Genomic DNA, 56,670 nt, shown 5'->3' on the forward strand with positions numbered 1-56,670 from the left:
GGAAGGCCCAGCCGGCGGTGGCAGTGAGCCGCTCGGGCGGCCGCGGCCGGTGCACGAGGGCCAGCACGGTGAGCCGGACCGCGGTCGCCGTGACGGCCACCCCGGCCAGGTACAGCAGCCCCGCCCGGTCGTGCCGCCAGATCGTGAACACGACCGCGACCAGCATGGCGCACAGCAGCACGACGGTGTCGGCCGTGTGCGTGATCGCCGACATCACCGTGCGCCAGCCGTCGTGGGCCGTGGCGAACCGCAGCGCCGCACCGCTCACGGTGGCGTCCCAGCGCACCAGCGGGCCGAACCGGGCGGCGACGAGCCCGGTCAGGGCGGCGAAGCCCAGGGGGAGGGCCACGGCGAGCGCCCGCCGGTCAGCCACCGTGCGGGTCCAGGCGGTAGCCGACGCCGCGGATGGTCTGGATGGCGGTCCGGCCGTAGGGGTGGTCGACCTTCTTGCGCAGGTAGCCGATGTAGACCTCGACGATGTTCACGTCCCCCTCGAACCCGGCGTCCCACACGTTCTCCAGGATGGCGGTCTTGGTGACCACGTCACCGGCGCGGCGCAGCAGAAACTCCAGCAGCGCGAACTCGCGCGGGGTGACCGCGATGGGGTCCTCGCCCCGGGCGACCTGCCGGCGGGTCGGGTCCAGGCGCAGGTCGCCGGCGGTCAGGACGACCGGCCGCTGCGGGGCGCCCCGGCGGATCAGGGCCCGCAGCCGGGCGACGAGCACCACGAACGGGAACGGCTTGGTGAGGTAGTCGTCGGCGCCGAGGTCGAGGGCGTCGGCCTGGTCGTACTCGCCGTCCTTCGCGGTCAGCATGAGGATCGGCGTCCACACCTCCCGCCGGCGCAGCTCCCGGCACACCTCGTAGCCGTTGAGGCCGGGCAGCATGATGTCCAGGACGATCGCATCGTAGGCCCCGTCCGGCTCCTCGGTGCCCGCCCACAGCCCGTCGACGCCGTTGAACATCAGGTCCGTGGTGAATCCCTCCCGGCCCAGCCCGTCACGAATCGTCTCGGCCAGTTCGACCTCGTCATCGATCAGCAGCAGACGCATGGATTCACCCTCATACCCGAACTGTCACACGCCGAACCTGAATACCCGCTGAATTCCTACCTACATGCTGTAGGTGGTGCGGATGTGAAGAATCGTCTAAGGTCACCCTGACCTAAGTGAGGCCCGCTGACCTGGAGCACGGCATGACCGCCATCTACCTGATCGGCCTGCGCGAGGGCCTCGAGATCACCCTGGTGGTCTCGATCCTCGTCGCGTTCCTGGTGAAGAGCGGCCGCCGCGCGCTGCTGCGCTGGGCGTGGGCCGGCGTGTCCGCCGCCGCGCTGCTGTCGATCCTGGTGGCGGCGCTGCTGCAGGCCGGGACCACCTACCTGTCCGGTCCGAACCGCGAACTCGTCGACGGGATCGCCTCGCTGATCGCGGTCGTCTTCGTGACCTTCATGATCTTCTGGATGCGCCGGATGGCCCGGCAGCTGGCCAAGGAGCTGCGCGGCAAGCTCGAGGACGCGATCGAGGTCGGCCCGTTCGCGGTCGCCGCGATGGCCTTCCTGGCCGTGGCCCGCGAGGGCCTGGAGACGTCGATCCTGTTCTTCGCCGCGGCTCAGGGCGCCGACACCTGGCAGCCGATCGTTGGCATCTCCCTCGGCGTGGCCACCTCGATCGCTCTGGGCTGGCTGCTCTACGTCAGCGCGATCCGGATCAACCTGACGAAGTTCTTCACCTGGACCGGCGCCCTCCTCGTCCTCGTGGCCGCCGGGATCTTTAAGTACGGGGTTCACGACCTGCAGGAGGCCGACGTCCTGCCCGGCCGGACCGACTACGCCTTCGACCTCACCGGCCCCCTGCCGCCGACCACGTGGTATGCGGAGCTGCTCCGCGGCCTGTTCAACTTCACACCCCAGCCGTCGGTGCTGGAGACCGTCGTCTGGATCGCCTATGGCGTGCCGGTCCTGGTCCTCTTCCTACTTCCGCTGGTGCGCAAGCCGGCGCCGGTGAACGCCTAGCCGGCGCGCCGGGCCACGTAGACGACGTTCACGGCCCACGCCGCGCTGCCCGGCAGCCGGCAGGCCAGGCCGTCGGCGGCGCGGGCGGGCCGGCGCAGCAGCGGCCGCTCATACCAGCCGGGCGTCAGCATCGAGAACGCGCGCCGGGCCAGCACCTCGAACCCGTGCCGGCGCAGCAGGCCCGTGACCTGGGCGTGGGACAGCTCCGCGAACCAGCGCCGGCCGGCGTGCCGGCCCGAGCGCAGGTGCCGCAACGACCGGCGGTGGCCGTGGTTCTCGACGACCAGCAGGCCCGTCTCGGCGCTCGGCAGCGCCTTCGCCGCGAACGCCAGGGCCCGCTCGCGCACGTCGTCGTCGACGTTGAGCAGCAGCCGGAACATCGTCACCAGCGCCGGGCCGGCGGTCGCGGCCGGCTCCGGGACCGGTCCGCCGGTCGCGACGGTGTGCAGCCGTGCCGCCGTGCCCAGCTCGGCCGCCTTGGCCAGCATCTCCGGCGACGTGTCATAGCCGTGCGCGGCCCAGACCAGGCCGTCGACGTTGCGGATGGCCCGGCCGGTGCCGCACGCGAAGTCGTGCAGCGTCGGGCGCACGTCCGGGAACGATCGCCGGATCAGGCCGCGCAGGTAGGCCCGCTGACGCCGGTTGATGTGCCAGGCGTAGCTGCCCGGTGCGTATGTGACGTGGGCATACTTGTCGGCCGCACCGGCATTCTGGAACGCATTCGCGTAGTTCTCGTCCACCGTTTCGCTCAACGGCTGGACCGGTATTGCGGTGCGGTCGTTCACGCGATTGACACAATTCTTATATTTGCGAGCGGGCTCAGCGTGGGCTCAGTTTCGCCGACCTACCGTGCGCCCATGCTGGATCGGCTGATGGACGCCCGACGGCTGCTGACGCCCCGGACGGTCGCGTATCTGGTCCTCGGCTGGGCGGCCGCCTGGTTCGGGGTCATGGCCGTCGGCGGCGGCTCGTCATGGCACTTCTTCCTGCAGGGTGCGACCGCGCTCGCCGACGCCGACGACCCGGTCAACGGCGGGCTGCACCTGTATGCGGCCGCGCCCGTGTTGCAGATCGGGCCGCTGACGTTCCTGGCCGTGCTGCTCCTGCTTCCGGCCGGTGGGGTGCTCGCGCTGCTCGGCTGGCAGATCCTCGGCGCGGCCGCCGGACTCCTGCTGCTGTGGATGGTGCGCGGGCTGGTGCCGCGGTGGCAGCGCGACGACGCGTGGCTGGCCCTGGCCGCCGGATACTTCCTGCCCGTGTGGATGTTCCTCGCCGTCGGCGTCGCCCACCTCGACGACGTGCTGGCGCTGCTGCTGTCCGTCGGCGCGCTGCGGGCCGCCCGGACCGGCCACGGGTGGCTGACCGGGCTGCTGCTCGGCCTGGCGACGGACGCCAAGCCGTGGGCGATCGGGTTCGCCGCCATCCTGCTGCTGGTGCCGGGTTGGCGTCGCCGACTGGCCGCCGGGGGCGTCCTGCTGGCCGCGGTCGGCGCGGCGTGGCTGCCGTTCTTCGTCGGCGACCGGGGGACGAGCAACGCATTGCGGTACACCATCCAAAATGCTCCTGTCTCGGCTCTGCACGCGCTCGGCATCGACGATCCGCGGACCCCGGCCTGGGATCGCCCGGCGCAGCTCGCGCTCGCGCTGACGCTGGGCGCGCTCGCCGTGTGGCGCGGGCAGTGGGCCGCGATCCCGCTGCTGGCGGTCGCGTCGCGGCTGGTGCTGGAGCCCGGCGGCAACAAGTACTACATCGCCGGCGTCGTCGTCGCCACCGTCATCTGGGACTACGCCGGCGCCCGGCCCTTCCTGCCGTGGTGGACGATGTCGGCCTGCCTGGGCCTGTTCGTGGCCCGGTGGATGCCCATGCCGGCGGTGCTGCACGGCTGGGCCCTCATCGCGTTGTTCGTTTCCGCATGTGTACTGCTCTCAAGCCGGCGACCATTCGAGTCCACAACGGATGAGTCGCGGCCGCCGGGCGCCGTCATCGGGGCGCCCGCGCTTCCGCCGCGCCGCTGACCCGTCCGTCGCGCACGACGACGCACCGGTCGGCGACCCGGGCCACCCGGCGGTCCCTGGTCGCCAGCACCACGGTGACGCCGTCCGCGCGCGCCAGCCCGACCAGCAACCGCAGCGACCCGGCCGGCTCGTCGGCGAACAGCACTTTCGGGTGTACCGCCAGCGCCCGGGCGATCGCCACCCGCCGCACCTGGCCCCCGGACAGCTCACCGATCCGCCGCCCGCCGAGCCCGCGCAGTCCGAGCCGGTCCAGCCAGTTCGCCGCCCGCGCGTAGGCCGTGCCGCGACGGACCCGGTTCACCAGCATCGGCAGGGCGATGGTGTCGGCGGCGGTCAGCTCCGGCACCAGCTGCCCGGACCGGAACACGAACCCGAACGCGGTCCGCCGCAGCTGCGTCCGGGCCGGCTCGGGCATGGTGTCGACCCGCCGCCCGTCGTAGTGGACCTCGCCGCCGTCGGGGGTGAAGATGCCCGCGAGGCAGTACAGCAGCGTCGACTTGCCCGAGCCGCGCGGACCCGTCACGGCCAGGATCTCGCCCGGTGCCGCGGCGACGGTCGCGCCGCGCAGCGCCGGGGCCGAGCCGAAGGACCAGGCCACCTCGCGGGCCTCGATGATGCTCATGCCCGGACGCTATGCTCGGGGCGAGTCGCCGCGCGTCGATCTGTGCTCCGACATCGGGCGGTCCATCGGTATGACGATGCAGCCGGGTCCTACCAGAGATGTACGACCCGAAGCCGGAGGCGGGCCGCCCGGCGGACGATGCGACCGCGCGGGAGGATTTGCCAGACTGGTCCGGTGAGCCTGACGACCATTCGCGAACAGTTTCGCACCGGCCCGGTGACGCCGCCGGCCCGGTCGCGGTGGGCGCTCACCGCGGATGTCGTGCTCGCGGTGGCACTGGCGGCCGGCGCCTACCTCGGCTTCGCCCTGCGCGCCGAAGGCGTCCCCGCGTCCGCGGTCCACGGCCCGCCGGGACCCATCCCGCCCGGCGCGGTCGGGCCGCCCGACGTGGTGGTGCCGTACTTCACGTCCGAGCCCTGGCCGCAGGCGCTGCTGTGGGGCCTGGTCGTCGGCCTGGCCACCCTGCCCCTGGCAGCCCGGCGGCGATACCCGCTCACCGTGTTCTGGATCGTGCTGCTGGCGGCGACCGCCTACCACCGCTCACCCGGCTTCGGCGACCCGCTGTTCACGTTCGCCGCCTGCGTCGTCGCCGCCTACAGCGCGGTGATGCACAGCCCCTACCGCACTCCCGCGGTCGTCAGCGTCATCCTCGGCGGCATCACCATGGTGCTGCACCGCGCCAGCCTGCCCATCAACCAGCCGGCCGTGCTGCTCGTCCTGATCCTCGTCCCGATCGGTCTCGCCGCCAACGCCGTGCACACGCTCCAACAGCGGGTGCGGGCCGCGGAGGCCCAGCACAAAACCGAAGCGACTTTGGCGGTACAGCGAGAGCGCGCGAGAATCGCCCACGAACTCCACGACGTCGTCACCCACAACGTCAGCGTCATGGTCGTGCAGGCGGTCGCCGCCCGCCGCGTGCTGCCCGTCGCCCCCGACCAGGTCGACCAGGCCCTGGCCGCGATCGAGTCCGGCGGCCGCGCCGCGATGAACGAGCTGCGCCACGTCATGGGCCTGCTGACGATGGACGACGACGAGCCCGGCCCGGACGAGCCGGAGGTCGAGCCGCCGTCACCCGGCCTCGACCGGATACCGGAGCTCGTCACCCGCGTCCGCGAAGCCGGCACGGCTGTGGACGTCACCGTCACCGGCGACCCGCAGCCGCTGCCGCCCGGCGTGGACCTCGCGGCCTACCGGGTCGTGCAGGAGGCCCTCACCAACGCCATGAAACACGCGGCCGGGTCCGAGGTGCGCGTCCGCATCGAGCACGCCTTAGCCGAGCTACGGATCGAGGTCACGGACGACGGCGGCACCGCCGGACCGGCCGCGCGCACGGGCAGCGGCCGGGGCCTGATCGGCCTGCGCGAACGGCTCGCGGTGTACGGAGGAACGCTCCAGCACGGCCCATTGCCCGCCGGCGGCTACCGGATCGCCGCGACGATCCCGGTGGAGCGCCCGTGACCGCGGCCGCGCCCCGCGTCGTGATCGCCGACGACCAGGCCCTCGTCCGCACGGGCTTCGCGATGATCCTCGGCGCCGACGGCATCGAGGTCGTCGCCGAGGCCGCCGACGGCGCCGAAGCCGTCGACGCGGTCCGCCGCACCCACCCCGACGTCGTCCTCATGGACGTGCGAATGCCCAATGTGGACGGCCTGGAAGCCACCCGCCGCATCCTCGCCGACCACCCCGACCCGCCCCGGATCATCATCCTGACCACCTTCGACCTCGACCGCTACGTCTACGCGGCCCTGCGCGCGGGCGCGAGCGGCTTCCTGCTCAAGGACGTCTCCGCCGACCGGCTCGTCTCGGCCGTGCGCATGGTCGAGGCCGGCGACGCGCTCCTGGCCCCCAGCGTGACCCGCCGCCTGGTCGAACGCTTCGCCCGCCCCGACGAGGGCTCGACCCTCCACCGCGACCTGACCACCCTGACCCCGCGCGAACTGGACATCTTCCGGCTGATCGCCCGCGGCCTGAGCAACGCCGAGCTGGCCGCCCGCCTGCACATCAGCGAGACGACGGTGAAGACCCATGTCACCCGCATCCTGTCCAAGCTCGGCCTGCGCGACCGGACCCAGGCCATCATCGCCGCATACGAGACAGGCCTGATCGTTCCCGGCTCCTCCCCGCCACCGGAGTGACCGCGGCGGCGGCCCGCCGGCGCCGCTCATGCGCAGCGGACCAGAGCATCAGCGCAGCGAGGACGATGAGCAGTACCGCCGAGGCACCGAACGTCCCGAGACCGAGCCCGCCCTTGGTCACCGGCTTGGTGAAGAAGTCGCCGACCGTGGCACCGAGCGGCCGGGTGAGCACGAACGCCAGCCAGAAGATGAGCACGTTCGGCATCCAGCGCACGCGGGTCGCGACAGCCAGGACGGCCAGCACAGCGGTGATCAGCAGCGCGCCACCGAGGTAGCCGAGGCCGGAGCTGTCGGACAAGAAGTCGCCCATCGACGTGCCGAGCGTGTTCGAGATGAGGATGGCGGTCCAGAACAACGCCTCTCCGCGCAAGGTGTCGATCCGGTTGATGTCGAACGGCAGCCGCGTGGCCCGCCACACGAGAAATACCGCCACCAGCAGGGACGTGAGGATGGCGGCGCCGGCGGGATAGCCGATCCCGAGGCCCTGCGGCCCCCAGCCGAGGGAGCTGTCCCCGTTGCTCAGATACTTGGCGCTGGCGTCGCGGTTCATGAAGTCGGACATGGTGGTGCCGGCCATGCTGGTGCTGAGGATGACGAGCCAATAGCGGATCGGGTCGTACTGCCGGGAGCGCAGCTGCACCACGAGTGTCACGACGAAGATGGCGAACAGCGACACGGTGCTCAGGAAGTAGCCGAGCTTCAGCGTCTGCGAGAACAGGTCCCCGGCAGTCTCGCCGAGCGTGGTCGCGGCCACCTTCATCACCCAGAACGCGAGGGTGATCTCTGGAAGCTTCTTCATCACCGGCCCCGTGAGTATTGCTCCTACAATTTGTAGGATCAACGCTACGTGGAGCCGGTCGGCCGGACACCGGGTACGCGGAATCCGGCCGGATATCACCCGTCAGGAAATGTCGCGGCGGCGGAGGAGTCGCACGCCGGCCAAGGCGGTGACGACGCCGTAGCCGAGCAGGACCGCGGCACCGACCCACTGTGACGGGCTCTGGTCGAAGGTCTTTGTCGGTGAGATCATGACCGTCGAGGCCACGGACGGAACGGTCACCTGAGCGGTGAGCACCCAGTCCCGCTTGATGACGTAGGTGTAGAGCAGGTCGAACACGCCGCTCGCGGCGGCCGCGCCGACCAGGTAGAGCACGGTGGCGGCGACGGTCGCGGTGAGCTGGCTGCGGATGAGTGCGCCGAAGCCGACGCCGAACACGGCCCAGATGGCGTAGGCGGCCAGGTTGAGCAGTACCGCGCGGTCGACACCCCACTGGCCCAGCTGGGTGCCGTAGCCCTCGCCGCTGAGGAAGGCGGCGCCCACGACGACGGCGAGCACGGTCGAGGCGAGCCAGGACGCGGCCGCGACAATCACGGCGGTGACGAGCTTGGCCGCGATGACCGCGCCGCGCCGCGGGGTGAACAGGAACGTGGTGGTGGCGGTCTGCTGGTGGAACTCGCCGGTGATGAGCACGATGCCGAGCAGGCAGGCCAGCAGCACGCCGATGAGCTGGCCGGCGGTGTAGACGGTGGCGGACTGCGTGACCGCGCTGTGCCCGAGCTCCCACTCGCCGCGCAGCCGGTTGAGGAACTCCGGCGGCATCTGGGCCACGTCGCGGCCGTGCGCGTGCAGGGCGACGAACGCGTCGAACGGCTGCAGCAACTCGTGGGCCTGCACCAGATTCACGGCCAGCATGACGGCGGTGCTGAGCAGCGTGGCCCCGGCGAAGAGCCACCACAGGTTGGTCGTGCGCAGCTTGAACAGCTCCGCGTGGACGAGTCGCGTCATCGGATGGCCGCCTTCGCCTGGGTCAGGTCGAGGAACACGTCCTCGAGGTCGGGCTGTTCGGTGGTGAGCTGGTGCAGGGCGACCCCGGCGGCGAGGGCGGCGTCACCGACGGCCTCGGCGGGCATTCCGGAGACGCTCAGCCGGTCCGGGCCCTGCGCGGTGACGGTGCCGCCGGCCTGTCGAAGCGCGGCGGTGAGCTTGTCCGGCTCGGGAGTGCGGGCGAGCACGCGGGCGTCGCCGCCAACGGAGCGGAGGACCTCGGCGACGGGCCCCTGCCGCATCAGCTTTCCGGCCGCCACGATTACGACGTCGTCGGCGAGCGCCTGCATCTCCGCCAGTAGGTGGCTGGAGACCAGCACCGTGCGGCCCTCGGCGGCCAGGCCCTGCAGCAGCTCCCGCATCCAGCGGATGCCCTCCGGGTCCAGGCCGTTGGCCGGCTCGTCGAGGATCAGCACCCGCGGGTCGCCGAGCATGGCGGTGGCGATCCCGAGCCGCTGGCGCATGCCCAGCGAGTAGCCCTTGAAGGGGCGGTCGGCGGCTGGCAACAGCCCGACCAGGTCGAGTACCGCCTCCGCCCGCGTTTGGGGCAGCCCGGCGGTGATGCAGCCCGCCCGGAGGTGGTTGCGGCCGGTCCGGCCCTTGTGCGCCGATGACGCCTCCAGGACCGCGCCCACGATCCGGGCCGGTTCATCGAGGTCGGGGTAGCGGAGCCCGCCGATGGTGGCCGTGCCGGCGCTCGGCGTGACGAGGCCGAGCAGCATCCGCAAGGTCGTCGTCTTGCCGGCCCCGTTCGGGCCGAGGAACCCGGTCACCCGGCCGGGTTCGACGGTGAACGAGAGATCGTCCACCGCCGTCATGCCGCCGTACTGCTTGCACAGTCCGGACACGTCAATACGAACGTCGTCCATGATTCCTCTTCCGGTGGCGATCAGAGCGCGCCACGCATCTTGGCGCCGCATTCCTGAGAATGCGTTGAATGGGTGGTGCACCCGGCCACCCGGCCCAACTGCGGCAGGATTTCCGCGGTTGTCAAGATACAAATCACCCGGTGCGCTTAAGAACTCACTATGAATTGTGGTCGCAGTTCGTCAAGAACCGGGCTGCCAGGCCTACGACAGGTCGCGGCCAGCGTTTTGCCAGGCCCGCCCGTGACGCTGCACATCACGAAAGCCCAGGCAGCCCGGCCTGAGCTGCGAAATCTCGGAGTGCTTGGCATGTCGATGAAGCTGAACAAAAGCATCAAGCGGATCGGACTGGCGGCCGCCGGACTGACGGCTACCGGCATCATGGTGTTCGGTGCCGCATCCCTGGCCGGCGCGGAGACGACGTCGCCTTCACCGAGCGCCTCGTCCAGCGCCACGACCGGTTCGGGCGACGCCGGCGGTCGCGGGTCGAACGACACCGCGGTGACGGGCGACGAGCTGGCGAAGGTGACCGCGGCGATGAAGGCGAAGGATTCGGCGGTCGCGGTGACGAGTGTTCGCAAGGACCCGGACGGTTCCTACGACGTGCTGGGCACCAAGGACGGCGCCGACGTGTTCTACGACGTCAGCGCGGACCTGCGGACCTTCACCCCGAACACTCACGGCGCCGGCAAGTAGCCACGCGCCGCGATCATGGCCGCCGGGCGAACACGCCCGGCGGTTCCACCGGAACTGGCGGGGCACTACCTGCGGCTGCGGCGGGGCGAGGCGAACACGGCCATCCGCGGCGGATCGCGCACCTACGCGGCGATCGTGCGTACCAATTTGCTGTCGTTCTTCAATGTGATCCTGTTCGTGATCAGCCACCTTCGGCGAGGCCCAGAACCACTGGGTGGGCGCCACGGTGGACGCCAACGACCTGAACGTCTTTACGTTCGAGCAGCACCTGGTGAAGGCCAACCCCGGCGTACACCCCGCCCGCCTGAGCGGACCGGCCGGGCGCGTTCAGCGGGCTCTCAGTTCCGGGCGGCCAGTCTCGCGTCAGGTGTTCGGCGTGGCGCCGGGCCCTGGGCGGCCGGCTCCCCGCTTTCAGCGGGGGTTCAGGGTGATTGGACTAGCTTTGCGGTGATTTGGCGGGAAGCTTGAGTCGAGCGCCGTTTTGAGGGGGAGCTGTGTCCATTGCCGCTGACCGGTTGGTGAATTCGCGCGGGTGGCTGACCAAGGTGCCCGCGATCACCGCCACCTTCTGGGTCATCAAGGTGCTGTCCACGACGGTCGGGGAGACCGTCGCGGACTATCTGAACGTCAGCGTCGGCCTCGGGCCGGCCGTGACCGACGGGATCATGCTGGCACTGCTGGCGGCCGCGCTGGTCGGGCAGTTCCGGACCCGCGCCCACACGCCGTGGATCTACTGGCTGTGCGTGGTGCTGGTGAGCATCGTCGGGACCCAGATCACCGACTTGCTCACCGACACCCTGGGCGTGCCCCTCGCCGTCAGCACCGCCGTGTTCGCGGTCATCCTGGCCGTGGTCTTCACGGTCTGGTACCGCCAGGAGCGCACCCTCGCCATCGCCTCCATCAACACACCCCGCCGGGAAGCGTTCTACTGGGGCGCGATCCTGACGACGTTCGCGCTCGGCACCGCCGCCGGCGACTTCGCCACCGAGGCGCTCAACCTCGGCTTCCGCAACGGCGCGCTCGTCTTCGGCGGGCTCATCGTGGCGACCTGGATCGCCTTGCGGCTCGGCGCCGGCCAGGTCCTGACGTTCTGGATCGCCTACGTGCTCACCCGGCCGCTCGGCGCCTCCCTGGGCGACCTGCTCACCCAGGACAAGGACCTCGGCGGCCTGGCCCTCGGTGCCAGCGTCACCAGCCTGTTGTTCCTGGTCGCGATTCTCTTGCTGGTCGTGCGCGAACAGCTGCTGATGTCGCGTCACGGTGTCGTGGAGAAGGGCGCCGGCCCGAACGGCGGGCGCGGGCGGGACTACGCGTGGGCCGGTGCCGCCACTCTCGCCGTCGTCATCGCCGGCCTCGGGCTCAGCCTCGCGCAGGGTTCGTCCTCGAGCACGGACCCTCAGGCCGGCGCCGCGCAGGCGACGATCCCGTTGACCGCGTCGGACGGGACGAGCACCAACCAGGTCGTACACCCGACCACCAAACTCGGCAATCTCGGCAAGTTCGCGGTGATCGTGTCCGACGTCCAGGCCAAGGTGGGGCAGAACGACCTCGCCGGGGCCAGGACCCGGGTCAAGGATCTCGAGGTGGCCTGGGACGACGCCGAGGCCGGGCTCAAACCCCGCGACGCCAGCCGATGGCACCAGCTCGACGACCAGATCGATGCCGTCCTCACCGCGCTGCGCGCGCCGAAGCCCACTCAGGTCGACTGCGCCGCGGCCGTCGGCACGCTGATGCACACCCTGAACACGTTCGACGGCGGGTGACGTGGGTTGGCCGCGTAAGCCGCGTATTGCTCGTTTTGCTCACCGGTCCTTTCGGGGCCCGGCGGCGTTACGCTCCCGGGCATGTTTCGGCTGCGTCATGCCCCGTTCGCCCAGCAGGCGCTCGCCCTCCAGGTGGGGGTGCTGGTCGTCGTGGTCGGTGTCGGGTTCGCGCTCGTCGGGTGGCTGTTCGACGACGAGCTGACCCAGCAGTACGGCACCCGCGCCCTCGCCGTCGCGCACACCCTCGCGGCCGACCCGGCAATCGCGGCGGCGGCCGCGGCCGACGACCCGGACGGCATCCTGCCCGGGCGGGCGAAGGCGGCGGAGAGCGCCAGCGGTGCCCTGTTCGTCGTGATCACCAACCGGCTCGGGATCCGGCTCGCGCACCCTATTCGCGAACGTATTCGGCAGCCGGTCAGCACCGACCCGTCGGAGGTACTGGCCGGCAACGACACGATCAACGTGGAGCGGGGCACGCTCGGGCTGTCGGCGCGGGGCAAGACGCCGCTGCGGGACGCGAGCGGGGCGATCGTCGGTGAGGTCAGCGTCGGGTTCCGGATCGAGGACATCCGCGGGCACATCAACCGGGAGCTGGGCGTCGCCGCGATCTTCGCCGGGGGAGCGCTGCTGCTCGGGTGCGTCGGGTCGGTCCTGCTGTCCCGGCGGCTCAAACGGCTCACGCTCGGCCTCGAACCGCGGGAGCTGGCCGAGCTGGTGCAGGAGCGGGAGGCGGTGCTGCACGGCATCAGCGAAGGGGTCCTGGCCGTGGACGCCGACGGGCTCGTCTCCGTGTGCAACGACGAGGCCGTCCGGCTGCTCGGGATCGCTGGTGCACCGACTGGCAGTACCATCGAAACCCTTGCTCTTCCGCCGGTCCTGCGCGACGCCGTCGACCGTCGCGCGCCCGTCGACAATGTCATCACCGTCGCCGGGGATCGGGTGCTCGTCGCGAACTACCGGGCGGTGCGCCGGGAGGAGCGCGACCTGGGCGGGGTGCTGACCCTGCGGGATCGCACCGATCTGGAGACGATCACCCGGGAGCTCGACTCGGTGCGGACGCTGAGCACGGCGCTGCGGGCGCAGCGGCATGAATTCGCGAATAGATTGCACGTGCTGTCCGGGCTGCTGCAGAACGGGCACGGCGGCGAGGCCCTCGAGTTCCTGCACGCGGTGTCGGACACGGCCGCGCCGATGGGCGGGCACACGGTCGACGACCCGTACCTGCAGGCGTTCGTCGACGCCAAGAGCGCCGAGGCGGCCGAGAAGGACGTGCGGCTCGCCCTGGCCGACACCAGCTGGGTCGGCACCCGCGTCACCGCGCCGGTCGAGGTCACCACCGTCCTCGGCATCCTCGTCGACAACGCCCTCGAAGCGGCCCGCCGGGGCGCCCGCCGCCCGGCCTGGGTCGATCTCGCCCTGCTCGAGGACGGCGCCACCCTGCACATCTCGGTCGTCGACTCCGGCGACGGCGTCGAGGCGGACCTCGCCGGCCGGGTCTTCGACGCCGGCGTGTCGACCAGTGCCGAGGACGGCCGCGGCATCGGGCTGGCCCTGGCCCGGCAGGCGGCCCGGCGCCTCGGCGGCGACGTGCGGCTGGCCGCGGCGGCCGGCGACGACCACGGTGCCGTGTTCGAGGCCCGGCTGCCCACCGCCCTGCAACCATTGGTGATTCGCGAATGAACATTCAAGTGCTCGTGGTCGAGGACGACTTCCGGGTCGCCCGGGTCCACGTCGAGTTCACCCACCGCATCGAGGGGTTCACCGTCGCCGCGACCGCCCGGACCGCGGCCGAGGCCCGGCGCGCCCTGGCCGCGCGCCCCGTCGACCTGGTGCTGCTGGACACGTACCTGCCCGACGGCTCCGGCCTCGACCTGCTGGCCGAGCTCACCGCCGACGCGATCATGCTCACCGCGGCCAACGACGCCGCCACCGTCCGGGCCGCCTACGCCCGCGGCGCGCTGAACTACCTCGTCAAGCCGTTCACCGCCGAGCAGTTCGCCGACCGGCTGACCGCCTATCGGCACTACCGCGCCCTCGTCGCCGCCGACCGGCCGCTGACCCAGGTCGAGATCGACCGGTGCTGGCGCGTCGTGCACGAGGGTGACCGCGCGGCCGCCCCGAAGGGCCAGTCGGCGGTGACGGCGGGGCTGGTCAGTGAGGCCCTGCGCACCGCCGCCCGGCCCCGCACCGCCGCCGACATCGCCGACGAGCTCGGCATCTCCCGGGCCACGGCGCAGCGGTACCTGGCCGAGCTGGCCCGGGAAGGGGCGGCCGAGGTGCAGCTGCGCTACGGGGGCACCGGGCGGCCCGAACATCAGTACCGCATGCCGCGGGAGCGCCCAGCGTAAGGTCGTCGTCTCCACGCTCATGGGCGTCTACGTCATCAGCCTGGCCGTGGGCGCGTTCACCCTTCCGGTCGTCGCCCGGCTGCTGGGGACCCGCCCGGCGCTCGTCCTCTACTGCTCGCTCGTCGCGATCGCGCTGTCCTCCACCGGCTCCCTCGACACCCCGGCCGCCGGGCACGCGTCGCTGTCCGGCTACCTCACCGTGTGGTCGGTGTGCGCCGCCGCGGCCCTCCTGGCCGCGGTCGCCCTCGTCCGGCTACCGTCGGACCGCGCTGAGCGTGCGGTAGCGGCGTAGCCGCCGGAGCCCGTCGGGATCGGGCCCGCCGGCCGGTGCGCTCGCCACGGCCTCCAGGCGCTGCTGGGCGGCCGGCTGGTCCAGGTCCGAGCCGATGGCGACGAGCTCGCCGACCGCCGGCGGCTGGGGCAGCGGGGTGAGGTGGATCAGTGGCCCGACGACGTTGACGACGTAGCCCTGTTCGGCGCGGGCACCGTACACCCGCAACCGGCCCTTGATCCTGTAAGCGCCGGCCGGTGGACGCTCGAGCAGGTCGACCAGCAGGCTCGCCCGGACCGGCCGGGTCAGCGCGACCGAGGCCGCGCGGGCCTGCTCGTGGTCGCCGGCGTCGTGGTGCTGGTCGCGGTACAGCTGGGCGAGCGGGAGCTCGTCGACCGGGTCCTGGTCGGTGGCGGTGTCGAAGACGAGGGCCGGATCGATCCGGCCGTGCCGGGCCGTGACGATCTGCACGTGCGGCTGGCGTTGCCGCACCCGCGCGCCGATCCGGGCCAGGACCTCGTCGCGCTCGCCGGCCGGCAGCAGGTCGGCCTTGCTGATGACGGCGAGCGTCGCCGCGGCGAAGCGGGCCGGCGGCTCCGGCGACCGGTCCACGGTCCGGAAGTGCTGCACCGCGTCGATCACCTCGATGAGGCCGCCGGGCCGGATGCCGGGCACGCGACTGGCCCGGATGAGCCCGTGCAGCGCGATGGGGTCGGCCGCGCCGCTGGCCTCCACCAGGATCGCGTCCATCCGCATGCGCGGCCGGGACAGCTTGTGCAGCGCGTCCTCCAGGCCGCCGGCGTCCGGGAGGTGGCACAGGCAGCCGCCGGAGATGGACACGGCCTCGTCGACCTGCCCGGTCACGAGCGCGGCGTCGACGTTGAGGGCGCCGAAGTCGTTGACCACGACACCCAGCCGCGCGCCGGGCCGGCGCAGCAGGTGGTTGAGCAGGCTCGTCTTGCCCGCACCGAGGTAGCCGGTCAGCGCGATGACCGGCACCCTGTCCACCCGGTCAGCCTATCCGGGCCCGTCGCCGGCGGCCGACGGGCCCGGGTACAGGGGGGTCAGGCCTTCGGGACCTTGGCGGTGAACTCGGTGGTGTACCCCTTCGCGACGTCGATCTGGCCCTTGCCCGCGGCGACCTCCGGGATGCCCACGGCGAGGACCTCGACGACGTTGCGGGCGCCGTCCGGGTCGATGACGCCGTCGGCGGTGAAGCCGTCCTTGGTCTCCTTGATCGAGGCGACGTACAGCTTCTGGTCGTTGCCGGCGTAGTCGGCCGGCATCTTGGCCGCGATGGTCTCGGCCGGGTTCCCGGCGATGAACCGCAACGTTTTCACGAACGCATTCGCCAGTTTCTGCGACTCGCGCGGGTGGGCCTTGATCCAGTCGCAGGGCATGTACAGCGAGCTCGCCGGGTACAGCCCGCCGAGGGCCTGCTTCGTCGCCTCCACAGTGGACAGGTCGACGAGCGTGGTCGCCGTGCCCTTGCTGGTCAGGATCGTCGACGTCGGCGGGGTCGTCATGCCGGCCGCGATCCCGCCGTTCTCGATCGAGGCGATGAACGTCGAACCGGCCCCGGCGGCGACGCCGGTGAACTCGCTCTCCTTGACGCCGGCCTTGCCCATCAGGGAGTTGATGAGCGCGTTGGTCGACGAGCCCTTGCTGGTGAAGCCGACCTTCTTGCCCTTGAGGTCGGCCATCGACTTGACCGTGCCCTCCTTCGTCGACAGCATCACCTTCTCGAGCGGGGTGTTCGCGAACTGCACGACGCTCTGCACGCACTTGCCCTTGAGCTGCAGCGTGTAGGCGTGGTCCATGAAGCCGACGACACCCTCGAGGTGCCCGGCGAGCATCTCGTTCTCCTGGTTGACGCCGTTCTGCTCGTCGGAGAGCTCGACCTCGAGGCCCTCGTCCTTGAAGTAGCCGAGGCGCTCGGTGAGCATCGCCGGCATGTAGATGACCTTGTTGATGCCGCCGACGCCGATGCGGACCTTCTCCAGCGGTCCCTCGGTCTTGGCCGCGGCGGGCGGCTGGGCGGTGCTGCAGGCGGCCAGGCCGAACAGGAGCGCGGCGGCGACGACGGGGGCGAATGCGCGGTGCATCAAAGACTCCTCAAACCTGGACGGCTTCGGTACTGGACGGTGGTCGCCACCGCAGCAGGCGGCGCTCAACGGCGGTGAGCAGCCACTCCGCGACCAGCGCGATGACCGTGATGATGATCATTCCGGCGTAGATGCCGGCGGCGTCGAACGTGCCCTGCGAGTGGGCGATGAGCAGGCCGAGGCCGCGCTTGGCCCCGATCACCTCGCCGACGACCGCGCCGATCAGGGCGAAGCCGAACGCCACGTGCAGCGACGCGAGGATCCACGACGTCGCGCTGGGGATGACGATCGACGTCAGCACCTTGGACCGGCTCGCCCCGAGGATGCGGGCGTTGTTGACCAGGTTGCGGTCGACCTCGCGAGCGCCCTGGAACGCGTTGAAGAACACGGCGAAGAAGACCAGCACGACGGCGGTGGCGATCTTCGAGGACAGCCCGAGGCCGAACCAGATCACGAACAGCGACGCGAGCACGATGCGCGGGATGGCGTTGGCGGCCTTGATGAACGGCGCGAGCACGTCGGCCAGGAACCGGGCCCGGCCCAGCAGGACACCGAGCACGACCCCGCCGACCGAGCCGATCACGAAGCCAGAGACCGCCTCCCACATGGTGACGCCGATGTGCTCCCAGATCGGGCCGCTGCTCGGCCCGACTGTGAACCAGTCGACGAGGCGCTGCCAGATCTGCGACGGCTGCGAGTAGAAGAACTGGTCCAGGGCCCAGCGCTGGGCGTGGTCCTTCCAGTCGAGGGGCTTGCTGAAGTGGGTGTTGCCGTCGAAGTCGACCCAGTAGCGGGCGGCGAGCTCCCACAGCCCCAGCCCGACGACGACGATCAGGACGCGCACGCCCCATACGGCGGCTCCGCGGCGGCGCTGCTTGGCCGCGGCCTGGCGGATGGCGGCGTCGGGCGCGGCCTTGGCGAGGGTTTCAGTTGCCACTGAGGGTCGCCCCCTGCCGCGCTCGGGCGACCTCGTCGCGCAGCGACTCCCAGACCTCGCGGTAGATCTCCAGGAACGCGGTGGTGAGCCGGATCTCCTCGACGTCCCGGGGCCGCGGCAGGTCGATCGCGAACTCGGCCTTCATCGTCGCCGGCACGGCGGTGAGCACCACGACCCGGTCGGCGAGGGCGATGGCCTCCTCGAGGTCGTGGGTCACGAAGATGACCGCCGCCCCCGAGCCCGCCCACAGCCGCAGCAGCTCGTCCTGCATGAGCCCGCGGGTCTGCACGTCCAGGGCGCTGAACGGCTCGTCCATCAGCAGGATCTGCGGGTCGTTGACGAGCGTCTGCGCCAGCGCGACCCGCTTGCGCATGCCCCCGGAGAGCTGGTGCGGGTAGTACCCCTCGAACCCGGAAAGGCCGACCCGGTCGACCCAGGTGGCGGCGGCCTGCCGAGCCTGCTTTTTCGGGACTCCACGGTACCGTGGCCCCGTCGACACATTGTCGAGCACACTTCTCCAGGGCAGGATCGCGTCCTGCTGGAACATGTAGCCGATCCCGGCCGGGATCCCGCGCACGGGCTCGCCGCGCACGAGGACCTCACCGGACGAGGCCGGCTCCAGCCCGGACACCAGCGACAGGGTCGTGGACTTGCCGCAGCCGGTCGGCCCGACGATGGCCACGAACTCGCCCGGCCGGATACTGATCGTCAAGTCCTGGACGGCCGTCATGATGCCGGACGAGCCGCGAAAGCGTTTCGTCGCCGCCCGCAGCTCGATGGCGGGTGTACTCACGTCTCCTCCTCGCGTAGTGCCCGGCGGTTACGGGGTGTGCACACCGGGCGTTGCGAGGACGGTAGGGGGTACGGTGAACGACTCCTAGTCTTGTCACCGTTGTGCGCGCAAACGTCATTACGCACCTTTCGCGCGTTCTGCTCACACCCCCGGCGTGTCTCGTACTACGAGGTGCGTACCATCGAGCTGTGACCGCTGGAAATCCGCCCGGCGCCGAGCTCGTCGAGCGGGTCGATGCCGACGATCGTGTAATGGCGGTGGTTCCCCGGGCTGAGGCGATCCGCAACGGCTGGCTGCACCGCATCGCCGCCACCGTCTGCCGCGATGCGCGCGGACGGATCCTGGTCTACCGGCGGGCCTCGGACCTGTCCCGGTACCCATCCATGTACGACGTGATGTTCGGCGGCGCCGTCGGTGCCGGCGAGTCGTACCGGGCCGCGGCCGCCCGCGAACTCGCCGAAGAGCTCGGTGTCGATGCCGCCGTGCGCCCGGTCGTGCGGTTCCTCTGCCGCGGCGCGGCCGGCTCATACTGGCTGACGGTCTGCGAGGCCGCCATCACCGGCCGGCTCCGGCCCGACCCACGCGAGATCGCCTGGCACGGCTGGGTCCGGGCGACCGCCCTGCCGGCGCTGGTCCGAAGCCGGCCGTTCATCGCCGACGGCCAGGCGGCATTCGCGCGGTATCGCGCGGCTCTCCAGTCACAAAATGTCACCTACAACATGTAGTGGCTACAGTGGCGGAATGGGATACGCACGCTGGTGTGGCGCGACAGCGTCGATCGCGGCGCTCCTCGTGCTGGCCGGCTGCGGTGCCGATCCGAAGCCGGCTCCGTCCCCGCCGCCCGCCTCCGTGCCGCCGTCGCCGCCCGCCTCCGCGCCGCGGCCGGGATCGTCGGCCGCGCCGGGACACGTCGTGGTGGCGGTGTTCGAGAACAAGTCCGACCACCAGCTGGCCGGCCGCGCGGACGCGCCGTACCTCAACTCGCTCATGGCCCGGGCCGCGGTCTTCACCGACGCGCACGGCGTCGCCCACCCGAGCCAGCCGAACTACCTCGCCCTGTTCTCCGGCTCGACCCAGGGCGTCACCGACGACCACTGTCCGGTCCGCGCGGGCGCCGCACCGAACGTCGCCCAGCAGCTGCAGACGGCCGGATACACGTTCGGCGGCTACTCCGAGGGCCTGCCGTCGCCCGGATACCGGGGCTGCTCCAGCGGCCGGTACGCGGCGAAACACAACCCCTGGGCCGACTTCGACTCGGTGCCGGACGCGGCGAACCAGCCATACTCCGCGTGGCCCGCCGACTTCGCGCGGCTGCCGACGGTCGCGTTCGTGATCCCGGACCTGTGCGACGACATGCACGACTGCTCCATCGCGACCGGCGACGCCTGGGCCCGGACCCACCTCGAGCCGTACGCGCAGTGGGCCGCCACGCACGACAGCTGGCTCATCGTGACGTTCGACGAGGACGACGGTACCGCCGGCAATGGAATCCTGACCCTGGTCGCCGGGGCCGGCGTCACGCCCGGCCCCCGGACCGGGCGGGTCGATCACTACTCGATCCTGCGGGCGATCGAGGACCGCTACGGCCTGCCCCCGCTGGGCCGGGCCGCCACCGCGCCACCGCTGTTCGCCATGTGAGGCAAGGGACTACCGGGCGGTGTCGAGCTCGTCGACGAACTCCAGGATCGTGGCCGCCAGGGCCTGCGGGGCCTCGAGGGCCGCGTAGTGCCCGACGCCTTCGAGCCGCACGCTGCGGGCCGGTCCCAGCGCGACCTGGTTGAGGGTGGACTCGGTGAACGGGCCGCCGGCGCTGCCGATCGCGAGGGTCGGCATGGGCAGCGGCGCGGCCGTGGCGAGGGCGCGCAGCTCGTTGCCCTCGGCCAGCATCGAGGTGTACAGCCCGATCGCCCCGCGCCACCCGTCCGGCCGGCTGTAGGTGCGGGCGAGTTCGGTGACGTCCGTCCCGGCGGGCAGGGCCCAGGTCAGGAACTCGCGTTCGCGGCCGGCGAGGAGCAGCTCGGGGATGCGCGGGGCGGTCAGGACGCCGATGTACCACGCACCGCCGCGGGTGACGTCGGCGAACGCCTCGAGGCCGTAGCCGGCCAGTCCCGTCTCGATCGCGGTGAAGCTGGCGACGTCCTCGGGGTGGGTGGCCGCGAGCCGGAACACCGTACCGCCGCTGATGTCCTGCCCGGTCAGGTGGACGGGGCCGACGTCGAGGTTCTCGATCAGCCGGTGCAGGTCCTCGGCCGCGGCGGCGCTGGTCCAGCCGGCCGGCGCCGGAGCGGAGTCGCCGAAGCCGCGCAGGTCGACGGCGAATACCCGGTGGGTCTCGGCGAGTCGGGGGATGACCTCCCGGAACGCCCACGAGCTTTCGGGGAACCCGTGCACCAGCAGGATCGGGGACCCGGTGGCGCCGGCGGACACGTAGTGCAGGCCGGCGGCGGTGTGATGCGACACCATGATGCCTCCAATTCGACAACCTTGTTGTCGACCGACCATAGACAACTTGGTTGTCGTTGTCTAGAGGGTCGCTTAGGCTGAGGCGGTGACCAGCCCCGGACCCAACCTCGCCCTGCTGCTGCTGGGCGCCTACCGCAAGCTCGTCGACGCCGCCCAGGCCGAGCTCGACGCGCGCGGGTTCGCGGATGTGCGCTCATCACTGCACTACGCGATGGGCGCGATCGACCGCGGCGCCGAGACCGCATCCGAGCTCGGCCGGGCGCTCTCCGTCACCAAGCAGGCGGCGGCCAAGACGATCGCCGTGCTCGTGGAGCGCGGCTGGGTCGCGATCGACGACGACGACGTCGACCGCCGCCGCAAACGGGTCCGCCTGACCGACCTCGGCCACCGGGTCATGCGCGAAGGCGAGGCGATCTTCGACGACCTGCGCCGGGCCTGGGCCGACGAGGTCGGCCTCGACGCCCTCAACCGCCTCGAGGCTCAGCTCGCGGCCTTCGTCGGGGACGCCACCATCGACCTGGAGTCACCCGGCTGGGTCGCCGACTGAGCCCAGGTTCTTCGCCGACCGGATGAACGCCGCGACGAGGGGATTCGCGTCCGCGCCGCGGGTGGCGACGACGACCTCGGTTGAGCCGACACCGTCGAGCGGCACCGTGACCAGGTCGGCGCGCAGCGTGAAGCGGCGGTCGCCGGCCGGGACGACGGAGACGGCGCGGCCGTCGGCGATGGCCTCGAGCTTGTCCTCGTACGTGGCGACGAGCGTGGGTCCGAGCGGGGCGGGATCACCGCCGGGGCGGGGTTCGAGGCGCCAGAACGCCGTCCACCGTTCGCCCATGCCGGCGCAGGCGATGAGCGGCTCGCCGGCGATGTCGTCGACGGTGACCGACTCCTTGCCGGCCAGCCGGTGGGTGGCCGGGACGAGCAGGACCAGGGGTTCGGTGTAGAGGACGGTGACGTCGAGCCCGGCCGCCGGGATCGGCAGCGGCGTGCGGATGACCAGCGCGTCGACCTGCCCGTCGAGCAGGGCGCCGGCCTGTTCGGTGCCGAGGTGGCGGGTCCGGACGTGGGCGTCGGGCCGGCGGCGGCGCAGGTCGCGCACGGCGGGGGTGATGACGAGGTCGTCGGCGTACCCGACGGTGATCGTGTGCGGGGGCGCTGCCGCCCGGGCGGTGTGCACCGCCTGGCCGGCGGCGTGCAGCAGCTGCTGGGCCCGGGGCAGGAACGCCGCGCCGGCGGCGGTGAGGCGGCTGCCCTGGGTGGTGCGTTCCAGCAGGCGCACGCCGAGCGCCTGCTCCAGCCGCTGGATCTGCCGGCTCAACGAGGGCTGGGCGACCCGCAGGGCCTCGGCCGCGCGGGCGAAGTTCAGGTGCTCGGCGACGACGGTGAAGTAACGGACCAGCCGCAGATCCAGGTCGGGCGGCGGCGGGTCGGACATGGCCATCAGCCTACGCGTGATGCGGTTTGGGCATGACGCAGTACCAACCGGGTCTTTGACGCTTCCGGCGCCGCGCCCTTGACTCGGCTCATGAGTGCTCCTGACTACGGTGTGCAAACCGTCCTGCTCACCGGCGCGAGCTCGGGCATCGGCGCCGCCTTCGCCACCGCCCTGGCCGCCCGCGGCGCCGATCTCGTCCTCGTCGCCCGCCGCGCCGACCGGCTGACCGCGCTGGCCGGCGAACTGCGCCGCGCCCACGGTGTCCGGGCCGAGACGGTGCCCTTCGACCTGTCCCGGCCGGACGCCGGCCCGGCCCTTCACCGGGCCGTCGCCGACCGTGGCGTCACGGTGACCAGCCTGATCAACAACGCCGCCGTCGGCTCGTTCGCCCTGTTCGCCGACGCCGACCCCGCCCGCCTGGCCGCCGAGCTCGCCGTGGACGTCGCCGCACCGGTCCAGCTGACCGCGGCGTTCCTGCCCGGGATCCTGGCCGCCGGCAACGGCTTCATCGTCAACGTCGCGGGCGTGTCGGCCTACCTGCCCTCACCGCGGATGGCCGTGTACAGCGCCGCCAAGGCGTTCGTGTCGAGCTTCACGGAGTCGCTGTGGGCGGAGCTGCGCGGCACCGGCGTCACCGTGCTCGCCGTCGGCCCGGGCGCCACGGCCACCGAGTTCACGGCCGGGATGGGCCCGGACGCCGGTGTCCTGACGTCCAGGCGGCTCCGCACTCCCGGTGACGTCGTCGCCACCGCGCTGGCCCACCTCGACCGCCGCGATCCGGGCCCGACCGTCATCGACGGGCGTTCGAACCGGCTCGCCCTGTCCGCCAGCCGCCTGATGACCCGCCGCCGCCGCGCCCTGATGATGCGGCGCGTCTTCGCGCCGGCCCAAGGCTGACGCCGTTGCGGTCCCCCGGCTATCCCGTTGGCGCCGGGAGCGGTCGCGACGGGACCGCTGCGGCCGGGGTGCCGTGCCAGAGCAAAGTGCGTTTGCGGCGGTACTGTCCGGGCAGCACCCGCATCACCAGGAAGCGGGGCAGTGCCGGCACGAGCTGCCGCACGTAGTCGCCCGCCGCCTCGTCGAGCCCGTCGAGCACCCAGTGGGCCTGCTCGGCGAGGACGGTCAGCCCCTTCGGCTCTCCGACCGCCTGCTGTCCCAGCGCCTGAAGGAGCTCGAAACCTTCGACCTCCTGCGCCGCGACGTCATCCCGTCGACCCCGGTCCAGATCCTCTACGAACCCTCCACGACCGGCGCGGAGCTCGTCAACGCCCTGCGGCCGCTGATCGCCTGGAGCGCGACCAGGCTCCAGGACCAGTGACTCACCGTACCGCCGCCAGCAGTGACACCACCGCCGCGGTGAACGAGTGGGGCTGCTCCTGTGGTGGGTTGTGCCCGACGCCCGCCAGGGCAAGGCCGCGGAACGGCCCGGCGAACTGCTCGCGGTCGTCGTCGGGCCGGTTGGTCACGAAACCGTCGGCGTCGGGGGCGAGCGAGACCGTGGGCACGTCGATGCGGGGCCGGGTGGCCAGTCGCCGTTCGGTCGCGGCGTAGGCCGGGTCGTCCGGTGCCGCGCCGAACCGGTGCCGGTACGAGTGCACGACGACGTCGACGAAGTCGGGATTGTGCAGACTCGGCGCGGACCGTGCGAACTCGGTGTCGGCCTGCGCCCAGGTCGGCGACCAGTCCCGCCACAACAGGTGGCACAGCGCCTCCCGGTGCTGGTCCAGGCCGCGGCGGCCGAGTTCGGTCTGCAGGTAGTGCTGATACCACTTCGCCTTCTCCCGCGCCGGTGGCTCCGGCTGCTCGGCGGCGGCGAGGTCCTGCACGTTGTAACCGCCGACGGTGACCAGGCCGGCCACCCGCTCGGGATACAGCGCGGCGACGATGCACGCGGCCCGGCCGCCCCAGTCGTAGCCGCCGACCACCGCCCGCTCGATGCCCAGGGCGTCGAGCAGATCGACGAGGTCGTGGGCCAGGGCCGCCTGCTGACCCGATCGTGGCGTGGCGGCCGACCGGAACCGGGTCGGGCCGAAGCCGCGCAGATAGGGTACGACGACTCGGCCGCCGGCCGCCGCGACGTACGGGCCGACCTCGCGATAGCTGCGTACGTCGTACGGGAAACCGTGCAACAGCACGACGGGTGTACCGTCGCCGGGCCCCCAGGCGTGGTAGGCGATGTCGAGTACCGGCGTCGACACGTGCCGGACCGGTGGCGGGTTCACCGCAACGCCCGGAAGAACTGCCGCATGTCCTCGGCCACCAGCTGGGGCTCCTCCCACTCGATGAAGTGCCCGCCCCGGTCGACGGCGGTCCACCGGTCGACGCGCGCGGCGCGCTCCACCCACTCGCGGGGCGTCGGGAACATGTCCTTCGACGACATGAGCCAGGCCGCCGGCACGTCCGGCCGGCGGGGCTGTTCGCGTTCGGTCTCGTAGTACATCCGGATCGATGAGCCGATCGTGGCGGTGAACCAGTAGACGCTGATGTTGGTCAGCAGCTGGTCCTTGGTGAAGCGGCGTTCGACGTCGCGCCCGTCGGGGCCTTCGCAGTCACTCCAGCGGCGGAACTTCTCGAGTATCCAGCCGGCCAGCCCGACCGGCGAGTCGTTGAGCGCATACGCGAGCGTCTGCGGCCTGGTCGACTGCTGCCCGCCGTAGCCGACCTCGACGGCTCGCCACCGGCGCACGTCCTCGATGTACTGCCGGACGGCGGGGCTGGGCCGCGCCGGCGGGTCGTCGGCCCGGGGCGTGGTGCCACTCAGATGCAGGCCGACCACGGCCTCCGGATAGAACGCGCCCAGCTGCTCGGCGACGCTCGCACCGAAGTCGCTGCCCCGCACCGCGTATCGGCGGTAGCCCAGCTGCCGGGTCATCAACCGGTGGAACCGGTGCGCCATGGCCACCGCGCCCAGGCCGGGCCGCCGCGCCGCGTCGGAGAACGCGAACCCGGGCAGCGAGCCGACCACGACGTCGAACGCGTCCCCGGCCGCGCCACCGTGCGCGGCCGGGTCGGTGAGCAACGGCAGCAGGTCGAGCATCTGCACGAACGAGCCGGGCCAGCCGTGCAGGACGAGCACCGGCAGCGGCGCCGGGCCGCGTCCCCGTTCCAGCACCCCGTGGACACGCCGGCCGTCGACGGCGATCCCGAACTGCGCGAAGGTGTTGAGCCGGCGCTCCTGGGCCCGCCAGTCGAACGTCGTGGCCCAATAGTCGGTGATCTCCCGTAGATACCCCGGGTCCGTGCCGTACTCCCAGCCGGCGCCGTCGACGGCGTCGGGCCATCGGGTGCGGCGAAGCCGATCGCGGAGGTCGGCGACCGCGGTGTCGGTAACAGCGATCCGGAACGGCTCCATCGTCCTACCGCCTCCACATGTCACAGGGTGATGCGGCCCATCAAGGTGTTGAGCATGACCTGCGAGCGGGTCTGCCTGACCAGCGGGTGGCGGCGCAGGTCGATCAGCAGCGACTCGAGGTGGTCGGTGCCGTCGGTCTGCACCAGCATGACGACGTCGCTGTCGCCGGCGACGGTGAAGGCGACCAGCACCTCGGGCCGGTCCTGGAACACGCGGATGATGTCCTCGCGCTCCGTCTGCCCGGCGCAGAACAGCTCGACGAGGGCGTGCAGCTTGCGCGCGCCGGGCTCGGCGACGATCGCCGTGTAGCCCTTGATGACGCCGTCGCGCTCGAGGCGGCCGATCCGGCGCTTGACCGCGGGCACCGACAGCGCGACCGACCGCGCGATGTCGGTGAGGCTCATCCGCCCGTCGACGACGAGCAGATTCAGAATGTTGCGGTCGATGGCGTCCATGTTCAAAAACTAACGACGTTTACCAGTTTCGCAACTGTTCCTTGCGCTGCGGCGTCAATAGCGTTGGGGGGTACTGACCGAGCGTCGAACGAGGAGTGGACCATGACGACGCCCAGGCGTTTCCCGCGGCTGTTCAAGGCCGGCACCGCCCTGGCCGCCCTGCTGGGTCTGCTGAGCATCGGCGCCTACGCGGCCCCGGACGCGGCCGCGGCGAGCGGTTCGGCGCTGGCCCGGCTGGTCGACGCGGACATCGCGGCCGGCGCGCCCGGCGTCGTCGTCCGCATCGACGACGGGCGGCACCGGCCCGTGACCATCGCCCGCCAGGCGGCGTGGACCCGGGCCGATCATCGCCTCGCCGCCGGCGATCAGTTCCGCATGGGCTCCAACACCAAGACGATGGTGGCGACCGTGGCGCTGCAGCTGGTGGCCGAGGGGCGGCTGCGGCTGAGCGATCCGGTCGAGCGGTACCTGCCCGGGCTCGTCGCCAACGGCCGGGCGATCACCGTGCGGATGCTGCTCAACCACACCAGCGGACTGCCCGATCTCTTCGCGGAGCTGGACAAGGGGTGGTTCGACCTCGAGGTGCTGCACGCGATCACCGGTCAGGTGCAGCGCGACTGGACCCCGCAGCAGCTGCTCGCCCGGGCCGCGACCCACCCGGTCAACTTCCCGCCGGGGGACCACTACTCGTACAGCAACACCAACTACGTCGCGCTCGGCCTGATCCTCGAGCGGGTCACCGGTGACAGCGTCGCGCACCTGCTGCAGCGGCGGATCCTGCGCCCGCTCGGCCTGCACGACACATACCTCGCGACCGACGGCCGGTCCCGCGACGGGGACCGGCTCGCCCACGGCTACGAGCCCGACGCCGCGCACCTGGCCCCGCTGCTGGAGGTGTTCGGCGCCCCGGCCGACACCGCGTTCGCCGGGCCGGTGCACGACGAGCACGTCGACGTGACCGCGATCAGCCCGGCCTGGGCGTGGGCGGCCGGCGCGATGGTGTCGACACCCCGCGACTGGGACCGGTTCCTGAGCGCGCTGCTGTCGGGCCGGCTCCTGCCGCCCGCGCAGCTGGCCGAGATGCGCACGACGGTCGAGGACCCGACGAGCGGCGGCACGACGCGATACGGGCTCGGCCTCATGCGCTACACCAACGCGTGCGGCACGGTCTGGGGCCACACCGGCGGCATCCCCGGGTTCGGCAGCCAGAACTACACCGACGCGACCGGCCGCCGCACGGTCACCGTGGTCACCACGACCCAGTTCGGTGCCAAGTTCCCGGACCTCATGGCGGCCGACCAGCGCATGGTCGACGCCGCCGTGTGCGTGATGCTCGGCCGGTAGATTGGCCGCCGGTTGTCGCACTTCCTGTGCGACAACCCGGGGCGTGTGCGCCGAAGACTCACGGGCGTGGGGCATTGATGGATTTCAGGCCCCACCGCCCTCGCTGCGCACACGTCGACGGAACCGGAGGTTCCATGCGCCAGGCAGGCAGGCGTACGTCCCGGCCCGGCACGATCCGGCACCGGCTGACCAGAATCCTGGCGATGCCCCTCCATCGCCGTGCTGCTCGGCGGCTTCGGCGTCGGCAAGACCACGTTCATCGGAGCCATCTCCGAGATCGAGCCCCTCATGACCGACGCCCCGATGACCGACCGCTCGATCGGCGTGGACGACGCATCGGCCCTGCCGGACAAGACCACGACCACCGTGGCCCTCGACTTCGGCCGCATCGGCCTGGACGACACGCTGGTGCTGTACCTGTTCGGAACCCCGGGCCAGGACCGCTTCGCCTTCCTGTGGGACGACCTGGTGGACGGCGCACTCGGCGCGGTCGTGCTGGTCGGCACCCGCCGCCTCGAGGACTGCTTCCCGGCCGTGGACTACTTCGAGGAGCGCGCGGTCCCGTTCCTGGTGGCCGTCAACCGCTTCGACGGTGCCGCCCGCTTCGACCTCAACGAGGTCCGCGAGGCCCTCGACACGCAGGACCCGATCCCGATCGTCGAGTGCGACGCCCGGTCCCGTAGCTCGGTCCAGGACGTGCTGGTCGCCCTGGTCGAGGAGATCATCATGGTCCGCCTCGCCGCCACCGCCGGCTCGCACTGACTCGCACCGCCGACCACACCGTCGCCGGCCGGTTCCGTTGCCATCACGACGGCGTGGGCCGCTGCCGCAGCGCTGAGTCCGGGTCGGCCTCGGCCGGCGGTTGCGCCGCGGGCCAGTTCGGCCCAGGCGGGGTCTCGCTCGATTCCGGTGCCCGCTCGGCCGCCGGTGCCGGCAGTGTGAGCGCGAGGAGGATGCTGACCGCCACGATGGCGATAGCCGTGTCGGCCGCGACGGTCAGGCCGAGGCCGGCGGCGACCGCGCCGCCGGCAACCGCCCCGATCACCGTGGCGAGCATTTCGACGCTCGCGTATGCCGAACTGACTCGGCCCAGGACCTGATCGGGGGTGTATCGCTGGATCAACGTCTGCACGACCACGAGCACCGCGCCGCCGGTGACACCGACAGCGCAGATGGACAGCAGAGCTATCGGACGTTGCTGCGAATGGAACAGGCCGATGAAGCTGAGGTTGGCCGCGGCCAGCGCGGCGGCCAGCGCTCGGTGCGGTCTGGCCGCGTCGGCCATCCGCCGGGCCGGCGGGGCACCGATCAGAAAGCCGGCACCGAGCGCGGAGAACAAGAGGCCGACCAGGGCGGCGTCGCCGTGCAGGCGTTGGTAGACGTACGGCACCAGCAGGACGGTGAGGGTGCTGTTGCCGAGCAGGAAGACCGCCGACGAGGCCAGCAGCCGAATGAGCAGGACGCTGCGCCACAGGACCTGGGCGCCCTCGGCGAGGTCTCGTCGTACGGCGCGCAGCCGCCGCACTGGGCGTCCGTGACCTGGACCGCCGGCGGTGCCGGCCCGCAGCGTCGACGGTGAGTAGCGCACGGCGAGCAGCGCTACCGCGGAGACGACATAGGTGGCCATATCGATGAGCACCAGCGCGTCGAAGCCGAGCAGGAGGTAGAGCGCGCCACCGAGGGGGCCACCGGCCAGCCGGACGATCCCGCCGGCCAGCGTGTACAGGGCGTTGGCCGCGGACAGGTCGGCTCCCCGGCCCACCAGACCGGGCAGGAGTGCTCGGTGCGCCGGCAGGAACAGCTGCGCGACGCAGCTCTCCATGAAGACCGTGGCGTACAGCAGCCACAGGTCGCCGGCGCTGTGCACGAACAGGAATCCGACGACGACCAGGGCCCGGAGCAGGTCGCTGAGCAGCATGATCGTTCGCCGGTTCCATTGGTCGGCGGCGACGCCGGCGATCGGCCCGACCAGCAGCGCCGGAACCGTCTGCGCGACGACCGCGGCGCTCGTGCTCGCCACCGACCCGGTGAGCTCGAACACGTATACCGGAATCGCCAGGATGAGCAGCCAATTGCCGAGGTTCGACAGCAGGTGTCCCGACCACATGAGACCGAAGTCCCGCCGCAGCAGGAGCCTATACATGCACCGTCACCATCAGCGGAGGGTACGTAACGGCCGCCCCCGGCCCGGCTGGGGGCGCGGACCGGAGCCGGTCCGCGCCCCCAGGGCAGTGCGTCGCTCAGGAGGTGGTGCAGGTCAGCGTCGGCGTCGAGGCGTTGCCGTTGCCGGTGAAGCCGAACTGGGTCGAGGCGCCCGCCGCGAGCGAGCCGTTGTAGGACATGTTGCGGACCGTCACATTGGAACCGCTGGTGGTGAGGGTGCCGTTCCAGAGCTGGTTGATCGACTGGCCGTTCGCGAGGGTCCAGGTCACGGTCCAGTTGCTGATCGCCGCCGAGCCCGCGGTGACGGTCACGTTGCCCTGGAAGCCGCCCTGCCAGGCGCTCGTGGTCTGGTACGCCGCGTTGCACGCACCGCCACCGCCACCGGTCGAGCGGCTGGGCGACGTCGAGGCCGACGGGGAGGTGGACGCGGACGGGGACGCGCTGGAGCGGCTGGGCGACGGCGAGGCGCTCGAGAAGGTCGGCGTCGGGGACCCGGCCGGCGGGTACGGTGCGCTCGAGGCCAGGCTGTAGGCCAGGCCGGCCTGGAAGCTGCCGGCGGTGTAGGCGCAGCCGTCGGCCTCGCCCGGGGGCTTGATCCACAGGTAGCCGTCGATGTTGGCGTCGCCGGTGTTCAGGGTCGGGTAGTTGCCGATCCGGCGGTCGGTGTTGTCGTCGGCGCACCAGTCGCCGGCCGCGCCACCGTTGCGGCTGGTGTCGATGACCTGGTGCTTGCCGTTGATGCCGCGGCTCTGCAGGTAGGAGATGATCGACCGGCCGTAGTTGGCCTCGTTGCCGGTCGGCTGGAAGTTCGAGACGTTGGTGAAGAACCCGTCGGCGTACTGCACGCCGGCGCCGATCAGCCGGTTGCCCTGCTCCGAAGCGCTGTTCCAGGCCGAGTGGCCGCCGTCGAGGTACACCTTCGCATTGGGGTTGGCCGACTTGAGCGTCTGCACCGCGGTGCTGATCGCCTGGCCCCGCTGCTGGATCTCGCCGCTGCTCAGGCACGTCTGCAGCGCCAGGGCGTCGGTCTCCATGATGACGATGACGGTCCGGTTGCCAAGGCCCCGGGCGTATCCGGAGATCCACTGCTGGTACTGGTTGAGGTCCGGCGCACCACCGGCGCTCGCCCCGCCGCAGTCACGGTTGGGGATCGCGTAGCTCGTCAGGACCGGCACCTGGTTCACGGCGTTGGCGGCGCCCACGAACGAGGAGACCTCGGACTGGATGGTGGAGATGTTGAAGTTCGCCATCCAGCGGGCCTGCGACTGGCTGGCCACCTTGTCGCGGATGACGGCCGTGCGTGAGTCGTTCGGGTTGGCGGCGACCCAGCGCACGACCTGCGAGTCGGGGTCACGGTAGAGGGTGCCGGACAGCGTGCCCGCCGAGGCCGAGCCGACCACGAGCCAGCCGGCGGCGAAGGTGACAGCGGCGAGAGCGGCCGCGGCGGCCACGACCCGGCGCCGATGGAGGCGACCTGTGGACACGGGAGACTCCTTCGATATGGGGCGCCCATCATCGCCACCCACATCGAAGGAGGTCCACTTGCGCGGCGCGCGGAAGCGCTTCGATGGGCAGAAACGCGTGAAACATCCACCAGCCGGCGACGCCTACCGCGTCAGGCCCACCGGCTCCGGGGCGCGCACGGCCGCGCTGCGGGCCGTCACGACCGAGGCCGCGATCAGCCACAGCGGCAGCAGCAGGTAGACGACGACCGCGAGCGGGCCGAGGACGCCGATGACGGCCAGGACCACGGTCAGGACGGCGAACCACTTCGGCAGCGTGGCCGTGCGCAGGCCGCCGAGCCCGAGGCCCCAGAAGGCCGCCACCAGCCCGGCCAGAGCGGGCAGCCAGCCGATCAGGGCGAGCTGGCCGATCGTGGCGGTCGCGGCGGCGTCGTGGGCCTTCGCGGCGTTGGTGAGCGCGATCTGGACGATCCCGAGCGTGCCGAAGCCGGCCGCGGCGACCAGCAGGCCGCCGTGCGCGACCGAGGAGTACGTCGACTCGCCGGCCTCCCCGGCGCGCAGGGACCGGCGGGCCGCGGCCGCGAACAGGATCAGCAGCAGGGCCCCGGCGAGCAGCGCGAACCCGGCGGCGTAGTTCCACCCGGCCGCGCCGGCGACGATGCTCACCGCCTGCGGGTCGGCCGGGTCGTCGGGGGTCTCGGCGGCGGCCAGCTGGACGGCCCAGGCGACCCCGGCCAGGCCGCCCGACCAGGGCAGGAGTTTCTCGAACGCGGATGTCGGCATGTCGGTTCCTCTCAGGTGCGGCGAGCAGCGATGCGCTGACTGTCGCCGCACCCCCGCCCCGGCCGCACGATGCCGATGTCCCGGGCCACCCGGGAACCGTTCCCGGGCATGCTGACAGGCCGGTCGGCGAACACCAGACTGGTTGGCATGCAGCAGGCCCTGGTCTCGTTCGGCGCCGCCGTCCCCGTCGTGGCCGGTCTGCTGGTGCTGCGGTGGCACCCGCGGCATCCGGTCGGCTGGCTGCTGGTGGCGCACGGGCTGTGCTTCTTCGCCGTGCTGTTCCCGCCGGGCCCCGGCTCGTCGGCCGCCGGCCTCGTCGTCGACCAGCTGGCGCAGGGCGCCTGGGTGCTGCTGTTCCTGTGGCTGGTGCTGATCGCCTACCTGCTGCCGGACGGACGGGCGGCGAACCGGTTCTGGCGGTGGTGGGTCCGGGTCGGGCTGGCCGGCGTGGTGATCTTCATGGTGGGTGCGGCCGGTGACCGGCAACAATTCAAGGACGATCACGGGGGTACCGTCCCGCCGGTGCCCTGGCTGCCCGAGCCCATCAGCGGGGGACTGGGCGTCGCCGGTCTCCTGCTGGTGGTGGCGCTGTGCTTCGGCAGCCCGGTCGCCGTGTGGCGGCGGCTGCGGCGGGCCCGGGACGCCCAGCGGCTGCGGCTGCTGTGGCTGGTGTGGGGGACGCTGACGGTGCCGGTCGCGCTGCTGGCCGGGTGGGCCAATCACTTCCTGGCGCCCGCCGTGCCGGTGTTCCCGTTCGCGCTCGGACTGGTGGCGGTGGGTCTGCCGATCACCGTCGGCATTGCGATTCTGCGGTACCGCCTGTTCGACATCGAGCTCGTGCTGTCGCGGACGCTGACCTACCTGCTCCTCGTGGCCGCGGTGATCGTCGTCTACGCGCTGCTGCTGCTCGGGGCCGCGCGCCTCACCGGGCACGACACGCTGGGCGGCCTGCTCGCCGTGGGCGTCGTGGCGGTGACCGTCCACCCGGCGTACTCGTTCCTGCGGCGGCACATCGAGCGGTGGGTCTACGGCCTGCGCTCCGACCCCAGGGCGGCGATCCGGCTGCTCGCCGACCGCGCCGACGCCGCCGACCCCAACGGGCTGGTCGCGGCCGTGACCGACGCCGTGGCGGCCGCCCTGCGGGTGGATCGGGTCCGGATCGAGCGCGCGATGCCGCCCGATGACGGCACACTGCGCGAGCCGATGGTGCACCGGGGCGAGCGGATCGGCTACCTCGCCGTCGACGTGCCGCCGGGACGGCAGTTCGCGCGGCCGGACCTGGATCTGGTCGAGGACCTGGCCCGCTACGCGGCCGTCGTGGTCCGCTCCGGGCAGCTCAACGACGAGCTGCGGGAGTCGCGCAGCCGCATCGTCGCGGCCCGGGAGGAGGAGCGCCGGCGGCTGCGCCGGGACCTGCACGACGGCGTCGGCCCGTCGCTGGCTGCGGTCGTGCTGAAGCTCAACGCCACCCAGTCGCGTCCGGACACGGCCGAGCGCAACGCGCTGATCGCCGAGACGCGCGACGAGGTCAAGGCGGCCATCGCGGAGGTACGGCGGCTCGTCGACGACCTCCGCCCGCCCGCCATCGACGAGGTCGGCCTGCTCGGCGCCGTCCGCCAGCGCGCGGCCGCCCTGACCGGCGAGGTCACGTTCGAGGTCACCGGGCCGCCGGCGCTCCCGCCGCTGCCGGCCGCGGTCGAGGTCGCGGCGTTCCGGATCGCCTCGGAGGCGATGACCAACGTCGTGCGGCACGCGGGGGCGACCCGCTGCCGGATCGCGGTCGAGGTCGGCGGGGTGTTCGAGCTGACCGTCGCCGACAACGGCCACGGCATCGGCCCGGCCGCGACCGGCGGGGTGGGCTGGACGTCGATGCGGGAACGGGCGGCCGAGCTCGGGGGCAGCTGTACGATCACCAGTCGTCCCGAGGGAGGCCTGATCGTGCGGGCCGTCCTGCCGCTGCACGCCGACCGGCCCGAGGAGGTCCAGGCATGATCCGGCTGCTCGTCGTCGACGACCACCCGGCCTACCGCCGCGGCCTGGAGCTGATGCTGACCGGGTCGGCCGACATCGCGATCGTCGGCGAGGCCGACACCGGCGACCGCGCCCTCGAGGTGGCCGCGTCGGTGGCGCCGGACGTGGTCCTGATGGACATCCGGATGCCGGGCCTGGACGGCATCGAGGCGACCCGCCGGCTGGTCCGGTCCGGCTCACCCGCGGCCGTCGTGGTGCTCACGATGTTCGAGGACGACGACTCGGTCTTCGCCGCGATGCGCGCCGGCGCCCGCGGCCACCTGCTCAAGGGCGCCGAGCAGGATGAGATCGAGCGGGCCATCCGGGCCGCGGCGGCCGGCGAGGCGATCTTCGGCCCGCAGATCGCGGCCCGGGTCATCGCCCACTTCGCCACCGGCGCCGGCTCGAGCGCCGCCGCATTCCCGTCCCTCACCGAACGCGAACGCGAGGTCCTGGAGATGGTCGCGGCCGGCAAGGGCAACGCGACGATCGCACACGAGCTGATGATCAGCCTCAAGACCGTCCGCAACCACGTCGCCAACATCTTCACCAAGCTGCAGGTGTCCGAGCGCGCGCAGGCGATCGTCAAGGCCCGCGAGGCCGGCCTCGGCGGCACCGCAACCTAGCGCCGCCCGGGACCGACCGGCTCCGGGTCGATGGCCGGGAGCAGCACCGTGATCCGCAGGCCGCCGCCGGTGTTGGGCTGGGCGTCCACCGTGCCCTGATGGACCTGCGCGATGGCGGCGACGATGGCCAGGCCCAGGCCGGAGCCGTGCTCGCCGGTGCGCGCGCCGAGGCGGTGGAACGGCTGGAACAGGGCCGCGACCGAGTCGGGGGCCACGACCGGCCCCCGGTTGGCGATCTCCAGCCGGACGTGGCCGCGGACCGTCGAGGTGGTCAGCCACACGTCGCCGCCGGGCTCGTTGTAGCGCACCGCGTTGTCGACGAGGTTGGCGGCGAGCCGTTCGAGCAGGACGGGGTCGCCGGCGGTCGGGGCCGGTTCGAGGGCCACGTGGGCGTGGCGGTCGCGCAGGTCGGCGCCGTCCAGGACGTCCTCGACCACGGTGGCCAGGTCGGCCGGCTCGCGCACGGCCAGGCCGGCGCTGCTGCGGGCGAGGGTCAGCAGCGCCTCGATGAGCACTTCGGCGTGGTCGACGGCGGCGCGGACGTCCCGGGCCATGCCGACCAGCTCGGCCTCGGTCGGCGCGGGCTTGGCCAGGACCACGTCGACGCTCGTGCGCATCACCGTCAGGGGTGTGCGCAGCTCGTGGCTGGCGTTGGCGATGAACTGCCGCTGCCCGGCGAAGGCCCGCTGCAGCCGCTCGAGCATCGAGTCGAACGTGTCGGCGAGCTCGCGCAGTTCGTCGCGGGGGCCGCCGAGGGCGACCCGGGCCGCCAGGTTGTGCTCCGACGCGGACCGGGCGGCGGTGGTGAGGCGGTGCACGGGGCGCAGCACCCGGCCGGCGGCGAACCAGCCGGCGACGGCGGCCAGCAGCGTCGCGGCGGCCAGGCCCAGCCCGCACTGCCACAGCAGCGCGTCCAGGGTGGCCTGGCGCTGGGTCTCCGCGCCGACCAGGACCCCCTCGTCGAACGCCCGCTTGCACTTGGTCCGGAGGTTCTCGTCGCTGGTCGGCACGCCGTTGAGGATCCGGTTGCAGGCGTTGACGAACTCGGGCGGGGGCACGTTGTCCTCGCCCAGCGCCGTCGTGCGGCCGGGCACCTTGTCGCTGGGCGCGGCGGCCAGGGGCAGGTTGGCCGCGAGCAGCCCGTAGGTGATGGCGATGAGTGCCGTGCCGCACAGCGCGAATAGCACGGTGTACAGCAGCGTCAGCCGGACCCGGACCGTGAACCGCGACCGGCTCACAGCCGGTAGCCCCGGCCGACGACGGTCTCGATGAGCGGCGGCGGGCCGAGCTTGCGCCGCAGCCGGGCCAGGGTCACCGAGACGATGTTGCTGAACGGGTCGGCGTTGGCGTCCCAGACGTGTTCGAGGAGCTCCTCGGCGCTGACGAGCGCACCGTCGGCGGCGACGAGCATCTCCAGGACGCCGAACTCCTTGCGGGTCAGCGACAGCGGCCGCCCGCCGCGCCCGGCCCGGTGCCGGGCCCGGTCGACGGTCAGGTCGCCGCGGCGCACGATCGGCGGCGCCGACGGGGAACGCCGGGCCAGGGCCCGGACCCGGGCGACGAGCTCGTGGAACGCGAACGGCTTGCCGAGGTAGTCGTCGGCGCCGAGCTCGAGGCCGTCGACCCGGTCGTCGACGCCACCGGCCGCGGTCAGCATCAGGATGCGGGGGCCGCCGGTGCCGGCGAGGGTCCGGCAGACCTGGTCGCCGTGCACGACCGGCAGGTCGCGGTCGAGCACCACGACGTCGTAGCCGGTCTCGGCGGTCCGGACGAGCGCCGACCCGCCGTCGTAGACGACGTCGACGGCCAGGCCGGCGTCGCGCAGCCCCTCGCCGATGCGCTCGGCGAGCGTCGCGTGATCCTCGACCACCAGCACCCGCATGCCGACCATTGTGCGCCGCCCGGCATGACATCCGTCCTACACGGCTCGTCGCGATGATGTCACGCCTGCGCGAGTACACCTGATGCCCATGCAGATTCGACAGCTCTCGGCAAGCACCGGGGCGGCCATCGCACTGCTCGCCGTGTCCGCCGCCCTCGCATTGACCGGCTGCACCGCGGCCGAACAGCCGCGCGTGCCGACCCTCGGCGGAAGCCACTCGGCGGCCCCGACGACCGGCGGCTGCATCAGCGCCGCCGCCGGCCTCAGCCAGCTCAACGCCGACCTCGCCGAGAAGGCCGGCCCCAGCCCCGGCGTCAAGACCGACAACGGCGGCGGCGGGAACACCGGCGAACCGCTCGGCTACCAGCCGACCTGCGCCGGCGCGACCGGCGACGACCGCAAGAACGCGCTGCACGCCGCGGCCGAGTGCATCCGCCAGCACGGCATCCCGACCTACAAGGACCCGGTGCTGACCGCGGACGGCCACGTCTACACCGACGCGCGCAGCCTGCGCGAGGCCGACGGGACCACCATCCTGGCCGCGGCGGCCGCCTGCGACGCGCAGATCCGCGCGGCCGAGCTCGTCCCCGACGGGCAGGCGCCGGCCCCGCCGAAGCTGGTCCAGGCCGGGGTGCGATCCGCGCAGTGCATGCGGGCGAACGGGCTGCCGAACTTCCGCGACCCGACGGCGAACGACCTCTTCACACCCGGGCACGGGTTCGGGATGCACCCGGAGGACCTGCCGGGGGACAAGAGCGATCCGACGGTACGGCATGCCCTGGACACCTGCCGCTCGGTCCTGGACGACGAGGCCCGTGTCTCCAGCCTCGGAAACCTGGCGTCATGAGGCGCCGGGCTCTGTTCATCGCCGCGGGCGCGGCCGCCGGTGGGGTGCTGATCTGGCGCTTCCCCCGCGCGGCGACGCCGGCGGCGGCCGAGGTGCCGACCACGACGGCGAAGGTGGTCCGCACCGACCTGTCCACCAGCACCCAGGTGTCGGGCGCACTCGGGTACCGCGGCCAGTACGCCGTCCTGCCGCAGGGCGAGGGCGGCACCCTCACCGCCCTGCCCCAGCCGGGTCTGGTCATCAACCGCGACGAGCCCGTGTATGAGGTGGACAACCGCCCGGTCCGGCTCTTCTACGCCGACCGCCCCGCGTTCCGCCCGTTCGAATCCGGGATGACCGCCGGCCCGGACGTGCGGGCCCTGGAGGACAACCTCAAGGCACTCGGCCACCTGTCCACCGTGGACAGCACGTTCACCGCGGCGACGGCGGCGGCGATCCGGCGCTGGCAGCGGGCCACCGGCCAGGCCGTCACCGGCCGGGTCGAGCTCGGCACGGTGACGTTCCAGCCCGGCCCGATCCGGGTCACGACCGTCACCGGGAAGCTCGGCGCCGAGGTCCACGGCGGCGACGAGCTGCTCACCGCGACGTCGACGACGGCCGTGGTCACGATCAACGTCCCGGCCGGGCAGACATACCTGGTGCACCCCGGCGACGCGGTGACCGTCACGATGCCGGACCGCAAGCAGGTGCCGGGCCGGGTGGCCTACCTGTCCCCGGTCGCCGACGAGCCGCAGCAGACCGACAACGGCCGCGGCTCGCCGATCCTCGTCCCCGGCCTCGTCACCCTCGACAACCCGCAGGTCGGCGGCTCCCTGGACCGGGCTCCGGTCCAGGTCAGCATCACCGACGAGACCGTCAAGGACGTCCTGGCGGTGCCGATCACCGCCCTGGTCGCCCTGGCCGGCGGCGGCTACGGCCTCTACCGGCGCGACGGCGCCGAGCGGACCCTGCTCGGCGTCACCACCGGCCTGTTCGCCAACACGCTGGTCGAGGTCCGCGGCGACGGCCTGGCCGAGGGCGACGACGTGGAGGTGCCCGCGCCGTGACCGCCGCCCTGGAACTGCGCGGGGTGGGCAAGACCTACCCGGCCCCGGCCGCCGTCACCGCACTGTCCGATGTGGACCTTTCCGTCGAGCCGGGCGAGTCGGTCGCCATCATCGGCGCGTCCGGGGCCGGCAAGTCGACGCTGCTGAGCATTCTGGGCACCCTGGAGCGGCCCACCGCCGGCACCGTCAGCATCGCCGGCACCGACACGTCGCGGATGTCCGACCCGCAGCTGTCCGCGGTCCGGGCCTGGCACATCGGCTTCGTCTTCCAGCAGTTCTTCCTGCTCGACCACCTCACCGTCCTGGACAACGTGGCTTCCGGCCTGATGTACCGGGGGATGCCGGCCGCCACCCGCCGGGAGCGCGCCACCGAGGCCCTGGACCGCGTCGGCCTGGGCGCCCGGCTGCGGCACCGCCCGGCCCAGCTGTCCGGCGGCGAACGGCAGCGAGTGGCGATCGCCCGGGCCGTCGTCGGCCGCCCGGCCGTCGTTCTCGCCGACGAGCCCACCGGCAACCTCGACACCGCCAACGGCCGCCAGATCGTCGAGCTGCTGGCCGCGCTGCACGACACGACGGTCGTCCTGATCACCCACAACGCGAGCGTGGCCGCGGCCATGCGCCGCCGCATCCGGCTGGAGGACGGCCGGATCGCCGAGGACTCGGGAGCCCCCGCATGACCGTGCGCAGCCGCCTCCGCCCCGCCGACGCCCTCGCCGTCGGCACCGCCGGCCTCGGCGCCCGCCGGGTCCGCGCCACCCTGTCGGCGCTGGGGATCGCCATCGCGATCGCCGCGCTCGTCGCCGTCCTGGGCGTGGCCGAGTCCTCGAAGCGGCAGCTGCTGGACGAGCTCGGCCGGCAGGGCAACCTGCTCACCGTCGCCACCGGCCAGACCTTCGACGGGCGCCCCACTCCGCTGCCCCTGACCGCCCAGCCGATGATCGCCCGCATCCCGCCGGTCCTGGCCACCACCGCCGTCGGCAACATCGACGACGCCACCGTCCGGCGCACCGAACGCATTCCGCCGCAGAACACCAACGGCATCAGCGTCCTGGCCGCCCAGCCGTCACTGCCCGGCACCCTGTCCGCGCACGTCCTGCGCGGCACCTACCTGGGCGCGACGGCCGAGCAGTTCCCGGAGACGGTCCTGGGTTTCGCCGCCGCCCGCAGCCTCGGCATCAACCACGTCGACGCCCAGACCCAGGTCTTCATCGCCGGCCGGTACTTCACCGTGATCGGCGTCCTCGACCAGGTCGGCGTCGCCCCCGAGATCGACACCGCGGCCCTGATCAGCTTCGGCGTCGCCGACCACCTCTTCGGCCTCGGCGGCGTCCCGACCCGCATCTACCTGCGGGTCGACCCCGACCAGGTGGCCGCCGTCGCCGCCGTGCTCGGCCCGACCGCGTCCCCGGAGAACCCCCGGGACGTGCAGGTCCAGCGGCCCTCCGACGTGATCCTGGCCCGGATTCAGGCCAAGGGCGCGTTCGTCGGGCTGTTCCTGGGGCTCGGGGCGATCGCCCTGCTGGTCGCCGGGGTCGGCATCGCCAACATCATGGTGATCTCGGTCCTCGAGCGGCGGGCCGAGATCGGGCTGCGCCGCGCCCTCGGGGCCCGGCGGCGGGACGTGGCGGTGCAGTTCCTGCTGGAGTCGGCGCTGCTGGCGACCATCGGGGGAGTGGCCGGCATCGGCCTGGGGTGCCTGGCGACGCTTGTCGCGGCCCGGTTCGCCGGCAACCCGGTCGCCATCCCGCCCGAGGCTCCCCTCGCCGGCGCGGCCGCGGCCCTGCTGGTGGGCGCCCTGGCCGGGCTCTATCCGGCGGCGCGGGCCGCCCGCCTCCCGCCCGCCGACGCGCTGCGGACGCTCTGAGCGGTGCCGCGGTGCCGGGCCGTTCAGGCGGCGAGGAGCCGGTCGGACACGGTCCACAGGCGCCGGGCCCGCTCGGGGTCCAGGGCCCAGGCCTTGACGCCGTGCGGGTGCTCGGCGAGGGAGGCGTCGTCGGGGACGGTGTAGGCCTCCCGGCAGTCGTCGAGGTAGTGCCCGCCGGTGCCGGCGAACTCGGCGGCGACGGCGGCGACCACGGTCGTCGCGGCGCCCTGCTCGACGCTCTTGTAGGAGAAGATCCCGGCCGCCCGCGCGGCGTCGAGGGACGCCCGCTGCTCGGGGCTGAAGTTGCGCTGCAGTCCGGTCGCGATGCCGCCGGGATTCACGGCGTTCGCCGTGATGCCGTCGCCGGACCAGCGGCGGGTGGCTTCCACGGCGAACAGCGCGTTCGCGGTCTTCGACTGCGCGTAGGCGATCTGCGGGTCGTAGTCGCGGCGGATGAAGTCGAGATCGTCGAAGTCGACGCCGGCCCGCATGTGTGCCGTCGAGCTGAGGGCGACGACGCGGGCGCCACCCAGCTTGGCGCCACCCAGCTCGGCGGCGCCCGCCGCGAGGGCCCGGTGCAGCCCGACGGCGAGGGCGTGGTGCCCGAGGTGGTTCGTCGCGAACTGCAGCTCCCGGCCGTCGCCGGTGCGCCGCAGGCCGGCGGTGACGACGCCCGCGTTGTTGATCAGCAGGTGCAGCGGGCCCGCCCAGGCGCGCACGAACGACGCCACGGAGGCGCGGTCGGCGAGGTCGAGGCGCCCGACGGCGGGGCGGCGCGACGTCGAGCGCTCGATGGCCCGGGCGACCTCGTCGCCGGCCGCGGTGTCGCGGACCGCGAGGGTCACCTGCGCGCCGGCGGCGCTCAGCGCGCGGGCCGTCTCAGCGCCCAGGCCCGAGGAGGCGCCGGTGACGACGGCCCGGATGCCGTGCAGGTCGACGCCGGCCAGGACGTCGGCGGCGGTGCTGGTCGCGGTGAACCGGGTGGTGATCAGATCGCTCATTGGATTCACTATACAAAAACTGCTCAGTTCGTCTAGTTGGTACAGTGAGTGCGTGCCGACATCCGCCGACGTGGTGCCGACGCCGGGTGATGCCGCCCGGCGCGACGCCGTCCTGGAGTCGGCGCTGCGCACCTTCGCCCGGTTCGGCTACCGCAAGACGTCGATGGACGACGTCGCCCGGGAGGCGGCGATCTCCCGGCCGGGCCTCTATTTCCTGTTCTCCTCCAAGCCCAACCTGTTCCGGGCCGCGGCCGACCACGGCATCGAGCGGGACCTCCGCGACGCGCGGCAGGCGTTGCTGGCGCCGGGCCGGCCGCTGGGCGAGCGGATCGCGGCCGCCTTCGACTGCTGGGCCGGCCGCTACGTCGGCCCGCTGCAGGACGTGAACGCGGTCGTGCGCGAGAATCCCGACCTCCTGGGGCCGGTCGCCCGCGGCGGCCCGGACCGGTTCGAGCGGCTGCTCATCGCCGCCCTGCGCGAGGCCGGCGACCGCGAACCCGAAGCGGTCGCGCAGACGCTCGTCAGCGCCTCGATCGGCATCAAGCACCAGACCGCGAGCCGGGACGAGTACCGCGCCCGCATGGCCATCGCGGTCGAGCTCCTGACCCGCCGGTGAAGCTCCGCGCCGCCCGGGCGCACCGCACGCCGGCGGCTCACCACCTCACGCATCGGGCCGGATCGCCGCCGACATCTTGTCAAAGCGCCACTTTCGGTGCTGGCCGGGAATTCCGGCCACGCTGATGCAAATTCCGACCTCGCTCAGCAATTCGCCGCAAAGCGCCGAGAAAAACGATCGTTTTGTTGTCGCCCGGACAATATATTCGGGCGATCCGGACCATTCATGATCGCTATGTCGGGCGGCTGCAAAGACCGTACGAATGGCTATCGAAATGGAACGTGAACATGACTACGGTCCGGGTTCATGCGTGGACGTGTTCGTGCGGCGGTCAGTGCGGCGACAGCAGTTGTTCTCGCCGCGGCCATGTTGAGTGCACCGCCGGCGGCCCGCGCGGACAACACGACGATCGCCCGGGACAAGCTGCGCACCGGCTGGGACCCGCAGGAGCCCGCGCTCGGCCCGAGCGCCGTGGCCAGCGGCAACTTCGGCCGGCTGTTCGCGACGAAGGTCCAGGGCCAGGTCTTCGCGCAGCCGGTCGTCGTCGGCAACACGGTCGTCGCGGCCACCGAGGACAACTACGTCTACGGCCTGGACGCGGTCACCGGCGCGGTGCAATGGTCGCGCGCGCTCGGCCCGGCGTGGCCGGCCGCGACATCGGGCTGCGCCGACATCACCCCGAACATCGGCAGCACGTCGACCGGCGTGTACGACCCCGCCGGCGGATACACCTACATCAGCACCAAGACCAATGACGGGCCGGATGTCAATCACCCGAATTGGTACCTGCACGCTATCAACATCAGCAACGGCGCGGAGCGGCCCGGCTGGCCGATCAAGATCGCCGGTACGCCCGCGAACGACCCCGACCATCCGTTCACCGCCCGCGACGTCAACAACCGGCCGGGCCTGCTGCTCATGAACGGGGTCGTGTACCTCGCGTTCGGCGGCCACTGCGACTACGGCTCCTACGTCGGGTGGGTCGCCGGCGTCAACGTCACCACCGGCGTCATGAACCTGTGGTCCGACGAGGTCGGCGCCAGCAGCCGGATGGCCGGCATCTGGCAGGCCGGCGGCGGCATCATGTCCGACGGCGACGGGCGCATGTTCGTCGCCACCGGCAACGGCGTCACCCCGCCCAACGGCCCCGGCTCGCCGACGCCGAAGCAGCTGTCGCAGGCCGTTGTCCGCCTCGGCGTCGACGCCAACGGGGTCATCTCGGCGAAGGACTTCTTCAGCCCGTCCAACGCCGCCCTGCTCGACCAGAACGACCAGGACTTCGGCAGCGGCGGCCCGGTCGCGCTGCCCGACCAGTACTTCGGCACCGGCAGCGTCCCCCGGCTGATGGTCCAGGGCGGCAAGGACGGCCGGGTGTACCTGCTCAACCGCGACCACCTCGGCGGCAAGGGCCAGGGCGCGGGCGGCGGCGACGACGTCGTGCAGCAGCTCGGCCCGTACCACGGCTTCTGGAGCCGGCCCGCGGTCTACGGCGGCGAGGGCGGCTACGTGTACATGATCCAGTCGCTGTCGCAGCTGATCGCGTTCAAATACGGGACCACCGGCGACGGCCTGCCCGCCCTCACCCTCGCCGGCAACAGCGCCGAGATGTACGGGTACAGCAGCGGCTCCCCGGTCGTGACCTCCGACGGGACCACTCCCGGCTCGTCCGTCGTGTGGCTCATCGGCGCCGACGACGGCACCGGCACCGGCGGGCGGCTGTGCGCCTACCGCGGCGTGCCCGTCAACAAGCAGCTGAGCCTGCTGCGCTGCTTCCCCATCGGTACCGTCGCCAAGTTCTCCTCCCCGGCGACGTCCAACGGCCGCGTCTACGCCGGCACCCGCGACGGCTACGTCTACGGCTTCGGCCAGCCGACCACCACGTCGCTCGCCGCGCCCCAGCTGGACCTCGGCAACGTCGCCGTCGGCCAGTCCGGCACCGGCACGGTCACCGCGACCGCCACCCGCACCATCACCGTCTCCGCCGTGAACGCGGCCGCCCCGTTCGCCGCGACCCCGCCCGCCCTGCCGGTCACCCTGACCGCGGGCCAGACGATCAGCGTGCCGGTCCGGTTCAGCCCGACCGGCCCCGGCTCGGCCAGCGGCCTGCTCAACTTCACCGTCACCGACGGCGGCAGCACGGGCACGGTCGCCACCACACTCGTCGGCAACGGCACGAAACCCGGTTTCACCGCCAACACCCCGACGCTGGACTTCGAGGACCTGCCGGTCGGTGCCAGCAAGTCGCTGACCGCCAGCTTCACCAACACCGGCACCGCCAACGAGACCGTCACCGCGACCAGTGCGCCGGGCGCGCCGTTCTCGGTCACCGGCCTGCCCGCCAACGGCACCGTCGTCGTGCCCGGCCAGACGCTCGCCGTCGGCGTCCTCTACCGCCCGACCGCCGTCGGTGCCCACAGCGGCTCGTTGAGCGTCACCGGCGCGAACGGCGTGGCGACAGTACACCTGCAGGGTTCCGGCGTCACCGGGCAGGCCGAACTGGCCATCACACCCGGATCGCTCGACTTCGGCACCGTGCCCGTCGGCCGGTCGGTGACGAAGAGCCTGAAGGTCGCCAACACCGGCACCCTCGGCCTCACCATCACCAAGGCCGCGCCGCCGACGCTGCCGTTCGTCGTGGACACCCCGCTGCCGGAGAGCCAGGTGATCGGCCCCGACGACGAACTCCAGGTGGACGTCACGTTCACCCCGACCGCGGCCGGGACGTTCACCGGGCAGTACGTCATCAGCTCCGACGACGGCCACGGCGCCCACACGGTGCCGGTCCGGGGCGTCGCCACCGTGTCGGGCACGCCGGTGCCGAGCATCGTCGGCGGCAGCTGGATCCTCAACGGCACCGCCGCGATCGACGGCTCCAGCCTGGTGCTCACCCAGCCCACGGTCGGCGCGATCGGCTCGGCCGTCTACTCCACGCCGCTGCCCACCACCAACCTGTCGGCCTCGTTCACCGCCCAGATCGGCGGGGGCGGCGGCGCCGACGGCATGACGTTCGCGCTGCTCGACGCCGCCTCCAACACGGTGCGCAGCCTGGGCCTGGGCGGCGCCGGGATGGGCGTGCAGGGCCTGCCCGGCGTGGCCGTCACCCTCGACACCTGGCAGGGCCCCAACGACCCGTCGGCGAACTTCGTCGGGGTCACCACCGGCTCCAACACCGGCGGCCCGGTCTACGCGGCCACCGCCACGAACGTCCCGAACCTGCGCAGCGGTACCCACACCGTCACCGTCGGCACCGCCGGCGGGAAGGTCACCGTGGCCGTCGACGGCGCCCAGGTCATCAGTGCCACCGTCGCGCTGCCGGCCAGCACGCTGCTCGCGTTCACCGGCTCCACCGGCGGCATCACGGACCGGCACGCGGTCAGCAATGTCGCAATCGCTTCCGGGGGTACCGCGCTGGCGGCGCCCGGCACCGGCTGGCGGTACAACGGCGCCGCGTATCCCAACGGGGCCGAGGCGATCCTCACCCCGGCCCAGAACGGCCTCGCCGGCGCCGCGTACTACTCGACCCCCGTGGACACCAACGGGCTCACCGCCAGCTTCGACATGCGCATCGGCGGCGGCAGCGGCGCCGACGGCCTGGCCTTCGCCCTGCTGGACCCGGCAACCCCGGCCGGCAGCATCGGCGTCGGCGGCGGCGGCCTCGGCGTGCGCGGCCTGCCCGCGGTCGCGGTGACGTTCCGGACCTACGTCGGCGACGGCGTCAACTCGATGAACTGGGTCGGCATCGCCACCAGCACCCAGGGCGCGGCCGGCTTCACCTACGTGGCCACCAACACCCAGATCGCCGACCTGCACAACGGCACCCACCAGGTGAAGATCCAGATCGTCGGCCTGACCGTGCTGGTGTTCCTCGACGGCGTCCAGGTCCTCAGCGGCCGCGTCCCGGCCCTGCGGGTCCAGGCCATCGTCGGCCTGGGCGCCGGCACCGGACTGGTCAATGACGTCCACGCCGTGCGCAACCTGGAGATCGTCCCCGGCCAGCCGCTCAACCGGGTCGCCGCCCCACCGGCCGCGGGCTGGAAGGCCAACGGCTCGGCCGTCATCAACGGCGGCACGCTGCGCCTCACCGGCCCGGTCGCCGGCCAGGCCGGCACCGCCATCTGGTCCACCCCGATCTCCCCGACCCGCCTCCTGGCCAACTTCACCATCCGCATCGGCGACGGCAACGGCGCCGACGGGATGACCCTCATGCTCCTGGACGCCACGAAGTGCACCCCGAGCTCACTCGGCCCCGGCGGCGGCGGCCTCGGCTTCGCCGGCCTCGCCGGGGTCTCGGTCGACTTCGTGACGTTCGCGCAGCCCGGCTACCCCTCGGCCAACTTCGTCGGCATCAGCACCACCGGCGGTACGACCAGCGTCAACCTGATCGCCTCGGCGACGAACGTCCCGAACCTGCGCAGCGGCACCCACTTCGTCCAGGTCCGCGCCGGCGGCGGCGGCGACCTGGTCGTCACCATCGACGGCACCACGATCCTGGACACCCTGGTCGACCTGCCGCCGAGCGTCCTGGTCGGCTTCAGCGGCGGCACCGGCGGCCTCGTCGACACCCACGAGGCGAGCACCATCGACATCCGCTACTGACAACCCTCGGCCGCTGCGGGCCGGAATCAGCTGCCCGATCTACCAGTACAGGCCGCCGGATCAAAGGATGGCGGCGCCATGTGGTCCAGGTGTGCGATGAGGCCATGACAGCGCATTCCGCGGTGCCGGAAGGCGAACTCGATTGGCCGCTGGCCGGGGTCGATACTGACGGGGTCACCGAGATCCGGGTCCATGGCGTCGGTGGGTCGACGCCCGAAGCGATGCTCGGGGAGCGTGACGCCCGTCAGGTCGCGGGCGATCGCAGGGCCGGGTTCTGGCGCGGTGCCGATCGGGAGATCGACGGGGAGCCGCGCTGGCACCGGGAGGCCTACTCGTGGGGCGGCCTGACCGCGAAGTCGTGGAGCAGTGCCCTGTGGCTGATCCTGTTGCCGTTCGCGCTGACGAACCTTGCCGGTTGGATGGCGTTGGGCAACCGTCAGCACCGGGGTGAGTCGGTCCGTCCGGCGGGCGTCGCCGGAGTGGACTGGCGGATCGCATACCAGCAGGGACTCGTCCGGGTGATCTGCCTCTTCACGACCTGGACCTACGTGCTGTTCTCCGCGCAGCTGTTCATGGACCTCGGCGGCTGGCAGTGCACGCAGGTCGTCCAGTGCAGGCTGCGCGAGGCGTGGAGCTGGGCCGGCGTGGACATGTTCCGGCTGTACCCGATCCGGGCGGTCGCGGTGATGGCGTTGCTACCGGCGCTTGTGGTGGTACTCCTCGACCGGCTGAGCGAGATCTCCCGGGAGCGGTACGAGAACTTCCGGGACGCCGGCCCGGCCCCGCGCCTGGATCTGCCGCGCGCGACGATGGCCCACGCCGGGTTGTGGCAGGGCGGGTCGTATGCCTTCCGAGCTCGTGTCCTGCACCTGTTCTCCTCGTACCTGCTGCTCGACGTTCTCCTCCTGGGCGTGGCCCGGCACGGCGGCCGGTATGACCGGATGGCCGGCATCGTTCTCGGGTGCTCGCTGGCGCTGCTCGGCTACTGCGTCGTCGCCGCGGGATGGGACCGGGCGCGCAGGCCGTTCTCCACCGCCGGACCGTGGTATTGGGTCGCGGCCGCCATCGGCGTCTGCGCCGTGGTCCTGGCCTGGCTGCAACCGGCCGGGACAAGCACTGCCCCAGGGCTGATGCCCGGCACATTGCTCGCGTTCGACGCAGTACTCGTGATTGTCTACGCGACGGCGTTGCTGCACGCTGCCGTCGCCATCTGGGCCCGATCCTCGATCTCCACAGCGAATTGGATAAAGCCGACCTGGTGGCCGGGCCCATACGTCGCGGTGGTGATCGCCACCGTGCTGACCTACTCGGTATGGGCCGGATTCATCGTCTGGACAGCTCGATGGCTGAGCCCTTCAGCACGACCGCTCAAGGGCCCCGCGGACCGCCTGGGATACCCGCCGGTCTACCTGACGATCGCGCAGCTGACCGTCGTCCTGGCGACGACGGTGCTCGTCCTGACCGGGATCGGCGCCTTGATCAGCTTGCTGTTGCGGCGGTCGCGGTCCCTGGACTGGGAAGAGCACGCGTGGCCTACCGGCCCGGCGGACGGCTTCCGGTCCGCCTCGGCCGTGCCTCGCTGGCTGAGGAGGGTCGACCGCAGCAAGTGGATCGCCGACGTCCGGCTGCTGATCGAATGGATCCTCGGCCTGACGACCATCGGCGCGACCGCAGCCGCGCTGTGGATCAGCTGGCTGCACGCCGCACGATGGCTGACGCCGGCCGGCGCTGGCAAGCTCACCGCCGCGATCGTCGCCCTGTGCATCGGGCTCACAGCGGTCGCGTACGCCACCGGGAAGGACTCACGGCCCGTCGAACCGGGAGCTCAGCCCGGGGTCGGCCACGAGCCGGAGCCGAGACGCCGCTGGTACGTCGGCGGCGCGGTGGCCCTCCTCAGCGCGGCCACCGCGTTCGCCGCCTGGATCGGCTGGCAGCTGTACCCCCTGCCGCCGCGTCCGCTGATCCCCGAGCCGCCGGGCTGGTTGACCTGGCTGCCCAATGAGGGAGTCGCCAGCACGGTGCTGATCGCCCTGCCCGTCGGCAGTGTTCTGCTCGTGCGGCAGGCCATCCGCAGCGGCAACACCAGGCGCATGGTCGGCGTCGCCTGGGACGTCGCCACCTTCTGGCCCCGCGCCTTTCATCCCCTCGCGCCGCCGAGCTACGCCGAGCGGGCCGTACCCGAAATCCTCATCCGTGTCCGGCACCTGCTCAACACCGGCCAAAGCGTGATCCTGGCCGGGCACAGCCAGGGCGCCGTCCTGGTGACCGCCGTCGCCGCCCAGCTCACGGCGCTCGAGCCGGAGCTCCGCGGTCGCCTGTCCGTCATCACGTACGGAAATCCGACGGCACCGCTGTACATGCGCTGGTTCCCCGTCTATCTGAACCAGAACATCATCGACCAGGCGAGGGCCGGCACGGCCGAGGACGGCCTGCGGTGGGTCAACTTCTTCCGCCGTACCGACCCGATCGGCCGCGAGCTGTTCCGCTCCTGCACCGGTGACACGCCGCCCGCGTCCACCATCGATCGCGCCGCCGACTGCTGGCTCGCCGATCCGCCGACGACCCTCTACCGGATCGGCGATGGGCTACCCGAAATCCGCGGGCATGCTCACGCGGGCTACATCCGGCAGCCTCAGCTGGCCCAATACCTGGAGGCCGAGGCGGTGAGGCTGGGCCGCGGCCAGCAACCCACGCGACGCTGACGTCACGCGTCCAGGGCCCGGATCACGTGCGGACCCAGGACCGCCTGCCGCACGTGCGCGAGGCTGAGGCGGCGCACCGTGAACGGCTGCCGCGCCCGCTCCACGCGCAGCCGCTCACGCAGCTTGTGCCGGAACGCGTCCAGCTCGCCCCGCACGCCGAGACCGTCGTACAGCGGCGCCGGCCCGACGGTCAGCAGCAGCGACTGGACGAAGCCGAGGCAGTACGCGTCCGTCTCGTCGAACGCGTACACCGACGTGGTGCGCAGAACTCCCGCCTCGGCCGGCTCGACGACCGCGGCCCGCTCCCACCGCCGCCCGGCGAGGGTGCGGTGCGCGTCGTGGCGGGCGGTCCCGGTCGCACGGTACTGCCGGACGGTCCGCGCCGGCCCGGCGTCCTCAGCGGTCAGCCGGGTCGCGGACCCGACGAGGACATAGCGCAGCAGCGGCCGGGTCAAGAAGTGCAGGCTGAGGGGGTACCGCTGGATCGGCCCGTCCGCCGGCAGGAGCGGGTCGGGCCCTTCGCCGGCCCGCAACGTCAGCTTGTGGCTGAACACGGTCTGCCCGTCGTCGTATCGTCCGGCGAAGATCCGCGCCCGCCGGGCCAGGGCCGCCGCCTCGGCCGCGGGCACACCGGGCAGCCGGTCGGCGCGGTCCGCGAGCCGCCGCAGCGCGGCCGCGTCGCCGACCACGACGATGTCGAGGTCGGAGCCGGTGCGCACGTTGTAGAACGCGCCGTAGTCCACCGACCCGCACAGCAGCACGCTGGCGGATGTGCCGCGCAGCAGGCCGACGACGAGCTCGGCGTCGCGCAGCCGGCGGCAGGTCTCCACGACCACCTGGTAGGGCGGCGGCCGGCGCCCCGCGGGTTCACCCGCACGGGTGAACCGCTCGTCGTGGTACAGCCGCAGCGCGAGCCCGTCGTCCAGCCGCTCGGCGCCCTCGACGGCGGCCATGACGGCGAGCGCGTGCGCGGCCAGCAGCGCGTACCGGCCCGCGTAGGCCGGGCCGAGGCCGGCGACCGCCTCGGCGAACGCCCCGAGCAGGTCGTCCGGCGGCAGCTCCGGCAGCATCGCGATGAGCTGCCGGTACAGCTCCCGCGGCGCCCGCCAGTCGGCCTCGGCGTTGGCCGCGCGAACCAGGTCGGCGGCGAGCCGCACCGCGGGCGGCGGGCCCGGCCACGGCTCGATGATGTTCGGCATGGCGCGCACGCAACCACCCCGCCGCCGACCCCTCAACGGACTCCGCACCGTGGAAGGCCCGGGAAGGCTTGGGAAGGCACATCCCTTCCCGGGCCTTCCGGGTGCTACAAAGGTCCGGTGCCGGAGATCCGGGTGCCCGACGACCTCCGCGAGGCGGCCGCCTCCTTCCACCGGGCCTTCGACCGGCTCTGCGGTTCACCATTGCCCAACGACACGTTCGCCGATCTGGCGGTGATGCGGCGGGCCACGGCCCCCCGGGTCCGGACGCTGCATGCGGGGCTGACGCCGAAGCACTTCTGGAACCTGCTCGGCAACGCCCTGGCCGCAGCGCCGGACGACGAGCGGGCGCAGCTCTGCCACGCGTACCTGGCCGCCTACGGCACCCTGTACCCCGACGACGCACACCTCGCCCTGATCCGGGAAGCCGCCGAACGACCCGGTGCCCCGGCGGAACGCCCGGGCGCGGTCGCGCTCCTCGAACGCGTCACCGAGGAGGCGATCCGGGACGCGAACCGCCTGATCGGCACCGGCGCGGCGGCACCGTCACTTGAGGACCTGTACGTCGGGCGGCGCTTCACCGGCAGCCGGGACGTACACACCGAAGAGGATCTCGACGCGCGATGCGACACCATGTCGGTCACGGTCATCGTCGGCGAACCCGGAACCGGGAAGACCAGCGCCTTGTGGCGGCTCGCCCGACGGCGGCGGGGTCACGGCCGGACCGCCTGGCTGATCCCGGCCGGTACCGTCGAGGCCGAGGTGCCGGTGGCCGACATCGCCTGGGGCCTGCGCGACCGCGCCGCGAAGGGCGACCGGCCCGTGCTCCTCATCGACACGGTCGACCTGCTGCTGATCGCCGAGGAGCTGCCCCCGGCCCTCGAGGAGCTGATCCAGGAGTGCTCCGCCGCCGGCGCCGCGCTCGTCATGACCTGCCGGCCGCTCGAGTACAAGGTGCTGCACCACGCCACCCGGGACCGGTACTCGATCGACCGGCTCGACCTCGGCCCGTACGGCGAGGCCGACCTGCCCGCGGCGGTCCGCACCCACGCGGAGCACTTCATCGACGCGCTGCGCTTCGACCCCGCCGCGATCACCCGGGCCGTGCTCACGGCGGTCGCCCGCGGCCTGCCGATCGCCCAGATCTGCCGGGTCCCGCTGACCCTGCGCATGCTGTTCGAGCTGCACGAGCTCGAACACCCGGGCGACGAGCCGCTCGAGACCGAGATCGACGTCACCGACCTGTTCGACAAGTACTGGAACCTGCGCGTCCGCGCCGACAAACGCACCGGCGCCAGGGCGGCCGGACCGGACGCCGACCTCACCGCCGCGGCGGAGTGGCTGGCCGTCGTGATGCTCGCCGAAGGCCGGCCCCGCCTGGGATATGCGAGCGCGGCACGGGTACTGCAACGGGTCCACGGCCTCCTCGACGACCTCGACGCCCTCGTCCGCCGCAGCGTCGTGCACCACGTCGGCGACGACCGCCGCGAGTTCTTCCACCAGACGTTCTTCGAGTACGCCGTCGCGCGGGCCCTCGTCACGCTCGGCCCCGACGCCCTCGGCCGGCTGGTCGCGCGCACCATTGCCCACCCCGGCGACGCGTTCCTCAGCGCCGTGACCCAGCAGACCCTCGTCTACGCCTGCCGCACGCCCCTGGACGCCGAGGCCGCCGACGCCGCGTTCGCCGAGCTACTCGGCTGCGGCCACGCCGGGGTCCGGCAGGTCGCCGTCGCCGCCTACGCCCAGGCCCGCTACCGAGGCGAGCGGACCGCGGGCGCGGGCCGGCGGCTGCTGGCCGGCGGGGGCCCGCAGCTCGCCCGGCGATACCTGCTCTTCGTCTCCCGGGTCCGTCACGCCGAGCTCGGCCCGGTCCTCGATGACCTCACGCTGATCTGGGGTTACGACTCCGCCGACGCCCGGGCCGAGGTGTTCGGGGCGCTGCACGCCCTGGCCGTCGTCCAGCGCGACGCGGTCTACGACGTCATGTCCGCCGAGGACTGCCAATACCTCACGTGGTACCTCGGCCTCGACGCCACCGGCGCCCAGAAGCGCCGCCGGCCGGTCCTCGACCTGCTCGGCGACCTTGCCCCGGAGGACCCGGCCTGGTGCGTGGAGCGCCTCGAGGAGGTGGCCCGGACGGCCGCCCGCAACGGCGCCCAGGACGGGCTGGCGGCCGTGCTCGACGTGGCCGCCGAGAGCCGCTTCCAGGCCCACCTCCTGCGCCGCATCCTCGCGGTCATCCCCGGCGCGGTGAAGAACGACCCGAGCGGCGCCAACGAGCTCGGCCTCGTCACCTCCGGCATCGTCCGGCAGATCTGGGCCGAGGAACGACCCGACCCGGTCACCGTCGCCGCCGACCTCGCCGCCGGCCGGTCCGAGCCCGCCTCGCTCGGCCCGGGCCACGGCTGGTCACCCCCGGACTGGCTGGCCCGCCCGTCCCGGCTGCGCGCGCTCGCCGAACTCACCTGCGCGGAGCCGCCGGACGTCGCCGACCGGGTCATCGACACGCTGCTCACGTCGGCCGACCCGATGACCCGCACCTACGTCGGCAGCTACTTCCTCAAGCACCTCCTCGACGGCGAGGACCGGTGCCGGCTGCCCGGCGGCGCCGAGCCGGCCGAGACCCCGGCGACGAAGGCCGCCCGCGACCGCTGCGTCCGCGCGCTGCGCGCCCTCGCGCCGTCGAGCCGCAAGAGCCGCTCGGAGCCGACGCTCTGGCGGGAGGCGCTGTATCGCAGCCAACGCGCACCCGCCGACGTGGCCGCCATCGTCCGCGACGCGACCCGGGGCGAGCCCGACCCGGGCTGGCTCGACCCCGACCGCCTGGCCGCCCTCGTCGCGCCGGCCGCGATCGGCGGCCTCCCCGCCGCGCAGGCCGCGCTGCGCCGGTGGTGCGAGCGCCGCGCGAACGCCCCGGCCGACAAGCGGGTCAGCAGCATGGTCATGGCTCGGATCGAGCACCTGGCGGCCGACTACCCGCAGGCGTTCGACTACCTCATCGCCGACGCACTGACCACCTCCGACGGCAGCTACGTCGACGGCGCCCTCACCAAGCTCGAGCACCGCGCCCGACCCCTCCCGGATGGCTTCGCCGACCGGGTGGCCCCGCTCCTGACCCGGCTCCTGGCCGCCCGGACCCCTGCCACCCGCCGGCACGGCTTCGCGATCGCCGCCCGGGTCGGCCACGGCCGCCCGGTCCAGCCACACACGCTGCGCGACGGCCTGCGGATTCGCGACACCGGCGCCCTCACCGCCGTGCTCAACGTGGTCGCGGCCAGCCTCGAACACGACACCGACCGCTGGCGCGACCCCGGCGCGTACACCGACCTCGACAACGCCCTGGCCACCCTGGCCACCCCGGGCGCCGCGCCGCAGGAACACCTGGGCCGGCGGGCCTACGAGTACCGTGCCATGCTGCCCTGCCACCACGGCCCGATCACCACACCCGCCGACCGGGCCACCACCCTGCGCCGCGTCCGCGAGCTCGTCCTGGACGCGGAGGACCCGGCACTGCTGGAACCGCTGGGCCGGCTCCTGTCCCGCCTGGCCCCGGTCGACCCGGGCGCCGCGGCCGACCTGCTCGTCGACACCGCGGCCGCCGTCGAACGCATCGAGGTCCCCGGCCAGACCGACGCCTGGAAGGCGCACAAGGTGTTCCGCCTGCGCCACGCGATCCGCAACGTCATGGTCGCGCTGCCCTACGGCGACTGGAAACGCGCCGTCGACGCCCTGGCCCGCCATGACCTCCGCGTGTTCACCACCGCCATCGAAGTCAGCGTCCGCGAACGCCCGGAAGACGCCGCAACCCACATCCGCCGCCTGATCGCCACCCTGCACCTGACCGACGACCGAGCCGAAGCAATCCTGCGCGCCGCCGACACCCGCCGCCAACGCATAACCGGCGGCATCAGCACCTGGCCCGACCTCCTCACCCTCTGGCAGGCCAAGATGGCGTAACAGCCAACCTGAAGCGAACCTCAACGCCGCCCAAAGCCGGCCCTGCCGCCCGAAGCGCCACCACGCGTCGGAAGGAGCCCTGCGTGCCGACGACTCGGATCACATACGACCACCTGCCTTCCGCCGTCCGAGCCGCCGTCGAGCACGTCACCGGCACCGTCTCCACCGTGCTGCCGGTCCACACGGGCCGTAACAGTGCGGTCGCGGCGCGGCTGACGACCACGAGCGGTGCGGTGTTCTGCAAAGCATTGCCGGCCGATCACCGCTGGGTCTGGACGCAAACCCGCGAGGCTGCCATCGCGCCGTACCTCACCGGTGTCGCGCCGCGCCTGATCGGCCGGATCGAGACAGGCGGTTGGGACGTGCTGCTGTTCGAGGCGCTGGCCGACCACCACGCCGACTATCAGCCCGGCTCAGCGGACATTCCGATCATCGTCACGCTGCTCGATGCGGTTGCGGCGACGCCGTGCCCGCCGATCGACCTCCGTGACGCCGCCCAACGCCTCCAGCGGTACGTCAGCGATCCCGCAGAACTGCGGTACTTCACCGGCACGACACTGCTGCACACCGATTTGAACAACGCCAACGTCATCGTCGGCCCCGACCGCGCACGGTTCGTGGACTGGGGCTGGGCGACTCGCGGCGCCATCTGGCTCGACACCGCCTACTGGGTGATCTGGCTCATCGCCGCCGGCCACTCACCGGCCGGTGCGGAAGCGTGCGCCGCGGCGACAGCGGCCTGGCCCATGGCACCTCATCCGGGTCTGAACGCGTTTGCCAGCGCGCAGGACAGACTGTGGACCGAAATCGCCGCACGATCCCCGGCGGATATCTGGACCAGTCGCCTCGCCGTGGCGGCGGAACGATGGGCGCTCTACCGTCGCGCATCAGCCTGACCCGCCGGCGTCGACGGTGCTCACACGGCCCGTTGAGCGGGCCGCTTCGGCCGCGGCCCGGACTGCGGCTCACGTTCACCGGCGGCGCGGGTCGTGCTCCGCGACCTGGTGCGTGCAGTCACCAATGCCGAGGAGCTCTCGAGGCGAGGACACACTCGAAAGTGCCCGGTGGCCCCAGGGGGTCGGCCGAGCGTCCGGGCGATTCCGGCCGGCGCCGGCGCCGGCTCGGCGTTCGCCACGCTGTCAGCGTGGATTGGCGGCGCGCCAGGCGACGTAGTGGGCGACGGCCGCGGCGGTGTCGAAGTCGGGCGCGAAGCCGGTGTCCTCGGCGAGCCGGGTGATGTCCAGGTACGGGCCGGGCGTGCCGCCGGGCAGCAGCTCGGGGTGGACGCCGGGCACGGCCGCGGCCACGGCGTCGGCGAGGGCGCGGCCGGTCCGCGGGCGGCCGCTGGAGACGTTGTAGATCGGGTACCGCAGCGCCGGGGCCGCCGTCAGCAGCGCGATCGCGCGGCCGGCGTCGGGTGCGTAGCAGGCGTCGCCGCTGTCGTCGGCGGGCACGGGCGGCGGGCGCTCGCCGCGGAGTGCGGCGTTGAGGTACGGCATCGTGGGGTTGAACGGCGACTCGGGGTCCATCAGCGGGCCCCAGACGCTGCCGATGCGCAGGATGACCGGCTCGACCCGGGTGCCGCGCAGCCCGTCGAGGGTCAGCGGCTCGACCGCCTTCTTGAAGGCGATGATCGGGTGCGGTGACTCGGTGGCGGGCAGCGGCAGCGCCTCGTGCCACGGGGTCGCCGGGTGGCCGAGGTACACGCCGAGGCTGCTGGCCACCGCGAACCGCCGGATGCCCCGCACGCGGGCCACCTCGAACGCGTTGAGCAGGCCGGCGATGTCGGCGCGGAAGTAGCCGATCGGGTCCTCGCCCGGGACGGAGCCCGCGAGGTGGACGATGTCGCGGACGCCGTGCCGCTCGGTGACCGCGTGGAACGCGTCGCGGTCGGTGACGTCGAGGTGCTCCACGGTGACCCGGCCGCTGAGGAACGACGGCACGGCGGCCCGGTGGTGCGCGGTCGCCACCACCTCGCGGCCGAGGTCGGCGAGCGCGCGGGCGGTGTGCGCGCCGATCATGCCCAGCCCGCCGGTCACGAGGATCACGCCCACCAACCTACGAGCCGGCTCGGGGGCGCCGTCTTGAACGAATCGCGCATCGCCAGCAGCGGCCCGTAGGAGGCGGCGTGGTCGTGGCCGCACACGCACCGCTCGGCCGTGCCGAGCAGCTCCTTCGGGGTGAGACCGGTGAGGCGGACACATTCGCGGTTGAGGTGGGCCTGGTCGGCGTAGCCGAGGTCGGCGGCGAGGCCAGCGGCGCTCGGTGCGGCGCCGGCCTGGGCCAGGGCGAGAAAGCCCTGCAGCCGCAGGGTTCGTTGGAGCACCTTGGGGCTCAGCCCGACGGTGTGCAGGCAGCGGCGGCGCAGCTGGCTCACGGAGAGCCCCAGGGCGGCCGCGAGCGGGCCGACGGACACCGGACGCCACGGCATCAACGCCAGCACGGCCGTGCGCACGAGCGGGTCGGGCCGCCCGGCCCG

Annotated in this window: 52 protein-coding genes (2 of these 52 only partly in view); 27 read left to right on the top strand and 25 right to left on the bottom strand. The window is 72.6% G+C overall.

Annotation, left to right across the window (positions count from 1 at the left end):
* Both ACIA8L_RS29660 and ACIA8L_RS29665 read right to left on the bottom strand, forming a co-directional pair.
* Positions 1-373 carry the 5' portion of a phosphatase PAP2 family protein gene (locus tag ACIA8L_RS29660; RefSeq protein WP_395909822.1) on the bottom strand. Its footprint begins 269 nt before the window's first position, so 373 of the gene's 642 nt are visible here — the first part of the coding sequence; the start codon lies at positions 371-373; the stop codon falls past the left edge of the window.
* Positions 366-1,052, bottom strand: coding sequence for a response regulator transcription factor (locus ACIA8L_RS29665; protein WP_395909823.1), 687 nt, complete (start codon positions 1,050-1,052; stop codon positions 366-368). Before ACIA8L_RS29665 ends, ACIA8L_RS29660 begins: the two co-directional genes overlap by 8 nt.
* Before the next feature lie 143 nt (positions 1,053-1,195).
* Between ACIA8L_RS29665 and efeU the strand changes: the two genes are divergently transcribed.
* The gene (efeU, locus tag ACIA8L_RS29670; RefSeq protein WP_395910270.1) at positions 1,196-2,014 is read left to right on the top strand and encodes an iron uptake transporter permease EfeU; all 819 of its coding nucleotides are present in this window, start codon (positions 1,196-1,198) and stop codon (positions 2,012-2,014) included.
* On the opposite strand, the gene ACIA8L_RS29675 is transcribed toward efeU, so the two are convergent.
* On the bottom strand, positions 2,011-2,799 hold the full coding sequence (locus tag ACIA8L_RS29675) for a methyltransferase domain-containing protein (protein WP_395909824.1): 789 nt from the start codon (positions 2,797-2,799) through the stop codon (positions 2,011-2,013). The two genes, efeU and ACIA8L_RS29675, sit on opposite strands and share 4 nt — an antisense overlap.
* Before the next feature lie 72 nt (positions 2,800-2,871).
* Here ACIA8L_RS29675 and ACIA8L_RS29680 point away from each other — a divergent pair, with 72 nt between their 5' ends.
* Positions 2,872-4,029: a glycosyltransferase 87 family protein gene (locus ACIA8L_RS29680; RefSeq protein ID WP_395909825.1), complete on the top strand. Its 1,158-nt coding sequence runs from the start codon at positions 2,872-2,874 to the stop codon at positions 4,027-4,029.
* Here ACIA8L_RS29680 and ACIA8L_RS29685 read toward each other — a convergent pair.
* Positions 3,995-4,651, bottom strand: a complete 657-nt coding sequence (locus tag ACIA8L_RS29685) for an ABC transporter ATP-binding protein (RefSeq protein WP_395909826.1) — start codon at positions 4,649-4,651, stop codon at positions 3,995-3,997. The two genes, ACIA8L_RS29680 and ACIA8L_RS29685, sit on opposite strands and share 35 nt — an antisense overlap.
* Before the next feature lie 174 nt (positions 4,652-4,825).
* Between ACIA8L_RS29685 and ACIA8L_RS29690 the strand changes: the two genes are divergently transcribed.
* A complete protein-coding gene (locus tag ACIA8L_RS29690; protein ID WP_395909827.1) occupies positions 4,826-6,109 on the top strand; it encodes a sensor histidine kinase in 1,284 nt (427 codons plus the stop codon).
* Positions 6,106-6,786 carry a response regulator gene (locus ACIA8L_RS29695; RefSeq protein WP_395909828.1) on the top strand — a complete coding sequence of 227 codons (681 nt, stop codon included), beginning with the start codon at positions 6,106-6,108 and terminating at the stop codon, positions 6,784-6,786. The genes ACIA8L_RS29690 and ACIA8L_RS29695 overlap by 4 nt, the downstream gene beginning before the upstream one ends.
* Here the strand turns inward: ACIA8L_RS29695 and ACIA8L_RS29700 are convergent.
* The 3 genes from ACIA8L_RS29700 to ACIA8L_RS29710 form a co-directional block, all read right to left on the bottom strand.
* Positions 6,728-7,585, bottom strand: a complete 858-nt coding sequence (locus ACIA8L_RS29700; protein ID WP_395909829.1) for a hypothetical protein — start codon at positions 7,583-7,585, stop codon at positions 6,728-6,730. The genes ACIA8L_RS29695 and ACIA8L_RS29700 overlap by 59 nt on opposite strands.
* A gap of 102 nt (positions 7,586-7,687) precedes the next feature.
* Positions 7,688-8,572 (bottom strand): ABC transporter permease, encoded by an 885-nt coding sequence (locus ACIA8L_RS29705; RefSeq protein ID WP_395909830.1) that lies wholly within the window; start codon positions 8,570-8,572, stop codon positions 7,688-7,690.
* Positions 8,569-9,480 (bottom strand): ABC transporter ATP-binding protein, encoded by a 912-nt coding sequence (locus tag ACIA8L_RS29710; protein WP_395909831.1) that lies wholly within the window; start codon positions 9,478-9,480, stop codon positions 8,569-8,571. Before ACIA8L_RS29710 ends, ACIA8L_RS29705 begins: the two co-directional genes overlap by 4 nt.
* Positions 9,481-9,720: 240 nt before the next feature.
* On the opposite strand from ACIA8L_RS29710, the gene ACIA8L_RS29715 reads away from it, so the two are divergent.
* The 5 genes from ACIA8L_RS29715 to ACIA8L_RS29735 all read left to right on the top strand — a co-directional run bounded on the left by ACIA8L_RS29715 (position 9,721) and on the right by ACIA8L_RS29735 (position 14,576).
* Positions 9,721-10,173 (top strand): hypothetical protein, encoded by a 453-nt coding sequence (locus tag ACIA8L_RS29715; RefSeq protein ID WP_395909832.1) that lies wholly within the window; start codon positions 9,721-9,723, stop codon positions 10,171-10,173.
* 494 nt (positions 10,174-10,667) lie between these two features.
* Entirely contained in the window at positions 10,668-11,936 is a 1,269-nt protein-coding gene (locus tag ACIA8L_RS29720; RefSeq protein WP_395909833.1) for a hypothetical protein, read from the top strand.
* Positions 11,937-12,017: 81 nt separating this feature from the next.
* Positions 12,018-13,616 carry an ATP-binding protein gene (locus ACIA8L_RS29725; RefSeq protein WP_395909834.1) on the top strand — a complete coding sequence of 533 codons (1,599 nt, stop codon included), beginning with the start codon at positions 12,018-12,020 and terminating at the stop codon, positions 13,614-13,616.
* A complete protein-coding gene (locus tag ACIA8L_RS29730) occupies positions 13,613-14,284 on the top strand; it encodes a response regulator (protein WP_395909835.1) in 672 nt (223 codons plus the stop codon). Before ACIA8L_RS29725 ends, ACIA8L_RS29730 begins: the two co-directional genes overlap by 4 nt.
* Positions 14,285-14,303: 19 nt before the next feature.
* Positions 14,304-14,576 (top strand): hypothetical protein, encoded by a 273-nt coding sequence (locus tag ACIA8L_RS29735; RefSeq protein ID WP_395909836.1) that lies wholly within the window; start codon positions 14,304-14,306, stop codon positions 14,574-14,576.
* On the opposite strand, the gene ACIA8L_RS29740 is transcribed toward ACIA8L_RS29735, so the two are convergent.
* From ACIA8L_RS29740 to ACIA8L_RS29755, 4 genes are read right to left on the bottom strand one after another with little or no spacing between them, the layout of a single operon-like run.
* Positions 14,538-15,563 carry a CobW family GTP-binding protein gene (locus ACIA8L_RS29740; RefSeq protein ID WP_395909837.1) on the bottom strand — a complete coding sequence of 342 codons (1,026 nt, stop codon included), beginning with the start codon at positions 15,561-15,563 and terminating at the stop codon, positions 14,538-14,540. The two genes, ACIA8L_RS29735 and ACIA8L_RS29740, sit on opposite strands and share 39 nt — an antisense overlap.
* Positions 15,564-15,619: 56 nt before the next feature.
* Positions 15,620-16,660 (bottom strand): ABC transporter substrate-binding protein, encoded by a 1,041-nt coding sequence (locus ACIA8L_RS29745; RefSeq protein ID WP_395909838.1) that lies wholly within the window; start codon positions 16,658-16,660, stop codon positions 15,620-15,622.
* A 10-nt stretch (positions 16,661-16,670) separates the two neighbouring features.
* A complete protein-coding gene (locus tag ACIA8L_RS29750; RefSeq protein WP_395909839.1) occupies positions 16,671-17,597 on the bottom strand; it encodes an ABC transporter permease in 927 nt (308 codons plus the stop codon).
* A complete protein-coding gene (locus ACIA8L_RS29755; protein WP_395909840.1) occupies positions 17,587-18,390 on the bottom strand; it encodes an ABC transporter ATP-binding protein in 804 nt (267 codons plus the stop codon). The genes ACIA8L_RS29750 and ACIA8L_RS29755 overlap by 11 nt, the downstream gene beginning before the upstream one ends.
* Positions 18,391-18,578: 188 nt before the next feature.
* Between ACIA8L_RS29755 and ACIA8L_RS29760 the strand changes: the two genes are divergently transcribed.
* Together ACIA8L_RS29760 and ACIA8L_RS29765 are read left to right on the top strand one after the other, a co-directional pair.
* Positions 18,579-19,115: an NUDIX domain-containing protein gene (locus ACIA8L_RS29760; RefSeq protein ID WP_395909841.1), complete on the top strand. Its 537-nt coding sequence runs from the start codon at positions 18,579-18,581 to the stop codon at positions 19,113-19,115.
* Between the two features lie 16 nt (positions 19,116-19,131).
* Entirely contained in the window at positions 19,132-20,028 is an 897-nt protein-coding gene (locus tag ACIA8L_RS29765) for an alkaline phosphatase family protein (protein WP_395909842.1), read from the top strand.
* Positions 20,029-20,037: 9 nt separating this feature from the next.
* Here the strand turns inward: ACIA8L_RS29765 and ACIA8L_RS29770 are convergent, their stop codons facing one another.
* Entirely contained in the window at positions 20,038-20,853 is an 816-nt protein-coding gene (locus tag ACIA8L_RS29770; RefSeq protein WP_395909843.1) for an alpha/beta fold hydrolase, read from the bottom strand.
* 85 nt (positions 20,854-20,938) lie between these two features.
* Here ACIA8L_RS29770 and ACIA8L_RS29775 point away from each other — a divergent pair, with 85 nt between their 5' ends.
* On the top strand, positions 20,939-21,400 hold the full coding sequence (locus ACIA8L_RS29775) for a MarR family transcriptional regulator (RefSeq protein WP_395909844.1): 462 nt from the start codon (positions 20,939-20,941) through the stop codon (positions 21,398-21,400).
* Here the strand turns inward: ACIA8L_RS29775 and ACIA8L_RS29780 are convergent.
* A complete protein-coding gene (locus ACIA8L_RS29780) occupies positions 21,377-22,288 on the bottom strand; it encodes a LysR family transcriptional regulator (protein WP_395909845.1) in 912 nt (303 codons plus the stop codon). The two genes, ACIA8L_RS29775 and ACIA8L_RS29780, sit on opposite strands and share 24 nt — an antisense overlap.
* 90 nt (positions 22,289-22,378) lie before the next feature.
* Here ACIA8L_RS29780 and ACIA8L_RS29785 point away from each other — a divergent pair, with 90 nt between their 5' ends.
* Together ACIA8L_RS29785 and ACIA8L_RS29790 are read left to right on the top strand one after the other, a co-directional pair.
* A complete protein-coding gene (locus ACIA8L_RS29785; protein WP_395909846.1) occupies positions 22,379-23,185 on the top strand; it encodes an SDR family NAD(P)-dependent oxidoreductase in 807 nt (268 codons plus the stop codon).
* A 73-nt stretch (positions 23,186-23,258) separates the two neighbouring features.
* Entirely contained in the window at positions 23,259-23,606 is a 348-nt protein-coding gene (locus ACIA8L_RS29790) for a winged helix-turn-helix transcriptional regulator (RefSeq protein WP_395909847.1), read from the top strand.
* Between the two features lies 1 nt (position 23,607).
* Here ACIA8L_RS29790 and ACIA8L_RS29795 read toward each other — a convergent pair whose 3' ends face one another.
* From ACIA8L_RS29795 to ACIA8L_RS29805, 3 genes are read right to left on the bottom strand one after another with little or no spacing between them, the layout of a single operon-like run.
* Positions 23,608-24,486, bottom strand: coding sequence for an alpha/beta fold hydrolase (locus ACIA8L_RS29795; protein WP_395909848.1), 879 nt, complete (start codon positions 24,484-24,486; stop codon positions 23,608-23,610).
* Between the two features lie 20 nt (positions 24,487-24,506).
* Positions 24,507-25,640 (bottom strand): epoxide hydrolase family protein, encoded by a 1,134-nt coding sequence (locus ACIA8L_RS29800; RefSeq protein ID WP_395909849.1) that lies wholly within the window; start codon positions 25,638-25,640, stop codon positions 24,507-24,509.
* A gap of 20 nt (positions 25,641-25,660) precedes the next feature.
* Positions 25,661-26,095, bottom strand: a complete 435-nt coding sequence (locus ACIA8L_RS29805) for an Lrp/AsnC family transcriptional regulator (RefSeq protein ID WP_395909850.1) — start codon at positions 26,093-26,095, stop codon at positions 25,661-25,663.
* A 102-nt stretch (positions 26,096-26,197) separates the two neighbouring features.
* On the opposite strand from ACIA8L_RS29805, the gene ACIA8L_RS29810 reads away from it, so the two are divergent.
* Positions 26,198-27,439, top strand: a complete 1,242-nt coding sequence (locus tag ACIA8L_RS29810) for a serine hydrolase domain-containing protein (RefSeq protein WP_395909851.1) — start codon at positions 26,198-26,200, stop codon at positions 27,437-27,439.
* Positions 27,440-27,658: 219 nt separating this feature from the next.
* A complete protein-coding gene (locus ACIA8L_RS29815; protein WP_395909852.1) occupies positions 27,659-28,201 on the top strand; it encodes a GTP-binding protein in 543 nt (180 codons plus the stop codon).
* Between the two features lie 43 nt (positions 28,202-28,244).
* On the opposite strand, the gene ACIA8L_RS29820 is transcribed toward ACIA8L_RS29815, so the two are convergent.
* The 3 genes from ACIA8L_RS29820 to ACIA8L_RS29830 all read right to left on the bottom strand — a co-directional run bounded on the left by ACIA8L_RS29820 (position 28,245) and on the right by ACIA8L_RS29830 (position 31,848).
* Positions 28,245-29,582: an MFS transporter gene (locus ACIA8L_RS29820; RefSeq protein ID WP_395909853.1), complete on the bottom strand. Its 1,338-nt coding sequence runs from the start codon at positions 29,580-29,582 to the stop codon at positions 28,245-28,247.
* Between the two features lie 97 nt (positions 29,583-29,679).
* Entirely contained in the window at positions 29,680-31,086 is a 1,407-nt protein-coding gene (locus ACIA8L_RS29825; protein ID WP_395909854.1) for a glycoside hydrolase family 6 protein, read from the bottom strand.
* 123 nt (positions 31,087-31,209) lie between these two features.
* Positions 31,210-31,848, bottom strand: a complete 639-nt coding sequence (locus ACIA8L_RS29830) for a hypothetical protein (RefSeq protein WP_395909855.1) — start codon at positions 31,846-31,848, stop codon at positions 31,210-31,212.
* A gap of 147 nt (positions 31,849-31,995) precedes the next feature.
* On the opposite strand from ACIA8L_RS29830, the gene ACIA8L_RS29835 reads away from it, so the two are divergent.
* Positions 31,996-33,840 (top strand): histidine kinase, encoded by a 1,845-nt coding sequence (locus tag ACIA8L_RS29835; protein WP_395909856.1) that lies wholly within the window; start codon positions 31,996-31,998, stop codon positions 33,838-33,840.
* Positions 33,837-34,484, top strand: a complete 648-nt coding sequence (locus tag ACIA8L_RS29840) for a response regulator (protein ID WP_395909857.1) — start codon at positions 33,837-33,839, stop codon at positions 34,482-34,484. The genes ACIA8L_RS29835 and ACIA8L_RS29840 overlap by 4 nt, the downstream gene beginning before the upstream one ends.
* Here the strand turns inward: ACIA8L_RS29840 and ACIA8L_RS29845 are convergent.
* Together ACIA8L_RS29845 and ACIA8L_RS29850 are read right to left on the bottom strand one after the other, a co-directional pair.
* Entirely contained in the window at positions 34,481-35,722 is a 1,242-nt protein-coding gene (locus tag ACIA8L_RS29845) for an ATP-binding protein (protein WP_395909858.1), read from the bottom strand. The genes ACIA8L_RS29840 and ACIA8L_RS29845 overlap by 4 nt on opposite strands.
* Positions 35,719-36,366, bottom strand: coding sequence for a response regulator transcription factor (locus ACIA8L_RS29850; RefSeq protein ID WP_395909859.1), 648 nt, complete (start codon positions 36,364-36,366; stop codon positions 35,719-35,721). Before ACIA8L_RS29850 ends, ACIA8L_RS29845 begins: the two co-directional genes overlap by 4 nt.
* An 88-nt stretch (positions 36,367-36,454) precedes the next feature.
* Here ACIA8L_RS29850 and ACIA8L_RS29855 point away from each other — a divergent pair, with 88 nt between their 5' ends.
* The 4 genes from ACIA8L_RS29855 to ACIA8L_RS29870 are packed head-to-tail and all read left to right on the top strand — an operon-like array spanning position 36,455 to position 40,123.
* Entirely contained in the window at positions 36,455-37,213 is a 759-nt protein-coding gene (locus tag ACIA8L_RS29855) for a hypothetical protein (protein WP_395909860.1), read from the top strand.
* Entirely contained in the window at positions 37,210-38,259 is a 1,050-nt protein-coding gene (locus ACIA8L_RS29860; RefSeq protein WP_395909861.1) for a peptidoglycan-binding protein, read from the top strand. The genes ACIA8L_RS29855 and ACIA8L_RS29860 overlap by 4 nt, the downstream gene beginning before the upstream one ends.
* A complete protein-coding gene (locus ACIA8L_RS29865; RefSeq protein ID WP_395909862.1) occupies positions 38,256-38,936 on the top strand; it encodes an ABC transporter ATP-binding protein in 681 nt (226 codons plus the stop codon). Before ACIA8L_RS29860 ends, ACIA8L_RS29865 begins: the two co-directional genes overlap by 4 nt.
* The gene (locus tag ACIA8L_RS29870) at positions 38,933-40,123 is read left to right on the top strand and encodes an ABC transporter permease (protein ID WP_395909863.1); all 1,191 of its coding nucleotides are present in this window, start codon (positions 38,933-38,935) and stop codon (positions 40,121-40,123) included. Before ACIA8L_RS29865 ends, ACIA8L_RS29870 begins: the two co-directional genes overlap by 4 nt.
* Positions 40,124-40,146: 23 nt before the next feature.
* On the opposite strand, the gene ACIA8L_RS29875 is transcribed toward ACIA8L_RS29870, so the two are convergent.
* Positions 40,147-41,124, bottom strand: a complete 978-nt coding sequence (locus tag ACIA8L_RS29875; protein ID WP_395909864.1) for an SDR family NAD(P)-dependent oxidoreductase — start codon at positions 41,122-41,124, stop codon at positions 40,147-40,149.
* Positions 41,125-41,176: 52 nt separating this feature from the next.
* On the opposite strand from ACIA8L_RS29875, the gene ACIA8L_RS29880 reads away from it, so the two are divergent.
* From ACIA8L_RS29880 to ACIA8L_RS29890, 3 genes are all read left to right on the top strand, one after another.
* Positions 41,177-41,740, top strand: a complete 564-nt coding sequence (locus tag ACIA8L_RS29880; RefSeq protein ID WP_395909865.1) for a TetR/AcrR family transcriptional regulator — start codon at positions 41,177-41,179, stop codon at positions 41,738-41,740.
* Between the two features lie 306 nt (positions 41,741-42,046).
* Positions 42,047-46,336 carry a choice-of-anchor D domain-containing protein gene (locus ACIA8L_RS29885; RefSeq protein ID WP_395909866.1) on the top strand — a complete coding sequence of 1,430 codons (4,290 nt, stop codon included), beginning with the start codon at positions 42,047-42,049 and terminating at the stop codon, positions 46,334-46,336.
* A gap of 104 nt (positions 46,337-46,440) precedes the next feature.
* Complete coding sequence (locus ACIA8L_RS29890) at positions 46,441-49,038, top strand: hypothetical protein (protein WP_395909867.1); 2,598 nt, start codon at positions 46,441-46,443, stop codon at positions 49,036-49,038.
* Between the two features lie 2 nt (positions 49,039-49,040).
* Here ACIA8L_RS29890 and ACIA8L_RS29895 read toward each other — a convergent pair whose 3' ends face one another.
* A complete protein-coding gene (locus tag ACIA8L_RS29895; protein ID WP_395909868.1) occupies positions 49,041-50,246 on the bottom strand; it encodes a hypothetical protein in 1,206 nt (401 codons plus the stop codon).
* A gap of 108 nt (positions 50,247-50,354) precedes the next feature.
* On the opposite strand from ACIA8L_RS29895, the gene ACIA8L_RS29900 reads away from it, so the two are divergent.
* Together ACIA8L_RS29900 and ACIA8L_RS29905 are read left to right on the top strand one after the other, a co-directional pair.
* Complete coding sequence (locus tag ACIA8L_RS29900) at positions 50,355-54,191, top strand: NACHT domain-containing protein (protein ID WP_395909869.1); 3,837 nt, start codon at positions 50,355-50,357, stop codon at positions 54,189-54,191.
* Positions 54,192-54,358: 167 nt separating this feature from the next.
* Positions 54,359-55,087, top strand: coding sequence for a hypothetical protein (locus ACIA8L_RS29905; protein ID WP_395909870.1), 729 nt, complete (start codon positions 54,359-54,361; stop codon positions 55,085-55,087).
* A 243-nt stretch (positions 55,088-55,330) separates the two neighbouring features.
* On the opposite strand, the gene ACIA8L_RS29910 is transcribed toward ACIA8L_RS29905, so the two are convergent.
* Positions 55,331-56,239 (bottom strand): NAD-dependent epimerase/dehydratase family protein, encoded by a 909-nt coding sequence (locus tag ACIA8L_RS29910; RefSeq protein WP_395909871.1) that lies wholly within the window; start codon positions 56,237-56,239, stop codon positions 55,331-55,333.
* Positions 56,236-56,670: the 3' portion of a helix-turn-helix domain-containing protein gene (locus ACIA8L_RS29915; RefSeq protein WP_395909872.1), read on the bottom strand. It continues 372 nt past the right edge of the window; only the last 435 of its 807 coding nucleotides appear in the window; its start codon lies off the right edge, out of view; the stop codon is at positions 56,236-56,238. Before ACIA8L_RS29915 ends, ACIA8L_RS29910 begins: the two co-directional genes overlap by 4 nt.

This window comes from Dactylosporangium sp. NPDC051541, assembly GCF_044454505.1.
GTDB lineage: Bacteria > Actinomycetota > Actinomycetes > Mycobacteriales > Micromonosporaceae > Dactylosporangium.

Bases quoted from the DNA above. Each gene is read 5' to 3' on its own strand.
- ACIA8L_RS29840 (WP_395909857.1), top strand. From the start codon at position 33,837: ATGATCCGGCTGCTCGTCGTCGACGACCACCCGGCCTACCGCCGCGGC.
- ACIA8L_RS29870 (WP_395909863.1), top strand. From the start codon at position 38,933: ATGACCGTGCGCAGCCGCCTCCGCCCCGCCGACGCCCTCGCCGTCGGC.
- ACIA8L_RS29820 (WP_395909853.1), bottom strand. From the start codon at position 29,582: ATGTATAGGCTCCTGCTGCGGCGGGACTTCGGTCTCATGTGGTCGGGA.
- ACIA8L_RS29700 (WP_395909829.1), bottom strand. From the start codon at position 7,585: ATGAAGAAGCTTCCAGAGATCACCCTCGCGTTCTGGGTGATGAAGGTG.
- ACIA8L_RS29745 (WP_395909838.1), bottom strand. From the start codon at position 16,660: ATGCACCGCGCATTCGCCCCCGTCGTCGCCGCCGCGCTCCTGTTCGGC.
- ACIA8L_RS29725 (WP_395909834.1), top strand. From the start codon at position 12,018: ATGTTTCGGCTGCGTCATGCCCCGTTCGCCCAGCAGGCGCTCGCCCTC.
- ACIA8L_RS29890 (WP_395909867.1), top strand. From the start codon at position 46,441: ATGACAGCGCATTCCGCGGTGCCGGAAGGCGAACTCGATTGGCCGCTG.
- ACIA8L_RS29835 (WP_395909856.1), top strand. From the start codon at position 31,996: ATGCAGCAGGCCCTGGTCTCGTTCGGCGCCGCCGTCCCCGTCGTGGCC.
- ACIA8L_RS29735 (WP_395909836.1), top strand. From the start codon at position 14,304: ATGGGCGTCTACGTCATCAGCCTGGCCGTGGGCGCGTTCACCCTTCCG.
- ACIA8L_RS29665 (WP_395909823.1), bottom strand. From the start codon at position 1,052: ATGCGTCTGCTGCTGATCGATGACGAGGTCGAACTGGCCGAGACGATT.
- ACIA8L_RS29800 (WP_395909849.1), bottom strand. From the start codon at position 25,640: ATGGAGCCGTTCCGGATCGCTGTTACCGACACCGCGGTCGCCGACCTC.
- ACIA8L_RS29885 (WP_395909866.1), top strand. From the start codon at position 42,047: ATGCGTGGACGTGTTCGTGCGGCGGTCAGTGCGGCGACAGCAGTTGTT.
- ACIA8L_RS29685 (WP_395909826.1), bottom strand. From the start codon at position 4,651: ATGAGCATCATCGAGGCCCGCGAGGTGGCCTGGTCCTTCGGCTCGGCC.
- ACIA8L_RS29850 (WP_395909859.1), bottom strand. From the start codon at position 36,366: ATGCGGGTGCTGGTGGTCGAGGATCACGCGACGCTCGCCGAGCGCATC.
- ACIA8L_RS29730 (WP_395909835.1), top strand. From the start codon at position 13,613: ATGAACATTCAAGTGCTCGTGGTCGAGGACGACTTCCGGGTCGCCCGG.
- ACIA8L_RS29705 (WP_395909830.1), bottom strand. From the start codon at position 8,572: ATGACGCGACTCGTCCACGCGGAGCTGTTCAAGCTGCGCACGACCAAC.
- ACIA8L_RS29780 (WP_395909845.1), bottom strand. From the start codon at position 22,288: ATGTCCGACCCGCCGCCGCCCGACCTGGATCTGCGGCTGGTCCGTTAC.
- ACIA8L_RS29710 (WP_395909831.1), bottom strand. From the start codon at position 9,480: ATGGACGACGTTCGTATTGACGTGTCCGGACTGTGCAAGCAGTACGGC.
- ACIA8L_RS29765 (WP_395909842.1), top strand. From the start codon at position 19,132: ATGGGATACGCACGCTGGTGTGGCGCGACAGCGTCGATCGCGGCGCTC.
- ACIA8L_RS29770 (WP_395909843.1), bottom strand. From the start codon at position 20,853: ATGGTGTCGCATCACACCGCCGCCGGCCTGCACTACGTGTCCGCCGGC.
- efeU (WP_395910270.1), top strand. From the start codon at position 1,196: ATGACCGCCATCTACCTGATCGGCCTGCGCGAGGGCCTCGAGATCACC.
- ACIA8L_RS29785 (WP_395909846.1), top strand. From the start codon at position 22,379: ATGAGTGCTCCTGACTACGGTGTGCAAACCGTCCTGCTCACCGGCGCG.
- ACIA8L_RS29860 (WP_395909861.1), top strand. From the start codon at position 37,210: ATGAGGCGCCGGGCTCTGTTCATCGCCGCGGGCGCGGCCGCCGGTGGG.
- ACIA8L_RS29855 (WP_395909860.1), top strand. From the start codon at position 36,455: ATGCAGATTCGACAGCTCTCGGCAAGCACCGGGGCGGCCATCGCACTG.
- ACIA8L_RS29680 (WP_395909825.1), top strand. From the start codon at position 2,872: ATGCTGGATCGGCTGATGGACGCCCGACGGCTGCTGACGCCCCGGACG.
- ACIA8L_RS29830 (WP_395909855.1), bottom strand. From the start codon at position 31,848: ATGCCGACATCCGCGTTCGAGAAACTCCTGCCCTGGTCGGGCGGCCTG.
- ACIA8L_RS29875 (WP_395909864.1), bottom strand. From the start codon at position 41,124: ATGAGCGATCTGATCACCACCCGGTTCACCGCGACCAGCACCGCCGCC.
- ACIA8L_RS29810 (WP_395909851.1), top strand. From the start codon at position 26,198: ATGACGACGCCCAGGCGTTTCCCGCGGCTGTTCAAGGCCGGCACCGCC.
- ACIA8L_RS29805 (WP_395909850.1), bottom strand. From the start codon at position 26,095: ATGGACGCCATCGACCGCAACATTCTGAATCTGCTCGTCGTCGACGGG.